Source organism: Stutzerimonas azotifigens (assembly GCF_013522725.1).
GTDB classification, from domain to species: domain Bacteria; phylum Pseudomonadota; class Gammaproteobacteria; order Pseudomonadales; family Pseudomonadaceae; genus Stutzerimonas; species Stutzerimonas azotifigens_A.
On the sequence record NZ_JAAMRF010000008.1, the window covers coordinates 167,374 to 225,044 of the forward strand.

47 protein-coding genes (2 of these 47 only partly in view) are annotated in these 57,671 nt (G+C 64.7%); 12 read left to right on the top strand and 35 right to left on the bottom strand.

What is annotated here, in order from left to right:
• Positions 1-588, top strand: partial view of a TolC family protein gene (locus tag G7026_RS16215; RefSeq protein WP_181071951.1) — the final stretch only. Its footprint begins 738 nt before the window's first position; only the last 588 of its 1,326 coding nucleotides appear in the window; the start codon falls outside the window, past its left edge; it ends in the stop codon at positions 586-588.
• A 7-nt stretch (positions 589-595) separates the two neighbouring features.
• On the opposite strand, the gene G7026_RS16220 is transcribed toward G7026_RS16215, so the two are convergent.
• Positions 596-1,552 carry a LysR family transcriptional regulator gene (locus G7026_RS16220; protein WP_181071952.1) on the bottom strand — a complete coding sequence of 319 codons (957 nt, stop codon included), beginning with the start codon at positions 1,550-1,552 and terminating at the stop codon, positions 596-598.
• Positions 1,553-1,726: 174 nt separating this feature from the next.
• On the opposite strand from G7026_RS16220, the gene G7026_RS16225 reads away from it, so the two are divergent.
• The 4 genes from G7026_RS16225 (at position 1,727) to G7026_RS16240 (ending at position 6,348) form a co-directional block, all read left to right on the top strand.
• On the top strand, positions 1,727-3,142 hold the full coding sequence (locus G7026_RS16225; RefSeq protein ID WP_181071953.1) for an acetyl-CoA carboxylase biotin carboxylase subunit: 1,416 nt from the start codon (positions 1,727-1,729) through the stop codon (positions 3,140-3,142).
• A gap of 27 nt (positions 3,143-3,169) precedes the next feature.
• Positions 3,170-4,978, top strand: a complete 1,809-nt coding sequence (oadA, locus tag G7026_RS16230; RefSeq protein ID WP_181071954.1) for a sodium-extruding oxaloacetate decarboxylase subunit alpha — start codon at positions 3,170-3,172, stop codon at positions 4,976-4,978.
• 124 nt (positions 4,979-5,102) lie between these two features.
• Positions 5,103-6,044 (top strand): sodium-dependent bicarbonate transport family permease, encoded by a 942-nt coding sequence (locus tag G7026_RS16235; RefSeq protein WP_181071955.1) that lies wholly within the window; start codon positions 5,103-5,105, stop codon positions 6,042-6,044.
• Between the two features lies 1 nt (position 6,045).
• Complete coding sequence (locus G7026_RS16240) at positions 6,046-6,348, top strand: P-II family nitrogen regulator (RefSeq protein ID WP_181071956.1); 303 nt, start codon at positions 6,046-6,048, stop codon at positions 6,346-6,348.
• On the opposite strand, the gene G7026_RS16245 is transcribed toward G7026_RS16240, so the two are convergent.
• From G7026_RS16245 to G7026_RS16285, 9 genes are all read right to left on the bottom strand, one after another.
• Positions 6,345-6,836 (bottom strand): GNAT family N-acetyltransferase, encoded by a 492-nt coding sequence (locus G7026_RS16245; RefSeq protein WP_181071957.1) that lies wholly within the window; start codon positions 6,834-6,836, stop codon positions 6,345-6,347. The two genes, G7026_RS16240 and G7026_RS16245, sit on opposite strands and share 4 nt — an antisense overlap.
• Before the next feature lie 116 nt (positions 6,837-6,952).
• Positions 6,953-8,536: a gamma-glutamyltransferase family protein gene (locus G7026_RS16250; protein ID WP_181071958.1), complete on the bottom strand. Its 1,584-nt coding sequence runs from the start codon at positions 8,534-8,536 to the stop codon at positions 6,953-6,955.
• Between the two features lie 9 nt (positions 8,537-8,545).
• The gene (locus G7026_RS16255) at positions 8,546-9,382 is read right to left on the bottom strand and encodes a sulfite exporter TauE/SafE family protein (protein WP_181071959.1); all 837 of its coding nucleotides are present in this window, start codon (positions 9,380-9,382) and stop codon (positions 8,546-8,548) included.
• 16 nt (positions 9,383-9,398) lie between these two features.
• Positions 9,399-10,724 carry a TRAP transporter large permease gene (locus G7026_RS16260; RefSeq protein ID WP_181071960.1) on the bottom strand — a complete coding sequence of 442 codons (1,326 nt, stop codon included), beginning with the start codon at positions 10,722-10,724 and terminating at the stop codon, positions 9,399-9,401.
• Positions 10,721-11,239, bottom strand: coding sequence for a TRAP transporter small permease subunit (locus tag G7026_RS16265; RefSeq protein ID WP_181071961.1), 519 nt, complete (start codon positions 11,237-11,239; stop codon positions 10,721-10,723). Before G7026_RS16265 ends, G7026_RS16260 begins: the two co-directional genes overlap by 4 nt.
• Before the next feature lie 2 nt (positions 11,240-11,241).
• Positions 11,242-12,336, bottom strand: a complete 1,095-nt coding sequence (locus G7026_RS16270; protein WP_181071962.1) for a TRAP transporter substrate-binding protein — start codon at positions 12,334-12,336, stop codon at positions 11,242-11,244.
• A gap of 352 nt (positions 12,337-12,688) precedes the next feature.
• Positions 12,689-13,135: an Lrp/AsnC family transcriptional regulator gene (locus G7026_RS16275; protein WP_181071963.1), complete on the bottom strand. Its 447-nt coding sequence runs from the start codon at positions 13,133-13,135 to the stop codon at positions 12,689-12,691.
• Positions 13,136-13,212: 77 nt separating this feature from the next.
• Positions 13,213-14,205, bottom strand: a complete 993-nt coding sequence (locus G7026_RS16280) for an asparaginase (protein ID WP_181071964.1) — start codon at positions 14,203-14,205, stop codon at positions 13,213-13,215.
• A 209-nt stretch (positions 14,206-14,414) separates the two neighbouring features.
• Positions 14,415-15,848: an alanine/glycine:cation symporter family protein gene (locus G7026_RS16285; protein WP_181071965.1), complete on the bottom strand. Its 1,434-nt coding sequence runs from the start codon at positions 15,846-15,848 to the stop codon at positions 14,415-14,417.
• Positions 15,849-16,006: 158 nt separating this feature from the next.
• On the opposite strand from G7026_RS16285, the gene G7026_RS16290 reads away from it, so the two are divergent.
• On the top strand, positions 16,007-16,819 hold the full coding sequence (locus G7026_RS16290) for a helix-turn-helix domain-containing protein (RefSeq protein WP_181071966.1): 813 nt from the start codon (positions 16,007-16,009) through the stop codon (positions 16,817-16,819).
• A 49-nt stretch (positions 16,820-16,868) separates the two neighbouring features.
• Here the strand turns inward: G7026_RS16290 and G7026_RS16295 are convergent, their stop codons facing one another.
• The 3 genes from G7026_RS16295 to aspA form a co-directional block, all read right to left on the bottom strand.
• Positions 16,869-17,501 carry an FMN-binding negative transcriptional regulator gene (locus G7026_RS16295; protein ID WP_181071967.1) on the bottom strand — a complete coding sequence of 211 codons (633 nt, stop codon included), beginning with the start codon at positions 17,499-17,501 and terminating at the stop codon, positions 16,869-16,871.
• A 194-nt stretch (positions 17,502-17,695) separates the two neighbouring features.
• Positions 17,696-18,955 (bottom strand): dicarboxylate/amino acid:cation symporter, encoded by a 1,260-nt coding sequence (locus G7026_RS16300; protein ID WP_181071968.1) that lies wholly within the window; start codon positions 18,953-18,955, stop codon positions 17,696-17,698.
• Positions 18,956-19,047: 92 nt separating this feature from the next.
• On the bottom strand, positions 19,048-20,472 hold the full coding sequence (gene aspA, locus G7026_RS16305) for an aspartate ammonia-lyase (RefSeq protein WP_181071969.1): 1,425 nt from the start codon (positions 20,470-20,472) through the stop codon (positions 19,048-19,050).
• A 176-nt stretch (positions 20,473-20,648) separates the two neighbouring features.
• Between aspA and G7026_RS16310 the strand changes: the two genes are divergently transcribed.
• Positions 20,649-21,599, top strand: coding sequence for a LysR substrate-binding domain-containing protein (locus tag G7026_RS16310; protein WP_181071970.1), 951 nt, complete (start codon positions 20,649-20,651; stop codon positions 21,597-21,599).
• 32 nt (positions 21,600-21,631) lie between these two features.
• Here the strand turns inward: G7026_RS16310 and adhP are convergent, their stop codons facing one another.
• On the bottom strand, positions 21,632-22,654 hold the full coding sequence (gene adhP / locus G7026_RS16315; RefSeq protein ID WP_181071971.1) for an alcohol dehydrogenase AdhP: 1,023 nt from the start codon (positions 22,652-22,654) through the stop codon (positions 21,632-21,634).
• 299 nt (positions 22,655-22,953) lie between these two features.
• On the opposite strand from adhP, the gene purE reads away from it, so the two are divergent.
• The 5 genes from purE (at position 22,954) to G7026_RS16340 (ending at position 26,184) form a co-directional block, all read left to right on the top strand.
• Positions 22,954-23,445, top strand: a complete 492-nt coding sequence (gene purE / locus G7026_RS16320) for a 5-(carboxyamino)imidazole ribonucleotide mutase (RefSeq protein WP_138406379.1) — start codon at positions 22,954-22,956, stop codon at positions 23,443-23,445.
• Between the two features lie 3 nt (positions 23,446-23,448).
• The gene (locus tag G7026_RS16325; RefSeq protein WP_181071972.1) at positions 23,449-24,534 is read left to right on the top strand and encodes a 5-(carboxyamino)imidazole ribonucleotide synthase; all 1,086 of its coding nucleotides are present in this window, start codon (positions 23,449-23,451) and stop codon (positions 24,532-24,534) included.
• A 120-nt stretch (positions 24,535-24,654) separates the two neighbouring features.
• The gene (locus G7026_RS16330; RefSeq protein WP_181071973.1) at positions 24,655-24,906 is read left to right on the top strand and encodes a GlsB/YeaQ/YmgE family stress response membrane protein; all 252 of its coding nucleotides are present in this window, start codon (positions 24,655-24,657) and stop codon (positions 24,904-24,906) included.
• A gap of 53 nt (positions 24,907-24,959) precedes the next feature.
• On the top strand, positions 24,960-25,490 hold the full coding sequence (locus G7026_RS16335; protein WP_181071974.1) for a DUF3299 domain-containing protein: 531 nt from the start codon (positions 24,960-24,962) through the stop codon (positions 25,488-25,490).
• A 19-nt stretch (positions 25,491-25,509) separates the two neighbouring features.
• Positions 25,510-26,184: a uracil-DNA glycosylase family protein gene (locus G7026_RS16340; RefSeq protein ID WP_181071975.1), complete on the top strand. Its 675-nt coding sequence runs from the start codon at positions 25,510-25,512 to the stop codon at positions 26,182-26,184.
• 8 nt (positions 26,185-26,192) lie between these two features.
• Here G7026_RS16340 and G7026_RS16345 read toward each other — a convergent pair whose 3' ends face one another.
• The 21 genes from G7026_RS16345 to tssF form a co-directional block, all read right to left on the bottom strand.
• The gene (locus tag G7026_RS16345; protein WP_181071976.1) at positions 26,193-27,335 is read right to left on the bottom strand and encodes a catalase family protein; all 1,143 of its coding nucleotides are present in this window, start codon (positions 27,333-27,335) and stop codon (positions 26,193-26,195) included.
• A gap of 33 nt (positions 27,336-27,368) precedes the next feature.
• Positions 27,369-29,240 (bottom strand): di-heme-cytochrome C peroxidase, encoded by a 1,872-nt coding sequence (locus tag G7026_RS16350; RefSeq protein ID WP_181071977.1) that lies wholly within the window; start codon positions 29,238-29,240, stop codon positions 27,369-27,371.
• 363 nt (positions 29,241-29,603) lie between these two features.
• Positions 29,604-30,362 (bottom strand): hypothetical protein, encoded by a 759-nt coding sequence (locus tag G7026_RS16355; RefSeq protein ID WP_181071978.1) that lies wholly within the window; start codon positions 30,360-30,362, stop codon positions 29,604-29,606.
• Positions 30,359-32,755, bottom strand: coding sequence for a hypothetical protein (locus tag G7026_RS16360; RefSeq protein WP_181071979.1), 2,397 nt, complete (start codon positions 32,753-32,755; stop codon positions 30,359-30,361). Before G7026_RS16360 ends, G7026_RS16355 begins: the two co-directional genes overlap by 4 nt.
• Before the next feature lie 60 nt (positions 32,756-32,815).
• On the bottom strand, positions 32,816-34,861 hold the full coding sequence (tssI, locus tag G7026_RS16365) for a type VI secretion system Vgr family protein (protein ID WP_181071980.1): 2,046 nt from the start codon (positions 34,859-34,861) through the stop codon (positions 32,816-32,818).
• Between the two features lie 21 nt (positions 34,862-34,882).
• Positions 34,883-35,875, bottom strand: a complete 993-nt coding sequence (locus G7026_RS16370) for a serine/threonine-protein kinase (protein ID WP_181071981.1) — start codon at positions 35,873-35,875, stop codon at positions 34,883-34,885.
• Positions 35,872-36,609 carry a PP2C family protein-serine/threonine phosphatase gene (locus G7026_RS16375; protein WP_181071982.1) on the bottom strand — a complete coding sequence of 246 codons (738 nt, stop codon included), beginning with the start codon at positions 36,607-36,609 and terminating at the stop codon, positions 35,872-35,874. The genes G7026_RS16370 and G7026_RS16375 overlap by 4 nt, the downstream gene beginning before the upstream one ends.
• Positions 36,609-40,148, bottom strand: coding sequence for a type VI secretion system membrane subunit TssM (tssM, locus tag G7026_RS16380; protein ID WP_181071983.1), 3,540 nt, complete (start codon positions 40,146-40,148; stop codon positions 36,609-36,611). Before tssM ends, G7026_RS16375 begins: the two co-directional genes overlap by 1 nt.
• A 15-nt stretch (positions 40,149-40,163) precedes the next feature.
• Entirely contained in the window at positions 40,164-41,036 is an 873-nt protein-coding gene (gene icmH, locus G7026_RS16385) for a type IVB secretion system protein IcmH/DotU (RefSeq protein WP_181071984.1), read from the bottom strand.
• 5 nt (positions 41,037-41,041) lie between these two features.
• Positions 41,042-42,373, bottom strand: coding sequence for a type VI secretion system baseplate subunit TssK (tssK, locus tag G7026_RS16390; RefSeq protein WP_181071985.1), 1,332 nt, complete (start codon positions 42,371-42,373; stop codon positions 41,042-41,044).
• A 3-nt stretch (positions 42,374-42,376) separates the two neighbouring features.
• Entirely contained in the window at positions 42,377-42,856 is a 480-nt protein-coding gene (tssJ, locus tag G7026_RS16395; protein ID WP_181071986.1) for a type VI secretion system lipoprotein TssJ, read from the bottom strand.
• A 5-nt stretch (positions 42,857-42,861) separates the two neighbouring features.
• Positions 42,862-44,055, bottom strand: a complete 1,194-nt coding sequence (gene tagH / locus G7026_RS16400) for a type VI secretion system-associated FHA domain protein TagH (protein ID WP_181071987.1) — start codon at positions 44,053-44,055, stop codon at positions 42,862-42,864.
• Between the two features lie 20 nt (positions 44,056-44,075).
• Positions 44,076-44,183, bottom strand: coding sequence for a type VI secretion protein (locus tag G7026_RS16405; RefSeq protein WP_219858481.1), 108 nt, complete (start codon positions 44,181-44,183; stop codon positions 44,076-44,078).
• Between the two features lie 310 nt (positions 44,184-44,493).
• Positions 44,494-45,441 carry a hypothetical protein gene (locus G7026_RS16410; RefSeq protein ID WP_258190311.1) on the bottom strand — a complete coding sequence of 316 codons (948 nt, stop codon included), beginning with the start codon at positions 45,439-45,441 and terminating at the stop codon, positions 44,494-44,496.
• A gap of 3 nt (positions 45,442-45,444) precedes the next feature.
• A complete protein-coding gene (locus G7026_RS16415; RefSeq protein ID WP_181071989.1) occupies positions 45,445-48,306 on the bottom strand; it encodes a toxin VasX in 2,862 nt (953 codons plus the stop codon).
• Positions 48,303-48,866, bottom strand: coding sequence for a DUF4123 domain-containing protein (locus G7026_RS16420; protein ID WP_181071990.1), 564 nt, complete (start codon positions 48,864-48,866; stop codon positions 48,303-48,305). The genes G7026_RS16415 and G7026_RS16420 overlap by 4 nt, the downstream gene beginning before the upstream one ends.
• Positions 48,863-50,911, bottom strand: a complete 2,049-nt coding sequence (locus G7026_RS16425; RefSeq protein ID WP_181071991.1) for a type VI secretion system Vgr family protein — start codon at positions 50,909-50,911, stop codon at positions 48,863-48,865. The genes G7026_RS16420 and G7026_RS16425 overlap by 4 nt, the downstream gene beginning before the upstream one ends.
• A gap of 15 nt (positions 50,912-50,926) precedes the next feature.
• Positions 50,927-52,435 (bottom strand): sigma-54-dependent Fis family transcriptional regulator, encoded by a 1,509-nt coding sequence (locus tag G7026_RS16430; protein WP_181072075.1) that lies wholly within the window; start codon positions 52,433-52,435, stop codon positions 50,927-50,929.
• A gap of 10 nt (positions 52,436-52,445) precedes the next feature.
• Positions 52,446-55,049: a type VI secretion system ATPase TssH gene (gene tssH / locus G7026_RS16435; protein WP_258190312.1), complete on the bottom strand. Its 2,604-nt coding sequence runs from the start codon at positions 55,047-55,049 to the stop codon at positions 52,446-52,448.
• Positions 55,050-55,060: 11 nt separating this feature from the next.
• Positions 55,061-56,068 carry a type VI secretion system baseplate subunit TssG gene (gene tssG, locus G7026_RS16440; RefSeq protein ID WP_181071993.1) on the bottom strand — a complete coding sequence of 336 codons (1,008 nt, stop codon included), beginning with the start codon at positions 56,066-56,068 and terminating at the stop codon, positions 55,061-55,063.
• A protein-coding gene (gene tssF, locus G7026_RS16445; RefSeq protein WP_181071994.1) for a type VI secretion system baseplate subunit TssF crosses the window boundary here: on the bottom strand, positions 56,032-57,671 show its 3' portion. It continues 151 nt past the right edge of the window; the window shows 1,640 of its 1,791 coding nt (coding positions 152-1,791); its start codon lies off the right edge, out of view — the gene reads right to left on this strand; the stop codon is at positions 56,032-56,034. Before tssF ends, tssG begins: the two co-directional genes overlap by 37 nt.

Consider the following 57,671-nt stretch of genomic DNA (forward strand, 5'->3'; position numbering starts at 1 on the left):
ACCCCCGACGATTCCCAGCTGCTGGCCCTGTTCGAACTGCCGGCCAGCAGCCTGCGCGGGCGGCCCGATGTGCGTGCTGCCGAGCTGCGGATGCAGGTTGCTGACGCCACGCTCGAGGCCACCCGTGCGCTGCGCTTTCCACAGCTGAGTCTGGGTGCCCTGGTAGGCGTCGAGCAGGGTGTTTCGGGTGCCAGCTGGTCGCTCGGCGGCCAGGTGTTGCAGCCGATCTTCGACTTCGGCCTGATTCGCGCGCAGATCGAAGCCAGCGATGCGCGGCGCGAGCAGGCGCTGCTCGGCTATCAGGCTACCGTCGGCCAGGCGCTGCGCGAAACCCGTAGCGCGATCGCCGCGTATTCCGAAGGGCTGGCCCGCCAGCGCCTGCTGGACGCCGCGATCCGCGCCTCGGCCAATGCCACCGATCTGGCGCGGCGCCAGTACGACGCCGGTACCGTCTCGCTGATCGAAGTGCTCGATGCCGAACGCACCCAGTTCGAGGCCCAGCTCGACCAGGTGCAGGCCGCCGCCGATGTCGCGCTGCGCTGGGTGGAGATCTACCGCACCCTCGGGCTGGCGCCTCCGTTGCCCTGAGGTGGGATCACATCTCCTCGGGTGTACGCCCGGGCTCCAGCGCCCGGCTGACGGCATTGATCGCCGCGCGCTCGCTCTGCACGAAGCGAAAGAAGGTCTGCGCCACCGGTGAGAGGTGCTTGCCGCGCGGATAGGCCAGGCACCAGCTGCGCACCAGCGGCAACTCCTCCACCGGCAATTCCACCAGCACGCCAGCCTGCAGTTCGTGGCGCACCGCGTGGCGCGGCAACAGCGCGATGCCCATGCCTGCCAGTACGCCTTCCTTCTGCGCTTCGAACGATGCCAGCTCCTCGGTAAGGGGGAAATGCGCGCGCTTCTGATGGCAGTACTCTTCACAGGCCTTGCGTGTCCCGGAGCCCTGCTCGCGCACCAGCAGCGGCCAGGCGGTGAGTTCCTGCAGCATCAGCGATGCGCGTTTGGTTGCCGGATGCCCAATCCGGGCCACCGCGACGATGGCGTTGTCCAGGAAGGGCAGGAATTCCAGCGCCAGGTCGGAAGGAATCTGGGTCATCACCAGCAGGTCGTCGCGGTTGGCGGTGATGCGCTTGACCGCCTCGGCATGATTGACCACCACCAATTGCAGGCTGACTTCCGGATAACGGTCGCGAAAAGCGGCGAACAGGTGCGGCAGGAAATACTTGGCGCTCGACTCGATGGCCAGGCGCAGCTGGCCTTGCAGCGAGCCCTGCAGGTCGGACAGCTGCATGTCGAGGCTCTCGAGCCGACCGAAGATATCGCTGCTGGCGCGTCGTAATGCCTCGGCGGCTTCGGTCAGGTAGAGCTTCTTGCCGACGTAATCGAACAGCGGCTGGCCCACCAATTCCTCGAGCTGGCGAATCTGCAGGCTCACCGCCGGCTGGGTCAGCGACATTTCCAGGGCGGCGCGGCTGTAGGAGCGACTGTCACAGACCGCGCGAAAGACCTGAAGCTGGCGCAAGGTGAGGCGCAGCAGCGATTTGCGCACGGTATCGGTCCTCGAAAAAGGTGCTTGTGGGAGCTGTATAAGTAAATACTTATGCATAGCCAAACAATTATTGATTTTCTTTAATCATCGGTAAAGGCGTAGTTTAAAACGCGACCCCGTCTCTGATTGTGGTCACACAGCGACCCGAAATAACAACGATCCGAGGGCTTTCGCGTGATCAAAAAGCTACTGATCGCCAACCGTGGCGAGATCGCCGTGCGCATCGTGCGCGCTTGCGCCGAGATGGGCATTCGCTCGGTGGCGGTCTACTCCGAGGCCGACCGCATGGCGCTGCACGTCAAACGTGCGGACGAGGCCTATCGCGTCGGCGAAGACCCGCTGGCCGGCTACCTCAACCCGCGCAAGCTGGTGAACCTCGCGGTGGAGACCGGCTGCGACGCGCTCCATCCCGGTTATGGGTTCCTCTCCGAAAACGCCGAGCTGGCGGAAATCTGCGCCGAGCGCGGGATTCGCTTCGTCGGTCCCAGCGCCGAAGTGATTCGCCGCATGGGCGACAAGACCGAGGCGCGGCGCAGCATGATCAAGGCCGGCGTGCCGGTCACGCCCGGTACCGAGGGCAATGTCGGGGATCTGGCCGAGGCGCTGGCCGAGGGCGACCGCATTGGCTATCCGGTGATGCTCAAGGCGACTTCAGGCGGCGGCGGGCGCGGCATTCGCCGCTGCAACTCGCGCGCCGAGCTGGAGCAGAACTTCCCGCGGGTGATCTCCGAGGCGACCAAGGCATTCGGCAGCGCGGAAGTCTTCCTGGAAAAATGCATCGTCAATCCCAAGCACATCGAGGCGCAGATCCTCGCCGACGGCCACGGCAACACGGTGCACCTGTTCGAGCGCGACTGCTCGATCCAGCGGCGCAACCAGAAGCTGATCGAGATCGCCCCGAGCCCGCAGCTCACCCCCGAGCAGCGCGCCTACATCGGCGATCTGGCGGTGCGCGCCGCCCAGGCGGTGGGTTACGAGAACGCTGGCACCGTGGAGTTCCTGCTCGCCGATGGCGAGGTGTACTTCATGGAGATGAACACCCGGGTGCAGGTCGAACACACCATCACCGAAGAGATCACCGGGATCGACATCGTCCGCGAGCAGATTCGCATCGCCTCCGGCCTGCCGCTTTCGTTCAAGCAGGAGGACATCCAGTACCGCGGCTACGCGCTGCAGTTCCGGATCAACGCCGAGGACCCGCGCAACGGCTTCCTGCCCAGCTTCGGCAAGATCACCCGCTATTACGCGCCCGGCGGCCCCGGCGTGCGCACCGACACGGCGATCTACACCGGTTACACCATCCCGCCGTATTACGACTCCATGTGCCTGAAGCTGATCGTCTGGGCGCTGACCTGGGAAGAAGCCCTGGCCCGCGGCTCGCGCGCGCTGGACGACATGCGCGTGCAGGGCGTGAAGACCACCGCGACCTACTACCAGCAGATCCTCGCCGATCCGGACTTTCGCAGCGGTCGCTTCAACACCAGCTTCGTCGACGAACACCCGCAGCTGTTGAACTACTCGATCAAGCGCAAGCCCGGTGAATTGGCCCTGGCCATCGCCGCCGCCATCGCCGCCCATGCCGGCCTGTAGCTTCCGGCCGATGAAGGAGCAGAACCCATGAACAAGAAAATCACGGTCACCGACACCATCCTGCGCGACGCCCACCAGTCGCTGCTGGCCACCCGCATGCGCACCGAGGACATGTTGCCGATCTGCGAGAAGCTCGACCGCGTCGGCTACTGGTCGCTGGAAGTCTGGGGTGGCGCCACCTTCGATACCTGTGTGCGCTTTCTCAAGGAAGACCCCTGGGAGCGCCTGCGCCAGCTCAAGGCGGCGCTGCCCAACACGCGTCTGCAGATGCTATTGCGCGGGCAGAACCTGCTCGGTTACCGGCACTACAGCGACGACGTGGTCGAGGCCTTCTGCGCCCGTGCGGCGGATAATGGCATCGACGTGTTCCGCATTTTCGATGCGATGAACGACGTGCGAAACCTCGAAACCGCCATTCGCGCGGTGAAGAAGACCGGCAAGCATGCCCAGGGCACCATCGCCTATACCACGAGCCCCGTGCATACCACCGAGGCGTTCGTCGAGCAGGCGCGAACGATGGCGGCGATGGGCGTCGACTCGATCGCAATCAAGGACATGGCCGGTCTGCTGACCCCTTACGCCACCGGCGACCTGGTCAAGGCGCTCAAGAGTGCGCTGCCGGAAATGGATGTGGTGGTGCATTCCCACGACACCGCGGGCGTGGCCAGCATGTGCCAGCTCAAGGCGCTGGAAAACGGCGCCGATCGCATCGACACCGCCATCTCCAGCATGGCCTGGGGCACCAGCCATCCGGGCACCGAGTCGATGGTCGCTGCGCTGCGCGGCACGCCCTACGACACCGGCCTGGACCTGGAGCTGCTGCAGGACATCGGTCTGTACTTCCATGCGGTGCGCAAGAAGTACCACCAGTTCGAGAGTGAATTCACTGGCGTCGACACCCGGGTGCAGGTCAACCAGGTGCCCGGCGGGATGATTTCCAACCTCGCCAACCAGCTCAAGGAGCAGGGCGCGCTGAACCGCATGAACGAGGTGCTGGCGGAGATCCCGCGGGTGCGCGAAGACCTCGGCTTCCCGCCGCTGGTCACGCCGACGTCGCAGATCGTCGGCACCCAGGCGTTCTTCAACGTGCTGGCCGGCGAGCGCTACAAGACCATCACCAATGAAGTGAAACTCTACCTGCAGGGCCGCTACGGCAAGGCACCCGGCGCGGTGAACGAGACGCTGCGTCGTCAGGCTATCGGCAGTGAGGAGCTGATCGAGTGTCGCCCGGCCGATCTGCTCAAGCCTGAACTCGATCGCCTGCGTGCCGAGGTCGGCGCACTGGCGAGCAGCGAGGAGGACGTGCTGACCTACGCCATGTTCCCGGATATCGGCCGCAAGTTCCTCGAGGAGCGTGAGGCCGGCACGCTGCAACCCGAAGTGTTGTTGCCGATTCCCGACGGCAGTGCGACCGCCGCGAGCGCCGGTGGAGTGCCGACCGAGTTCGTCATCGACGTGCATGGCGAAAGCTACCGCGTCGACATCACCGGGGTCGGCGTCAGGGGCGAGGGCAAGCGGCACTTCTACCTGTCGATCGACGGCATGCCCGAGGAGGTGGTGTTCGAGCCGCTCAACAGCTATGTCGCGGGTTCCGATGGTGGGCGCAAACAGGCCAGCGGGCCGGGCGACGTCAGCACCAACATGCCGGGCAACATCGTCGAGGTGCTGGTGGCCGAAGGCGATACGGTCAAGCCGGGTCAGGCCCTGCTGATCGCCGAGGCGATGAAGATGGAAACCGAAGTGCAGGCGCCCATCGCCGGTACGGTGAAGGCGATCCACGTGACCAAGGGCGACCGGGTCAACCCTGGCGAGACGCTGGTGGAAATCGTCGCCTGATCGAGCAGTCCCCCCTGGGAGCCGCAAGGCTCCCTTTTTTTTACGACGAAACGTACGTGCTTCGCCCGCCGCGGGCGTCGTCTAGCCTTGCAGCTGAACGATCATCAACGAACCGGAGGTATCGATGGGGCTGGACCCTGTAGTGCTGTTCTTTCTGTTCGGCCTGTTCGCCGGGCTGGTCAAAAGCGAGCTGAAATTGCCGCCCGCGCTGTACGACACCCTCTCGATCCTGTTGCTGCTCGCCATTGGCCTGCACGGCGGCGTCGAGCTCGCCGAACAGGCCAGCGCCGCGCTGCTCGGCCAGTCGGCGCTGGTATTGTTGCTCGGCTGCTGCCTGCCGCTGCTGGCCTTCCCGCTGCTCAGGGCGCTCGGTTTCTCGCGGGTCGATTCGGCCGGCGTCGCGGCCCACTACGGTTCGGTCAGCGCCGGTACCTTCGCGGTGGTGGTGGCGTTCCTGCTGGCCAAGAACATCGACTTCGAAAGCTACATGCCGCTGTTCGTGGCGATCTTGGAGATCCCGGCGATCCTGGTTGGCATCGTGCTGGCCAAGGGCATCAGTCGTGATACGAACTGGCGCGAGCTGGGCCGCGAGATTTTCCTCGGCAAGAGCATCATGCTGCTGCTCGGCGGACTGATCATCGGGGCGATCGCCGGCAAGGAGGGCATCAAGCCGCTGGAGCCGTTCTACACCAGCATGTTCAAGCCGGTGCTGGCGCTTTTTCTGCTGGAGATGGGCCTGATCGCCTCGGGTCAGCTCGGCTCGCTCAAACGCTACGGGCTGCGGCTGGCGGCGTTCGGTCTGGGCATGCCGCTGATCGGTGCGCTGGTCGGTGCCGTGCTGGCACGGCTGATGGGGCTGTCGCTGGGTGGCACGGCGATGCTCGCCACGCTTTCGGCGAGCGCGTCCTACATTGCCGTGCCGGCCGCCTTGCGCCTGGCGGTGCCCGAAGCCAACCCGTCGCTGTCGCTGACGGCGTCGCTGGGTATCACCTTTCCGTTCAACATCCTGATCGGCATCCCGCTGTACCTGGCGCTGGCCGAACAACTGATCGCCTGGGGGTTCTGACATGACCGAGCACATCCGCACCTTGCTCACCGTGATCTGCGAGTCGGCGCTGGAGTCCAGGCTGGTCGCCGACCTCAAGCAGCTCGGGGCGCCGGGCTGGACGCTGTCCGACGCGCGCGGCTCGGGCAGCCGTGGCGTGCGCAGCGCTGAATGGAACACCGAGGGCAACATCCGCCTGGAAGTGATCTGCAGCCGCGACATTGCCGAGCGCATCGCACGGCACTTGCAGACGCGCTATTACGACCATTTCGCGATGGTCTGTTACCTCGCTCAGGTCGAGGTGCTGCGCCCGGCCAAGTTCTAGGGCTGCTCGCGTTCGCTCCGGGCGAAGCGCTGCAGGTCGTCCTGGCGGTACTGGACGAAGCCCGAGCGTTCGGCGATGCGCTCGTACAGACGCATCGCCGTGGTGTTGGTCTCATGGGTCAGCCAGTACACCCGCGCGCAGCCAGCGCGCTGCGCCTCGGCGTAGACGTGCTCGATCAGGCGCCGGCCGACGCCGCTTTCGCGCACCGCCTTGCCGACGAACAGATCCTGCAGGTAGCAGGAGTCTCCAGTGGTCCAGCAGGAGCGGTGGTAGATCCAGTGCACCAGGCCGATCGCCTCGCCTTCGTGCCAGGCCAGGGCGGCATGCATCGGCTCGCCCGCATCGAGGAACCGCTGCCAGGTGCGCTCGGTGGTTTCGGCGGGGATGTTGGTCATGTAGAAGCGCTGGTAGGCCTGCCACAGCGGCATCCAGGCATCATGGTCGGCGGCGCTGGCGGGTCGGATCTCGACGGAAATGGCGGTGGGCATGGCAGGGCTCCTCTGATCGCAAGCTTCCATCCTGCGAGGCTTCGCGCCGTGCCGCAAGCATCCGGATATGGGCGAGGCGTCCCGCCGCCTGCCAGGCGACGGGACGGAGGCAACGGTCAGAGCCCGCAGACGCTGCCGTCGCTGCGTGGGTCCGCCGCGCCTTCGATCACTCCGCTGGGGTGGCGCAGCAGCGCACCGGCATGACCCATGGTGTCGCTGAAGGCCTCGTCGAGCACATCGACCACGTGCCCGGCGGCGCGCAGCTGCGCGACCAGCTCCGCAGGGAAGCGGCTTTCGAGCTTGAGACTGGTGCTGACGTCGCCCCAGGTGCGCCCCAGCAGCCAGCGCGGCGCGGTGATCGCGGCCTGCAGATCGCTGCCCAGACGGTAGCGACTGAACACCGCTGCCTGGGTCTGCGGCTGGCCTTCGCCGCCCATGGTGCCGTAACTCAGGGTGCGCCCGTCATCGAACAGCGCCAGCGCCGGATTGAGGGTGTGGAACGGCTTGCGGCCCGGCTCCAGCGCCTGCACCGCAGTCGGGTCCAGGGAAAAGCTGATGCCGCGGTTCTGCCAGTTCACCCCAGTGCTGCGCAACACCACGCCGGAGCCGAACTCCCAATAGACGCTCTGGATGAAACTGACCGCGCGACCTTCGCTGTCGATGCAGCCCATCCAGATGGTGTCGCCGGGTGCGGCCGGGCGCGGCCAGGGCAGTGCCTGCTCGGGATCCACCGCGGCGGCCAGTTCGTCGAGCTGCGTCGGGTCGAGAAAGCCCTGCGGGTCGGATGGCACCCGGCCGGGGTCGGTGACCACCCGATCACGAATCATGAAGGCCTGCTTGGTCGACTCCACCAGACCGTGGACGTGGGCGAAGCCTTCGGCCTCGGCGACCCTCAGGCGCTCGAAGATGCCGAGGATCAGCAGCGAGGCCAGGCCCTGGGTGGGCGGCGGCATGTTGTAGAGCGTGGCGTCGCCCAGGCGCAGCTGCAGCGGCGTCACCACCTGGGCGCGGTAGCCTTGAAGGTCGGCCAGGCGCAGCGGACTGCCGAGCTGTTCGAGTTCGGCGGCCATCGCGGTGGCCAGCTCGCCGCGGTAGAAATCGTCCAGCCCGGCGCTGGCGAGGCGCTCGAGGGTAGCTGCCAGGGCGGGCAGGCGCAGCAGGCTGCCTTCGTCTGGTACCTGGCCATCGACCAGAAAGGTCTCGGCAAAGCCCGGCACATCACGCAGCTCCTGCAGCTTGACGCGTTTGAGGTGCGCCTGGCTGCGACTCACCACAATGCCGCTGCGGGCGCGGCCGATGGCATCGGCCAGCAGGTCGGCCAGCGGCAACGCCTTGCCCCAGGGCGCCGCGACCTCCAGCGCCTTGGCCCAGCCGCCGATGGTGCCGGCGACAGTCAGCGCGGCCAGCGGGCCGCGCGAGGGAATCTGTTCGTGACCGGCGTAGAAATCGCGGCTGGCCAGGGCGGCGCTCGGCCCGCAGGCGTCGATGGCCACCGGAGTCTTGCTCGGTTCATGGATGAGCCAGAAACCGTCGCCGCCGATGGCGTTCATGTGTGGGTAGACCACGGCGATGGTGGCGGCGGCGGCGACCATCGCCTCCACCGCGTTGCCGCCGGCCTTGAGCACGTCACGACCGGCTTGCGCGGCCAGATGATGGGGCGCCACGAACAGGCCGTTGGTGGCATGGGTAGTCTTGAGCATGGTCGCTTCTCAGTTCGAAAAGGCGCCGATCAGCATGCGCGCGGCAGTGATGGCGAGGAACAGCGCGAACAGGCGCTTGAGCAGCTGGGCGTTGATCGCATGGGCGATGCGTGCGCCCAGCGGCGCGGTGAGCATGGTCATCGGCACGATCAGCGCCAGGCCCAGCAGGTTGACGTAGCCCAGCGAGGCGGGCGGGCGCGCTGGCACGCCGAGACCGTTGATGAGGTACGCCAGCGCCCCCGGGATGGAGATCACCACGCCGAGCGCGGCACCGGTGCCCACCGCGATGTGCATGGGCGTGCGGAAGGCGCTCAGGGCCGGCACGCTAAGGGTGCCGCCGCCGATACCCATCAGCGTCGAGACGGCGCCGATGAACAGGCCCAGCATGCCGGTGCCGAAGCGTCCCGGCAGGCCGTCGCGCAGGTCGAAGGTGCGCGGCAGGGCCATGTTCAGCGACACCAGCACGGCCACCACGCCGAAGATCACCGCCAGCGTCTGGCCGCTGAACACGCCGCTGAGCAGGCTGCCGATCAGCACGCCGACCAGGGTCGAGGGAATCAGCGGTTTGAGCAGTTCGGGCTTGAGCCCGCCGCGCTTGTAGTGCGCCCGCGCCGAAATGATCGAGGTGGGGATGATCGCCGCCAGCGAGGTGCCGACTGCGACGTGCATGCGCACGTCCGCGTCGATGCCGAGCAGCGTGAACAGGTGATAGAGCACCGGGACGATGACGATCCCGCCGCCGACGCCGAGCAACCCGGCGAGAATCCCGGCGACGGCACCGGTGACCAGCAACGCGACGACCAGTCCGGCCAGCCAGGCCGGACTGTAGGCAGACAAAAATTCCATAGCGCCTCTCTTGTTATTACCAGCCGATGGCCTTCGGTAGCCAGGTGGCAAGGGTGGGGAAGAAGAATACCAGCGCGACCGCGATCATCTGCAGCCCGACGAAGGGCAGCGCGCCGACGTAGATGTCGCGGGTGCGCACACCCGGCGGCGCGACGCCCTTGAGAAAGAACAGCGCCCAGCCGAACGGTGGCGTGAGGAATGACATCTGCAGGTTCAGCGCCACCAGTATGGCCAGCCAGACCATGTCCGTGTCGTAGCCGATGAACACCGGCAGGAACATCGGCAACGCGATGTAGGAGATCTCGATCCATTCGAGGAAGAACCCCAGCACGAACAGCAGTGCCATCAGGAACAGGATCGCCCCCAGCTCGCCGCCGGGCAGCAGGCCGAACAGGTCATGCACCAGCGCCTCGCCGCCCAGCCCGCGGAAGGCCAGGGAAAACGGCTGCGAGCAGAACAGGATCAGGAAGATCATCGCGCTGATGGTCAGCGTGCCGTGCAAGGTCTGCTTGAGCGTTACCCGGTTCAGCCGTCCGGCGCAGGCGGCGATCACCAGCGCGCCGAGGGCGCCCATCGATGCCGCCTCGGTGGGCGCGGCGATGCCACCGATGATCGCGCCCAGCACCGCGATCACCAGCGCCAGCGGCGGCAGCACGGTGCGCGCCAGGTCCTTGAGCAGCTGCTTGCGACTGATCGCGGCGCGCTCTTCGGCGGGGATCGCCGGCACCCATTCAGGGCGCAGCCAGCCGAGCAGCAGCATGTAAATGATGTACACGCTGGCCAGCACCAGACTCGGGATGAACGCGGCGGCGAAGATCGAACCGACCGACTGGCCGAGGATGTCCGCCAGCAGGATCAATACCAGGCTCGGTGGGATCACCTGGCCCAGGGTGCCCGAGGCGCAGATGGTGCCGCAGGCGACGCTCGGCTTGTAACCGCGGCGCAGCAGAGCCGGCAGCGTCAGCAGGCCGACCGTGACCACGGTGGCCCCGACGATGCCGGTCGAGGCACCGAGCAGCACGCCGACCAGCACGATCGCCAGGCCCATGCCGCCGTTGAGCCCGCCCATGGCCTTGCCGATGGTCTCGAGCATGTCTTCGGCGACCCGTGATTTCTCCAGCATCACCCCCATGAAGGTGAACAGCGGAATCGCCAGCAGCGTGTAGTTGCTGGCCACGCCGAACATCCGCGCCGGCAACAGGCTGAACAGCATCGGGCCGAAGCCCAGCAGCCCGGCGGCGAAGCCGGAGACGGCCAGCGAGATCGCCACCGGCACCCCGATCATCATCATGCCGAAGAAGGCGAACACCATCAGGATCGCCAGCCATTCGTTGGGGCTCATGGCCGCACCTCCCCGAGACCGTTGGTGCCGATCAGGCCGTGCAGGGCACGCAGGGTGTCGGCGATGCCCTGCAGGCCGAGCAGGGCGAAGCCCAGCGGCAGGAAGGCCTTGATCAGGAACCGGTGCGGCAGGCCACCCGGGTCCGGTGAGCCTTCACCCATGTGATAGGACTGCATCACGTAGCCCCACGCGACCCAGGCGATGAACAGCCCGATCGCGCAGGTGGCGATGCCGCTGAACAGGTCGATGGCGGCGCGAAGCCGCAGCCCGAAGCGCTCGTAGAGAAAGTCCACGCGCACGTCGGCGCGGTGCTTGAGGGTGTAGGAAATGCCCAGCAGGGCGATCGGCGAGATCAGGTACCACTCCAGTTCCTGCAGCGCCACCGGGCTGATGTCCAGCAGGTAGCGCATCAGCACGTTGCCGGAGACCAGCAGCACCAGCAGCAGCACGCACAGGCGCGCCACCGCGCCGATCGCCTCGACCAGACCTTCCAGGCGATTGATGACCGACAGCAAGGTTATACCCCCAGATCCATGAAGCCTTTTTCACCGGTCCCCGACCAGGAGCTGTACTTGCCGCGGAAGGCCATGAAATGGTCGTGCACCTTGCGTGTCGCCGGGTCGGCCGCGGCCATGCTGGCCAGGGTGTCGGCGGTCACTTCGCGCAGGCGGGTGATGATTTCACCGGGCAAGGGCTTTGCGATCACGCCCTCGTTGCTGACCAGGTCCTCGAGCGCGTCGGCATTGACCGCGTCGGACCAGGCCCAGCTCTCGTTGTTGCAGGCCTGGGCGCAGATGCGCACGATCGCCTGCAGGTCTTCGGGCAGGCTGTCCCAGGCCTTCTTGTTGATGATCAGCTCGGTGACGTTGGTCGGCTCGTGCCAACCGGTGGTGTAGTAGTTCTTCGCGGCCTTGTGCAGGCCCATGCGGCGGTCCTGGTAGGGACCGACGAACTCGGCAGCGTCGATCACCCCGCGCTCCAGCGCCGGGAAGATCTCGCCGCCGGGCAGCAGGCGCACGGCCACGCCGAGCTCGCTGTAGACCTTGCCGGCAAGGCCCGGGATGCGCATTTTCAGGCCCTTGAGGTCGCCGACGCTTTCGAGCGGCTTGCGGAACCAGCCGGTCATCTGGGTGCCGGTGTTGCCCATCGGCATCGGTACCAGGCCGTGGGGTTCGTAGAGCTCTTCCCAGAGCTTCAGGCCGCCGCCGTTGTAGAGCCAGGCGTTCATGCCCTGGGTGTTCATGCCGAAGGGTACGGCGGTGAAGTACTGCGCGGCGGGGATCTTGCCGGCCCAGAAGAAGGCGTTGGCCGCGTTCATTTCCACCAGGCCGCTGGAGACCGCGTCGAAGCCTTCCAGGGCGGGGATCAGCTCGCCGGCGGCGAAGTGCTGGATCTTCAGGCGGCCACCGGACATCGCCTCGACGCGCTTGCAGAAGTCAGTGGGGCTGCCCGGGCCCTGCACGTAGAACGGCGAGCCCGGAGCGTAGGCATTGGTCATCTTCCAGTTGAAAGTCTTGCCTTCGGCGGCGCTGACGATGGTCGGGGCGCCGAGGGCCAGGCCCGCGCTGGCGGCGGCTCCGGCGCCGAGGAATTTACGTCGGTTGAGGCTCATGCTGATCTCCCTGTGCACTTATGCGTCGAAAAGCGCGTTGGCTGTCGGTTGTAAAGTCGTGCGCAAGGGCCTGAGCAACCGCCATGCCAGCTGGGGGATAGCAATAACTTATTGAAATATAAGGGTTAATCAGGCGTGGTCGAATGAGCGAGGTGCCCTCGTTTCGCGCGTTGGGTGCCGCCGGGATGGTGTCGGGGCGTGACGAAAAGTAAAAAAAGCAGGCGCTTTTCTTACATCTGTCAGCTGCGGTGACCTAACCGCGTTCATTCGTCCGGCTGGCAGGTGCATCCGGTGCAGATGTCATACCTGCACCATTGCGTACCGCCGTGGCACGGATAAGAGGCGCTGCGCTTCACAGGCGTGCGCCGCCGCGGCGATGCTTGACCCGCGTCATCAGGGTCTTGCAGTCGACGCTGAGGATCTCCGGGTGGTTGAAGATGTGCTCGCGTACGAAGGCGTCGAAGGTCTCGTAGCTATCGGTCAGGGTGTGGATGTGCAGGCTTCGGAGGTCGCTCATGATGTACAGACTGACCACCTCGAGCGTCGAAGCCAGGCGCTGCGCAACCGCCTCGATGGCGCTGGGCGCGACGGTCAGGTCGATGAAGGTGGAGATGCCCTTGCCGAGCTTCTCCGGATCCACCACGGCGGTGAATCGCTCGATCACGCCGCTGCCCACCAGGGCCTGGACGCGGGTGCGGGCGTGGGCCCGAGAGATGTTCAGTTGCCGGGCGATTTCGGCGAACGAGGTGCGCGAATCCTTGATCAGGATGTTCAGCAGGGCATTGTCGAGCTTGTTCATGGGGACCTTCCGGATGCAGATCCCCAAGGGATGCGCAGGGCATGCCAACTTGCCCCCGCATCCGGACGCGGCCTGTTTCAGTCGCGCATTTCACCGCACAGATCGCGGGTCATCCAGTGCTCGGCCTCGCCCTGGGAAAGCCCCGCGCCGAGCAGGGCGAACAGCTTGCCCAGCGCCGCCTCGCGGGTCATTCCACCGGCCGAAACCAGACCGGTCTGGAGCAGCCGGCTGCCGGCGGCATAGACGCCGAACTCGATATGGCCCTGGGGGCACTGGCTGATCGCGGCCAGCACCACACCGCGGGCGTGGGCCTCTTCGAGTACAGCGAGCAACTGTGCATCGCTGGACGGCCCGGTGCCGCTGCCGTAGCACTCGAGCAACAACCCCTGCACGCCACAATCCAGCAGGGCGCGCAGGTGCGCGGCCCGCAGGCCCGGATAGAAGGGCTGCAGCGCGATATTCACCGGCTGGCGCGGGTGGCGGTAATCCAGCGTGGGCGGCAGCGCTTCGGCCCGTTCGGCCTGGCGCAGGCGCGGCAGTACCTGGAACGCATCGAAGGCGTCGCTGCGCAGCTTGGAGCAGCGCGCGCCGTGCATCAGTTGCCCATCGAAAAACAGGTGGACGCCCGGCGCGACGCCCGCCTGCAGCGCCTGCATGGCGCCGAACAGGTTCGGCCAGGCATCGCCACCGGGCACGCCGGCCGGCTGCATCGAGCCGGTCAGCACCACCGGCACCGGCAGGCCGAGCAGCAGAAAGCTCAGGGCGGCGGCGCTGTAGGCCAGGGTGTCGGTGCCGTGCAGCACCAGCACGGCATCGCAGCCGTCCTGCTCGACGGCCGCAACGATGGCGTCGCGCTGGGCCAGCGAGTGCTGCTGGGTGAGGTCGGCGCTGTCGATCAGCGGCAGCAGTTCGCGAAAGGCCCAGGGCGGTAGCCGCAGGGCCGGCTCCTCGGCCTGGCGGGCCCGCAGGCGCGCCTCGAAGCCGGACGCCGGCGCCAGGCCGGACGCGCTCATCTGCATGCCAATGGTGCCGCCGGTGTAGAGCACCAGCAGTTTTTCAGGTGCGGCCATACGGGACTCCGTCGACGGTCGGGCGAGAAAAAGGACGCTTGCCAGACTGTGTGGAAACTACTGCGCTCGGTGAGGCTGCGTTAAAAACAGGCTCAAAATGCTCATTTACGACTCGTAAACTGCGATTTTTCGCCTGTTTTTGCATTGCCTGTACTTTGCTCGCTACGTTTCACACAGCCTGTTGCGCCCCCTTCGTTACCGATGGGCGATCAGCGCTGCTGCGCCTGGGCGTCGAGCTCGGACGGCGGGGCAGCCTTGGCGTTGGGCCATACCGACGCGTCGAGATCAAGGTCGGAGAAGTTGCTGGCGTCGAAGACCGGCGACTTCACGCCGGCCTTCACCTGGCCGTCGTAGTCGCGCATCAGGCGTAGCCCGACCTTGAACAGCAACGCCAGGGCGATCAGGTTGGCGATCGCCAGCAGGCCCATGGTGACGTCGGCGAAGGCGAACACCGTGCCCAGGTCCTGCACCGAGCCCCACAGCACGAGAAGGATCACCAGGATGCGATAGACCACGACCGGACCACGCTTCTGGCTGAAGAAGCCCAGGGCGTTCTCGCCGAGGTAGTAGTTGTAGATCAGGGTGGTGAAGACGAACAGCAGCAGCGCCAGGCTGACGAACACGCGGCCCCATTCGCCGACCACGCTGGCCACGGCGGTCTGGGTCAGCACCACGCCGGCGACGTCCATGCCCGGCTGGTAGACACCGGCGAGGAGGATGATCAGGGCGGTGCAGGTGCACAGGATGAGGGTGTCGATGAACACGCTGAGCGACTGCACGATGCCCTGTGCCACCGGGTGCTTGACCTCGGCCACGGCGGCGACGTTCGGCGCGCTGCCGAGGCCTGCTTCGTTGGAGAACAGGCCGCGCTTGACGCCCATGATGATCGCCGCGCCAATGCCGCCAGCGAAGGCCGGCTCCAGGCCGAAGGCGCTCTTGACGATCAGCGCCAGGGTCGCGGGTACCTCGGTCAGGTTCATGCCGATCACCAGCATCGCCAGACCGATGTAGGCGAAGGCCATCAGTGGCACCAGTACGTCGGCGAAGCTGGCGATGCGCTTGATGCCGCCAAAGATGATCACGCCGATCACGGCCATCAGGACCACGCCGCTGGCCAGGGTCGGTACGCCGAAGGTGTCGTGCAGCGAGCTCGCCACGGTGTAGGACTGCACTGCGTTGAAGCCGAAACCGAAGGTCACCAGCAGCAGGATCGACACCACGATGCCCAGCCAGCGCTGGCCGAGGCCGTGCTGGATGTAGAAGGCCGGGCCGCCGCGGTAGCCGCCATCGGGCTCGCGGCGCTTGTAGAGCTGTGCCAGCGAGCACTCGAAATAGCTGGTGGCCATGCCGACGAGGGCCACGACCCACATCCAGAACACCGCACCGGGGCCCCCGAGCATGATCGCCACCGAGACCCCGGCGATGTTGCCGGCGCCGACGCGCCCGGCCACCGAGAGCATCAGGGCCTGGAACGAGCTCAGCTGGCCCGGCTGGCGCTGGAAGGCTTCGCCGAAGATGCGGAACATGCTGGCGAAATAGCGGAACTGGACAAAGCGCGAGGCGAGGGTGAAGAACAGGCCGAGGCCTATCAGCATCACGATCAGCAGCTTGCTCCAGATGAGGTCGTTGAGAAGATCGAGCATGAGGTCGTTCTCTTGTTGTTCTGGTGGATGGCGGGCGCCGCCGCGCGGCGGGCCACATGGTTGGCGAAGGCGGCGGTCCGGTGCAATTTCGCAGGTCGCATCGAGCTGATGCGAGTTGATGCTAGAATCGCGTCACTCGCATCATTCTGGACGACCACGTGTCCGATTCGCTGGGCCCCAACCTCAAGCTCCTCTGCAGTCATTACCGCTCGATCGCCGAGGTCTGCCGCAAGCTGGCGCTCAATCGCGCCCAGTTCAACCGCTACCTGGCCGGGCAAAGCAGACCCACCGCGCACAACCTCAAGCGTATCTGCGATTTCTTCGGCGTCGAGCCGCATGAGCTCGGTCTGCCGAACGAGCAGTTCGCCCGTCTGATCGGCGCGCGGGGCAGCGACACGCAGTTGCCGTCCGGCGCGGACCCGCTGCTGGATCTGTTCGCCCCGCTGCGTGAACACGCCAGCTCGCTGGAGCGCTACTGCGGCTATTACTTCGAATATTCCAACTGCCTGTCGGTCCCAGGTCAGGTGCTGCTGTCGCTGGTGCACCTGCGCGAGGAGCGCGGCGGTTTTGTCTTCGAGCGACAGGAACGCCAGGAGCGGCCACGTGACGGCACCGCCGAGGACTGGGTGCGCTGCCGTTACCTGGGCGCCGCCTTCTACTTGCAGGACCGGCTGTTTCTCGTCGACTACGAGTCGCTGACCGGCAACGAGATGAGCCAGACCATCCTCATTCCCAGCTTCAAGAGCCGCATCACCCGGCTCAACGGGCTCAAGTCCGGTGTTTCCAGCGGCGACCGCCGCACGCCGGCTTGCACCCGGGTGGTCTGGGAATACCTGGGCCGGGAGATCAATCGGGTCAACGCCTACCGCCAGGTGATGCTCTACGCCCCGGACGATCCCCGCCTGGACGACGATATCCGCCAGCGCCTCGGCGGTGCCGTGCTGCGCAACGGGCTGTTCGAGATCGAGTGAGGCGCCTCCGAGGGCGAGCGCCAGGTGCAGTCTCGCCCGCAGAGCGGGCTCAGTCGAGCAGGCTCATCTGCTCGGCGAGCTCGCGGTCACGCGGGTTCGCGGAGGCGGCCAGCCCGTCGCGGACACCGGCACGGTCGGCGGCGTCGCGGTTCTGGCCGAGCTTCCATTTGCCTTCCAGGTGGGCGATCGGCAGGGCGAAGCCAACGATGGCGCGCAGCATGGCATCGAGGTAATCGCGGGGCGCGTCGTTGACCGACCAGGGGTTGGCCTGCGCCGCCTCGTGGCGCTCGCTTAGGCGGCTCACCAGCTGCAGCAGGCGCTCGGGATCGGTGAACACCTCGGTCTGGCCCCGTGCATGCACGGCGATGTAGTTCCAGGTCGGCACCACCTTGCCGTGCTCGGCCTTGGACGGATACCAGCCAGGATGCACGTACGCGTCAGGGCCGCTGAACACCGCCAGCGCCTCGCTTCCCTCGGCCAGGTCCCGCCAGTGCGGGTTGGCGCGGGCGAAGTGGCCATAGAGCGTGCCGAATTCCCCTTCATCGGGTACCAGCAGCAGCGGCAAGTGGCTGGCTATCAGCCCCTGGCTGCCGCTGCTGGTGAGCAGGGCCAGGCCGGTGCTGTCGATCAGGTTATGGAGCTGGGCGAGGTCGGTCTGGCGAAAGGCGGAGGGTAGGTACATGGGCTTCTCCTGAGGGTGGCCCATCCTAGGCAAAGCGTCGGCTGCTTGTAAGGGCCGTCTTCAGCCAACACCCTGAGTGTGATCGAGCCCACCATTCGCTTCGGGAGCGGCCTGGGACTCGTCGCAGCCTGGCCCTGACAGCAAAACGCCCCGCGGACCGAGGTCGCACGGGGCGTCGGGACAACGCTAAAGCGTCACGGCTTGTTGACGCTGTTGTAGATGTCGCTGTCGATTTCGTTCTCGCTGCGTCCGATCAGGGTGGCGGTCATCAGGTCGCCGGCGACGTTGACCGTGGTACGGGCCATGTCGAGGATGCGGTCGATACCGGCGATCAGCGCCACGCCTTCGATCGGCAGGCCGACGGAGGTCAGCACCAGGCTCAGCATGATCAGGCCGGCGCCGGGAATGCCGGCGGTGCCCACCGAGGCGAGGGTGGCGGTGAGGATGATCATCAGGTACTGGCCGGCGTTGAGGTCGACGCCGAAGGCCTGGGCGATGAACAGCGCCAGCACGCCCTGGTAGATCGCCGTGCCGTCCATGTTGATGGTCGTACCGACCGGCAACACGAAGCCGGCCACGCCTTGGGACACGCCGAGGTTCTTGCGCGCGCATTCGATCGAGACCGGCAGGGTGCCCGAGCTGCTCGAGGTGCTGAAGGCCACCGCCAGCGCCGGCGCGATGCCGCGGAAGAAACGCAGCGGGCTCAGCCGTGCCAGCAGCGCGAGCAGGCCGCCATAGACGAAGAGCACATGAACGATGCTGGCGAGGTAGATCACCCCGATGACACCGGCCAGAGGCAGCAGCACTTCGGCACCGTGGCTACCGACGACACCGGCGGTCAGGGCGAAGACGCCGAACGGCGCGAAGCGCATCACCAAGTCGGTGAGCTTGTAGAAGGCTTCGGCGAGGCCGTCGAACAGCCGGGTAACCGGAGCGGCCTTCTCGCCGACCAGGTTGAGGCTCACGCCCAGGGCGATGGCGAAGACGATGATCTGCAGGATGTTGCCTTCGGCGAAGGCGGTGACCGGATTGGTTGGTACCAGCCCGACCAGGATACTGATCAGCGAGGGCGCCTGCTTGGCCTCGGCCGCCCCGCTGGCAACCATGTTCATGCCCTCCCCAGGGGCGAACAGCGCGCCGAATAGCAGGCCGATGGTCACTGCGAAGGCTGTGGTCACCAAGTAAATGAGGATGGTCTTGATGCTGATCCGGCCGAGTTTGGCGCTGTCCTGCATGGAGGTGATGCCGGCCACCAGCGAGACGAATACCAGCGGCACGATGAGCATCTTGATCGCATTGAGGAACAGCGTACCGATCGGCGCCAGGACCAGTGCATCGTCTTTGAAGATGATGCCGACGCCAATGCCTAGCGCAAGGCCGATGAGGATCTGCTGCCACAGGGCCAGGCGTCCGAGCAGGCGCAGCGGAGCGGAAAGGGAGGTGCTCTGAGTCATGGTCGTTCCAGGTTGTTGTTTTTGTTGAAGCGGGCCGCTTCATGCAGCCCTTTGTTACGCGCCCGGCAGACCGGACGCGGTGTTGGGTGCACTCAGACTTTCAGCGGGACCAGTCGGGGCGCAATCATGTTTTCCGGACGCAGGATCTCGGCGAGCATGGCTTCGTCGAGCAGGCGCTCCTCGCGCACCAGTTCGAGCACACCGCGGCCGGTAAGAAGGGCCTGGCGAGCGATACGGGTGGCATTCTCGTAGCCGATGTAGGGGTTCAGCGCGGTGATCAGGCCGATGGAGTTCTCCACCAGTTCACGGCAGCGCGCCTCGTTGGCGGTGATGCCGGTGACGCAATGCTCGCGCAGCATGTCCATGGCGCGTTGCAGCAGGCGGATCGAGTCGAACAGCTTGTAGGCGATCAGCGGCTCCATCACGTTGAGCTGCAGCTGGCCGGCTTCGGCCGCCATGGTCAGCGCCAGATCGTTGCCGATCACTTCGAAGGCGACCTGATTGACCGCCTCGGGGATCACCGGGTTGACCTTGCCGGGCATGATCGAACTGCCCGGCTGGCGGGCCGGCAGATTGATTTCGTTGATCCCGGTGCGCGGGCCGCTGGAGAGCAGGCGCAGGTCGTTGCAGATCTTCGACAGCTTCACCGCCAGGCGCTTGAGCATGCTGGAGAAGGTAACGAAGGCGCCCATGTCGGAGGTCGCCTCGATCAGATCGGCGGCGGGCTTGAGCGGCTGGCCGCTGATCAATGCCAGGCGCGAGACGGCCAGCGCCTGGTAGCCCGGGTCGGCGTTGATGCCGGTGCCGATCGCGGTTCCGCCCAGGTTCACTTCCACCAGCAACTGCGGGGCGATCAGGCGCAGGTGCTCCAGGTCTTCGCCCAAGGTGGTGGCGAAGGCGCGAAATTCCTGGCCGAGGGTCATCGGCACCGCATCCTGCAGCTGGGTGCGACCCATCTTCAGCACCTGGGCGAACTCGCCGGCCTTGCCGGCAAACGCCTGGATCAGGCTGTCGAGGCTCGCCAGCAGCGTGTCGTGACCCAGCAGCAATCCGAGGCGGATGGCGGTGGGATAGGCGTCGTTGGTCGACTGCGCCATGTTCACGTCGTTGTTCGGGTGCAGATGCGCGTACTCGCCCTTGGCGTGGCCCATCGCCTCGAGCGCGACGTTGGCGATCACCTCGTTGGCGTTCATGTTGGTCGAGGTGCCGGCGCCGCCTTGGATCATGTCCACCACGAACTGATCGTGGAACTCGCCCCGCACGATGCGGGCACAGGCGGCGCTGATGGCGTCGTGCTTGGCCTCGCTAAGGTGGCCGAGCTCGCGGTTGGCGTCGGCTGCGGCCTGCTTGACCATCGCCAGGGCGACGACCAGCTTGGGGTAGTGGGAAAGCGGAACACCGGTGAGGCGGAAGTTGTTCAGCGCGCGCAGCGTCTGGATGCCGTAATAGGCGTCGGCAGGGACTTCGAGGTTACCGAGCAGGTCTTTTTCGAGGCGCGATGATGCAGCAGAGGACATGAGATGTCTCATCCTGAGGGAAGCGGGAGATGCCGCGATGGGGCGCTAGAATAGGGCTCGCAGCCTGTTTCCGACCAATGCCGTTGCGCGCTGGGTCATGCACAATCGGCATAATGTCGGCGTGACCTAGTACGAACGTCCAGCGTATGCAGGTCGCTCAAGGAGCCATTAAACGCATGAACATCGAGACCAAGTGGCTGGAAGACTTCGTCGCCCTGGCCGCCACCCGCAGTTTCTCCCAGGCCGCCGAGCGGCGTTTCGTCACTCAGCCGGCGTTCAGCCGGCGCATCCGCAGCCTGGAAAGCACCCTTGGTCTGACTTTGGTGAACCGCGCCCGTACCCCGGTGGAACTCACCGAGGCGGGGCAGCTGTTCCTGGTGACCGCGCGCAGCATGGTCGAGCAGGTCGGCGAGGTGGTGCGTTACCTGCACAACCTCGAAGGGCAGCGCGGCGAGGTGCTGCAGATCGCCGCCGCGCATTCGCTGTCGCTCGGCTTCTTCCCGGAGTGGATCGCCCGGCTGCGACGCGACGGCCTGCCGCTGAAGACGCGGCTGGTGGCTACCAACGTCGGCGAGGCGGTGCATTCGCTGCGCGAGGGCACCTGCGACCTGATCCTCTCCTACTACGACCCGGATGCGGTGCTGCAGATGGATCCGGAGTTGTTTCCATCGCTGGCGCTCGGGCGCACCGAGATCGTCCCGGTGTGCGCGCCGGATGCCGATGGCCAGCCGCTGTTCGACCCCGACAGCGGCCGCAACGTACCGCTGCTGGCCTACAGTGCCGGTGCCTCGCTCGGACGGTCGGTGAACCTGCTGCTGCGTCAGCGCGGCCTGCGGGCCACCACCGTCTACGAGACGGCAATGGCGGACAGTCTCAAGAGCATGGCCTTGCAGGGGCTGGGCTTGGCCTGGGTGCCGCGCCTGAGCGTGACCGCCGAACTCGCCCGTGGGGAGTTGCTGATCTGCGGTGGCGAGCAGTGGCAGGTGCCGCTGGAGATTCGCCTGTACCGCTGCGCGCTGGTGCGCCGGGCACCGGTGCGGCTGCTCTGGCGCAAGCTGGAAACCGGCACCGGCACCGGCACCGGCACCGGCACCGGCACCGGCACCGGCACCGGCACCGGCGAGTGAGCGCGACCCGTCTAGGCGGGTCGCGCTTGGCGTTACATCTGCATGACGACGCGGCCTTCGATGCGTCCGGCGCGCAGGTCGTCGAGGATGCGGTTGACGTTGTCCAGCGTGTCGGTGTGGACGGTCGCCTTGACCAGCCCTTCGCCGGCGAAGTCCAGCGCTTCCTGGAGGTCGGCGCGGGTGCCGACGATCGAGCCGGTGATGCTGATCGCCTTGAGCACCACATCGAAGATCGGCGTCGGGAAATCCCCCGGCGGCAGTCCGACCAGCGCCACGGTGCCGTGCCGCCGCGCCATGCCGATCGCCTGGCCGAAGGCGCTGTTGGAGACCGCGGTGACCAGCACGCCATGGGCGCCGCCGATGTCGCGCTGGATGACCGCCACCGGATCCTCGGTGCGCGCGTTGACCGTCAGGCTGGCGCCGAGCTTGCGCGCCAGCTCCAGCTTGGCGTCGTCCACGTCCACCGCGGCCACGTGCAGGCCCATCGCCCGCGCGTACTGCACCGCCACGTGGCCGAGCCCGCCGATACCGGAGATCACAACCCACTGCCCCGGGCGCGCATTGGTCACCTTCAGGCCCTTGTAGACGGTGACGCCAGCGCAGAGGATCGGGGCGATCTCGTCGAACGCGACCTCCTTGGGCAGGATGCCGACGTAGTCCGGGTCGGCCAGCACGTATTCGGCGTAGCCGCCGTTGACCGAATAGCCGGTGTTCTGCTGGCCTGCGCAGAGCGTTTCCCAGCCGGTCAGGCAGTGCTCGCAGCAGCCGCAGGCGGTATACAACCAGGGTACGCCGACGCGGTCGCCCTCCTTGACGCGGCTGACGCCGGCACCGACCGCGGCGACATGGCCGACGCCCTCATGACCGGGAATGAACGGCAGCGCCGGTTTTACCGGCCAGTCGCCGTCGGCGGCGTGCAAGTCCGTGTGGCAGACGCCCGAGGCGGCGATCTTCACCAGGATCTGCCCGGGTCCGGGCAGGGGAACCTTTACTTCCTCCAGGCGCAAGGGTTCGCCAAAGGCATGGACTACCGCGGCTTTCATTGTCTGGGGCATGGTGCATCCTCCAATGATGGTCAACGGGTCGAGTCTGAGAGCGTGAAGTGGGGGTAAGCCTAGACACAGATCAATGTCTTCGCCGATCCGGGCCGCCAGGCGACGGACGGTTGCGCCTCTCGTCCAGAGCCGCGCGGGCGGTGCACGCGCGAGTGTCCCCGTGCAGCCCATGGGCTATACTGCGCGGCCTTCGGTTGGCCAGGCGCCAACCATTGATCACCACACGAGCCACGCCCGGGCCGCCCGGCGTGGCTTGTTTATTGATGCGCCCGGCTGGGCGCCCGATGAGAGGCACGACGATGAGCGCACTGGTAGGCGTGATCATGGGCTCCAAGTCCGACTGGTCCACCTTGAGCCACACCGCCGACATGCTGGAAAAGCTGGGCATTCCCCACGAGGTCACAGTGGTATCGGCGCACCGTACGCCGGACCTGCTGTTCCAGTACGCCGAACAGGCCGAAGCGCGCGGCCTGCGCGTGATCATCGCCGGCGCCGGCGGCGCGGCGCACCTGCCGGGCATGTGCGCGGCCAAGACCCACCTGCCAGTGCTCGGCGTGCCGGTGCAGTCCTCGATGCTCTCGGGCGTCGACTCGCTGCTGTCGATCGTGCAGATGCCGGCTGGCGTACCGGTCGCCACCCTGGCCATCGGCAAGGCCGGCGCGGTCAATGCCGCGCTGCTCGCTGCGAGCATCATCGGCCATGAATTTCCCGAGTATCACGCCGCGCTCAAGCAGTTCCGCCAGGAACAGACCGATACCGTGCTGAGCAACCCGGACCCGCGCGAGGCCTGACAGATGAAGATCGGTGTAATTGGGGGCGGCCAGCTGGGCCGCATGCTGGCGCTGGCGGGCACCCCGCTGGGAATGGATTTCGCCTTTCTCGATCCGGCCCCGGACGCCTGCGCGGCGGCCCTGGGCGAGCACATCCGCGCCGATTACGGCGATCAGGACCATCTGCGGCAGTTGGCCGACGAAGTGGACCTGGTGACCTTCGAGTTCGAAAGCGTGCCGGCCGAGACGGTCGCCTTCCTGTCGCAGTTCGTGCCGGTCTATCCATCGGCCGACGCACTGCGTATCGCCCGTGATCGCTGGTTCGAAAAGTCCATGTTCCAGGAGCTCGGTATTCCGACGCCGGAATTCGCCGACATCCAGTCGCAGGCCGACCTGGACGCCGCCGTCGCCCGCATCGGCCTGCCGGCCGTGCTCAAGACCCGTACCCTGGGCTACGACGGCAAGGGCCAGAAAGTGCTGCGCAAGGCCGCAGACGTCAGCGGCGCGTTCGCCGAACTGGGTAGCGTGCCCTGCATCCTCGAAGGCTTCGTGCCTTTTACCGGCGAGGTGTCATTGATCGCCGTGCGCGGGCGTGACGGGGACACGCGCTTCTACCCGCTGGTGCATAACACCCATGAAGCCGGGATTCTGCGGTTGTCGGTGGCCAGTAGCGCGCATCCGTTGCAGGCGCTGGCCCAGGACTACGTCGGTCGGGTGCTGGAAAAGCTCGACTACGTGGGCGTGCTCGCCTTCGAATTTTTCGAGGTAGACGGTGGGCTCAAGGCCAACGAGATCGCTCCGCGCGTGCACAACTCCGGTCACTGGACCATCGAAGGCGCCGAGTGCAGCCAGTTCGAGAACCACCTTAGGGCGATCGCCGGCCTGCCCCTGGGCGCTACCGACAAGCTGGGCGAGAGTGCGATGCTCAACTTCATCGGTGAGGTGCCGCCGGTGGCCAAGGTGGTGGCGATCGAAGACTGCCATCTGCATCACTACGGCAAGGCCTTCAAGGTCGGCCGCAAGGTCGGTCATGCCACCCTGCGATGCCCGGATCGCGCGACCCTGGACCGGCAGATCACCGCGGTTGAGTCGCTGATCGAACGTAGCTGATGACCCTGCGAGCCACCGCCCGGTGGCTCGCGGTCGGCACTCCAGGTAGGCGAACTGCGCCGGCGCTCATTGGTCGGATGAGGTACGCGGCTTTTCGCGCAAGACCTTGGAGTAATGCCAATGGGTATCATCGGAACCATCATCATCGGCCTGATCGTCGGTCTCATCGCACGTTTCCTCAAGCCGGGTAACGACAGCATGGGCTGGATCATGACCATCCTGCTCGGTATTGGCGGTTCGTTACTCGCCAGTTACGGCGGCCAGGCCCTGGGCCTCTACCAAGCGGGCGAGGGCGCGGGCTTTATCGGCGCAGTCGTCGGTGCGATCATCCTGCTGGTGATATACGGTATGGTCACCAGCCGTAAGCACTGACCTTCCGCGTAGGGGCTGCCCTGGCGGCCCCTTGCATTCCAGCCGTAACCGCCATGTCCCGACCGATTCTGCTGCTCCTTCTGTTGTTCGCATCCTTCACCCACGCCGCACCTGCCGAACTCGATTGGCTGGAGTTGATGCCGCCCGAAGACCGCGCGGCGCTCGAAGCCATGCCTGAGATCAGTCACGATTCGCCTGAAGGGCAGGGCTTCAGCGACAAGGGTGGGCTCAAGCAGCAGGGCGAGCTTCCCGAGGTGATGTATTCGGCCAAGACAGTGCCGGCGCTCGATGGCAAAACGCTTCGTCTGGGCGGTTATCCGGTACCGCTGGAAACCGACGCCCGCGGACGCAGCACCGAATTCTTCCTGGTGCCCTATCCGGGAGCCTGCATCCACGTGCCGCCACCGCCGCCGAATCAGATCGTGCTGGTCCGCTACCCCAAGGGTCTGCAGCTCGACGATATCTACACCCCGCTCTGGGTCGACGGTACGCTGCGGGTCGAGCCGGTCAGCAACGACCTGGCCGATGCCGCCTATGCGATCGATGCCGCGGCGGTGAAGGTGGTCGAGGAAGACGACCTCTAGCTCGAACCGGAGCCCACCCATGCCCCTCGACAAGAAGCAGCGCCAGGCCTTTCGCGATCTTGCCAGCGATACCCAGGGCATCGATGTCGAGACTTATGCTCGCTTCGACAAGGATCCGCTCGAGCCGCTGATCGGCCTGGGCCGTGCCGATGCGCCGCTGGCCTTCTTCGGCCGCGATCCCGGGCGTGACGAGGTCAAGCATGGCGAGCCCTTTATCGGCAGTGGCGGGCAGATCGTGCGCAAGGTCCTCTATCGACATCTGCACGGTGAGCCGATGCCCGACTTCGAGGCGGGTCGGGCGTTGAGCCGGGACTATTTCTGGATCAACACCGTGCCGTACAAGCCGATCGGTAACAAAGCCTGGTCCATGCAGGTGAAGCGGCGTTTTCATCCACTGATGCGGCGCCTGCTGATCGACGGCTGGCAGGGCCGCGACATCATCACCCTCGGCCGCGAGGCCTTTCTCTGGTTCGGCATCGAGCAACCGAAGGCGGTGCGCGAGGCGCTTGAGCAGTTCTGGCAGCGCGACGACCGGTTCGACGCGAGCATCGAGGTGGACATGCAGACCGACGGTGGTACCGCACGTCGCCTCCGTCTGCACCCGCTGCCCCATCCCTCGCCGCTCAACCAGATCTGGTTCAAGCGATTTCCCGAACTGCTCGAGGCGCGATTGAGCGCGCTGAAGCTGAGCTGAAGCGCCGGTTATCGATCGGCCGCGCCGTTGCGATCGAGCCGATAGGCACTGATGGATTCGTAAACCGCCTTGCGCAGGCGATTGATACCGCCGATGGGGCGGTGTTCGGGTAGCGCATGCCAGGGGTTGAAGGACAGGTTGTCGCAATCGAGGTTCTGTTCGGGGCTGTCGAAATCCTGCGCGGGTACCCGGACGTCGGCCACCGTCTCGAACGGCGAGATCGCCTCGTCCCACTCGATGCTGGTGTCCTCGATGGGCATGTAATGTTCGGCATTCTGCCGTTGGACCTGCAGCGTGAAGCAGGCCGGCACGCGGTCCAGGGACAACTGCCGGTAGAGCGCACTGCGCAGGAAGTTGGGCAGGTCTCGATTCTGCTCGGGCAACACGTAGTGGGGGCAATTCTCCGGCGCCGGTACCACGCGATACTTGATGTTCAGTGGCCCGAGTGTGAAGGGCGCGACCGAATGATAGGTGGTCGTCATCGGGCTTTGTGGGGCGGGGGAGAGCGTCTTTAGCGCGATGATCAGGTGGCGCAGCTCCCAGCTGCGCGGGTCCCATTCGGGAAAGAACGCCAGCACCCGCTTGCCCTCTGCCTGGGCGGAGAAGTTGCTGCGGTACTCGGCCACGTCTCGTACGAAGAACGCCGAATGGTTGAACATCACGAAGTCCTGCTCGAGGGCATGGCGCGGGTTGCGCGTGAGTTTTTCTCCCGGCACGTCCAGCAGCTTCAGAGCCATGCCCCGGGCATCGCGCACGCGGTCGAACTGCGGGTAGGCGTTGCCGTTGGATAGCCGCATCCAGGCGTCCCACTGCTTGCCCGGCTCGGCGAATACACCGTGCCTGAGTTCTGGGTCGATGCCCTCGCGAACCCTGACTTCCGCTTTGACGCAGCCGTGGGCCTTGGCGTGGGCATCGCGCAGCAGGCGGGTGTTGTCGCGGTGCTGTTCGACAACCGAGATGGCGTCAGCGATGATCGCGCGGGTGTCGGACGCCTCGCTGAGCGGAATCTCCTCCTCGGTGGAGACCGGCCCCGAGTGCTTCCAGGCGTCGATCAGGGTACCAGTCAGTCCCCCGACGAGCCCGACGATCAGGGCCACCAGCACGAGCAGGCCGAGCACGCGGCCAAACCAGAGCCAACATTTCTTGAGCATGTGCAAAATCCTTCTGCGGTTAGGTTCGAGGCGTCAGCCGCAGCGCGGCCCCGGCGTCCAGGGTCTGGGCGTGATCTCGCTCAGTCGCGCTTCCATCTGCGGGTCGCCCAGTACCTTCAGGTACTCGACCAGCGCCCAGCGCTCGTGGGGCTGCAGGGCGCGGCCAATCACACCGTTCTGTCGGCAACCGGCGCGAAATTCGTGGCCCTGGTTGCCGTTGCCGGTGATCGAGGTGTCGAGCAGAAAGCCGCCGGGGAACCGCTCGCTGCGAAAGCCCACCCGCACCGGATCGAACTCCGCACTGCCCACCCAGAAGCGCGTCTGGCGCTCGGCGAGCGGCGACAGCAGCTCGAACAGGTTCGCCACCGAACCGTTGTGCAGGAAGGGCGGCGTCGCCCAGACACCGTCCAGCGGCCGGGCCTTGTAGCCGCGTATTTCCTGCACGCCGATGGGCAGGCCGAAGCCGTCGAACTCGGCGCGCTCGGTCTCGCCGATGCCGGCTTCGCGGTAGGCGCGCTCTTCGACATAGGCGGTGATGTAGGCCAGCCCCTTGGCACTTGAGAGGCTGCTCAGGTCCAGCGGGCCGGACGCCTCGCCCTCGAGGCGCACGTCCAGCCGGTCGAGTTCCTCCTGGGACCAGCCCAGGCGGGTCAGGTCGAAGCGGTGATCGGCGATGTTGTCGGCCGTGGTCGGATCGGTACCGACCACCGAGGTGGGGATCACCGGCAGATGCCACTCAGGATCGCGCTCCGGCGCGAAACGCTGGTCGACGGGCTTGGGCCGCGCCTCGTGGCAATGGGCGCAATTCTCGCGGAACAGTGCACGGCCTAGGCTGGCTTGCTGCAGGTCGATCTTCCCGAACACCGGCTCCGGCCAGCGCGGCGGGGCCAGACGCATGAGCGTGGTTTCCAGCGTATGCATGTCACGCACGCGCACCCCGGAGGCATAACGCTCGGCTTCAGGCAGCGGCTCGCCATTTTCGCCCAGCAGGTGAAGCGTCGCGCCGACGCCAAGTGCTTCGCCGATATTGCGCGCCATCGGCTGCATGGCCGAGCCGTTCCATTGCACCCAGTCGAATTTCCAGATGTCCCACAGGTGCGGATAACTGACCGGGGCGTTGGCGACGCGGTAGTTGTCGGCATCGATGGCATCGCCGAACACGCCGTTGGCGATGCGACCGAACGCGTCGGTGCGTCCGAAGCCTTCTTCGGTCGGATAGAGCCCGCGGTGCCAGTCGTTGTAAGCCGTGCCCAGCAGGCGGTCGAGTACCTGCTTGAAGTCCTCGCGCAGCTGATCGCGGTCGCGCTCGTAGTCCTCGCCGAGCACCTCCTGGGCGAAACGACGAAACTTCAGCGGGTTGTAGTAGGTGAAGGCCATGCTCATGCCGAGCGCCTGGCCAAAGGCACCACCGCGTAGCGTCGGCACCGTGGACGCCAGCGAATGCATCGCTGCCCCACCGTCGATGCGAACGGCTTGGCCGTCATGGCGCAGCTCGCCGGTGTGGCAGGCGGCGCAGGTGATATCGAGATAGGCGACGCCGGTGCTGGCGTATTCATGACGAGCAAAGCCCACGGGCAGATTGCCGGGGTTAAGCGGGGAAGGGTGCTGCTGCGGGTCGACCAGAAAACCGAATCGCGCCAGGTACTCGGGCGCTGCCAGCCGGTCCCGGCTGAAAGGCTTCTCCAACGCGCCGAACCAGGCGTAATGCAGGCCTTTCACCTGTGTTCCCTGTGGCGTGTAGTAATAGGTCTGCCGATCTGCCTCGCTCCACTGGTCGAGGTAGTGAAGTGCTTGAGGCGGCTCGTAGTCCGGCAGGTTGGGATAGGCGACGAAATAAAGCCCCACCCCCACCAGCAACACAGCCACCACCAAAAACCCGAACAGGGCACGTCGTAGTAATCGCATCACTCACATCCTTGTAGCGCCAGGCGAATGGACCGTTTATGGCAGGGTCTCGCGGGGATGGCAATACAGCGTGAGCAACGTTTTGAACGAGTTAGCAGCGGCTTGGGAATGGCTAATCCCAAGTCCAGCAGGCTTCCTCGCAACTTTTTAAGTTTCGTTGGTGCAACGGATAATGATGGCTGGCCCTCTATTGCTTCTGCGACCAAGGTGGATAAAAATCTTAGCCCGGGACATATATTAACTGTATAAGTGGTGGCGCTGCTATTGGATGTGCGTTATATGAATTGAAGTTTGCTGTGTATTGTTTGGCCTGATCTATGTATGGGGTGGTTTTTATTTTCTTTTGCTACTTCTTATTTCTTTTCAGTCGGCCTCAACGGCTAGTAACAGCTCCGTAGGAGTCAGGCGTTTCAATGAATGTGTGGCAGGGTCCGTCTCAATATCCAACGCTAATGGTGTAATGCCATCGGCTTCATACACCAAATAAGCGTTGCCGATGGTCACTTCATGGTTTTTGGCACCTACTGTCGCTATGGTTTTTGGAGTTGCAGACATTAGCTCTTCGACCGAATCGTAGCGCAGTGCTACATAAACTTCGCCCAGTTGGCCTAGGGGCGCGTCAGCAGCTTCAGAGGGCTCGGTCATCACAGACTGCAGAGAGACTGTATTGGATGCTTCGATCCAATTGTCCGAGTAGGTGAAAATCAGATCTTGATAATTGCTCGACAGTGGCTTCTGCAGATTGCACACAGCTTTGCGAATGGAAACACCGTTCTGCCCATTGCGAATATTGCCGTATACGCAGTCAATAAAGGGGACCTTTTCCCTAAGCGTGAGGGTATAAAACACCTCGAAATGTGTATTTGATCCGGAGTTTTCGTAGCTTAGCGCGGGACCGCCGTTGAACGGTACAAGAGTTCTGGAGGCTTGTCCTGTATGGCCCACCATATCGGAGAATACTTTGGTCTCATTTCCCCAGTTAATCGTTAAAATACCGGTGTCCATATTTGCTGTATAGACTTCCGATAATTCGCTATTAGTTGAAACGGTATATGTATTTGCGTATATCGTGGTGGCCAGTGTAAGCGAAATCAATAGGGCAAAAGATAATGTGCGTCTCATGGGGCGAAGGGTTCCTTGGTCGAGGATGTTTGTTTTAAGATAGCTTCAAATTTTTGTGCATAGCTGGCAATAAGCTGCTGCTGGTCGGTGCCGTTGATGATCCTACGGGCCCCTGTGTAGTCCACGCCAGCAGAGTTAATGTAGTGGCTTAGTTTCTTTCCGGTGAAAATCCCCTCCGTCATGCCCCAAATCATGATTGGCACGGAGTGCTCGGGTTCGGCGGCTTTGTCGGGTTGGGTCACGAAATCGACGCCAAAGTAGTCTTGAGCCTTGCGGTAGTTGTTCTTCCAAGTGAGATGAACGAGTCCCCGTCCGCGGTACTTATAGCCATCGCCCTTTAGATTGTTCCCATTCTCTATAGCCCGATCTCGATGCTCTTGGGTGACAGCTAGTACCGGGTCATATTTATTGAAGTAGGCAGCGCCGCCAACTTCCGGCTTAGAACTGAAAAATTCGCCAGTGGGGAAATAGTATGCCTCATGCCGGGCTGTCGCGAGCATATATGCAAGCTCGAAGAGATTTGTTTTTCCGGGGTGGCTTTCGTAATACTTGTTGATGAGTTCCACGATGGTGCGCAGGTTGTCCTTGGATACTTGCGAAAAAGCTGGGGTGTTGGCGGCGAATTGCTCGTGCTGGCTAGTGTACTCTGCGATAAAGCGTTCGACATTAATCAATCGGCTCGAGTACAAAAAAAGACTCGCTGCAGCAATAGGCTGAAAATGCCACGCTTTCCCATCACCATTGATGCCATGCCGCTCCGTCAGATCACTCCACCAACTCAGCGCCTTGATCCGCTCTTTTTCCGCTTCCCAGATCAGGTTCGGCTTTCCTGGTTCTTCCTCCAGCAACGGATCAAGCTCGTCCCATTTGCTCTGGTTCCAGAACCACTCGCTTTCGTACTTGGTGATCAACTGGCCGAGTACTTGAGCTTGCCAGGGCTTGGCCAGCGCCACTCGGATTTCATGGCTGGTCAGTACGCCGTTCTGGTCGGTATCGACGATGTCGTACAGGCGAGCAAGCGCGACTATAGGGCCGCCATCGGCTCTGTTTATCTGGGCGCGGTAGTTGTGCTGTTCGTCTGCACTCAGCATGCCTTTGGCATTGAATGTGTAGGCGAGTTTTTCAAAGGGCGTTCCGGTTTCCTCGATGCACTGGAAATCCTGCCATTCCCAAGGGCTGTGGCGGGTGGTTATCAACTCTTGTTCGGCTAGCCAGCCGTCGATGGGATTTCCGCTCTCGTCAGCGAACAATCCATCGAGCCGCCACCAGTGGGTTGTGCTTGGTGAGGCACTGCCTTCGGCTCTGACCTGAATCTTGTTCGCCGCTGGCAGGCCATCCAGGAGTGCTTGGGGAATGATCAGGTCGACCCCGATCTGGCTTCCTTCGTCGCTGAGCTTGGGCGGATTTTCGGCATTGAAATCATCTCGATGGGCGATCAGTTTGCTCGCGCCTTTGTAGACCTTGAGCAGGGTCTTTTGATCATCCGGCAAGCGGCTTGCCCAGGCACGACTACGAGCGATAAAGCCAGGCACGTTGTCGCAGCTGAATACTTCCAGATGAACAAGCGGATTAGCGGCACCATTATAGTTTTGATAGATGCCGGGATGGCCGATCAGCTCACCTGCCTTAATCGGAATGCCTTCACCCAAAACCACTACATGGCCCAGCTCTCTGGGCTCACTCCGAGCTTGCAAAAACTTGGAGGAAATGTAGCCGGGAAGATTGCCTTCGCTATCGGCCGTGAGGGGTGGATTTGCCGTGCCGTTGATGAGGCTTACAAGCTTGCTGTACTCACCCTCGGTTGCCGTCACTGTGACTTCGGCTCCCTTGGTAATTTCCGATAGATTCGAAGAGTCTTTGTTGGCACTGGCGCGAACGATCAGACCCTGGCTCTGGGTATTGACGATATGACTCTTGACCTCCCAGAAGGCAGGCCGTGGCAGATCCGCTTTCGCCTGATAGCCGGCCCAATCCTGTAAGTGCATGTACAGGCTGTAGAGAGTCAGTCTCGGAGGTGTTTGCTCATCAGCTGCGTCGCCCTCGGCTTTCTTGGGCTGTGGCGGCTGAAGAGTGTGTTTGACCAGAACGAACCCTGTGGAAAACGGCGCTCGCTTGATGCTTGGGATTTCATCGGTGAACTCGCTGACGGGATAGCTTTCATCGATACGATAGGCAATCACCTCGCCATCGGCGATGCAGCGCACACTCGATTGGTCGAATACGGCTGCCGTGCCTTCATCGAAATGCACACCTCCATGCCATAGGCCGTTCTCGCCGGTCGGGTAATAACCGCTCTTGGCCTTGGCCATATGGGTGAGAAGTTGCAGCGGACTACTGTCTACTTCCTTGCTGGGGAAGGGGTAAGCCCAGTTGATCGGTTTGTCTTCGGCCATGTTCGATACGTCCTGATCCTTGCCTTTGGAGCTGCGTGATAAGCAGCCCTCGTCCTTGCGTTAACCGGAAAAGTTGAGCGAGCGCTTGGGTTTACGAGGTGAATTGGGTACCTCGCCCGGCTGAGCCTGCTCCAACAAATTCCCCGCCTTGTCCCTATCCGCAGCCCCCGGCAACACCGGCGGCTTGGTCTTAATCCCAGCTCCCTTACCTGGCGCCCCACCCGCATTTATCTTGATCATCGGGCCGCTGACGGTGATGCCGCCGGGGTCGAGCTTGATGAAGCTGCCGCCGGCGGTGAGTGTCAGTTCGAGGCCAGCTTCGATGACCATTTTCTGGCCGGCCTTGAGGTGGATCTCGCGGCCGGCCTTGGTCAGTTGGGCGGTGCCGAGCTTGATATGCTGGGTCTGGCCGATGGTGAGGTGGTCGTCGGGTTTGACCTCCACCTTGCGGTCGCCGGTGACGCTCAGGTGTTCCTCGGCCCGTAGCTCGGTGAAGCTAGCGGCCTCGACGGTGTCGTGGCGTTCGTGGCCGATGCGGATCTTCTGGTCGTGCTCGATGTTCTCGTCCCAGTCGCGCTGGGCATGGATATAGATCTGCTCGGCGCCTTGGCGGTCTTCGATGCGCAGTTCGTTATAACCGCCACCACTTGGCGAGCTGAGGGTCTTGAAGACGCTGCGGGTCTTGTTGGCCGGCAGGTCGTAGGGGACGACGTGCTCCTTGTGGTACAGGCAGCCGGTGACCAGTGGCTGATCCGGGTCGCCTTCCAAAAAGGTGACCAGCACTTCCATCCCGACACGTGGGATGGCGATGCCGCCGTAGCGGTCGCCGGCCCAGCTTGAACTGACGCGTAGCCAACAGCTGGTCTTGTCATCGGCTTGGCCGTGACGATCCCAGAAGAACTGGACCTTCACCCGACCGTATTCGTCGCAGTGGATTTCTTCGCCCGCGGGGCCGGTGACCACCGCGCTCTGGCTGCCGAGTACACGCGGCTTGGCGTGGATCAGGGCCGGGCGGTAGGGGACGACCCAAGGGGTGGCGGTGAAGCGGTTGCGGTAGCCCTGAGTGAAACCGTCACCTGACTGACTGTCGCTTGTTACCGACTCTTCGAGCACCTGCGGCTGTTTGCCTTCGTGGAGCACTTCGGTCAGCAGCCAGAGGTCGTTCCATTCACGGCGTGGGTGGTCGGCGATTTCCAGCAGATGGCCGCTGACCAGCCTGGGCTGGTCGCTGTCGCCTTCGGCCTGGCGGTAATCGGCGCGGTGGCGCTCCAGCGCGCGCTGGGACAGGTGCCTGCCATGGGCGCGGTCGGTGAAGCGGCCGGGGTAGTCGTAGTCTTCCAGGTCCGGCGCCTTCTCCTGGCCTGTGGATTGGCCCTTGTGGTTGGCTTCCATGAGCAGGCGCGGCTGTTCGAAATCGTAGTCGCGGCGGGTGACCCGGCTGGTGCGGGTTTCCAGCCGTACGGCGAAGCGCTTGATCACCGGCTCGTCGGCGACCAGGCCGCTGTCCTGCAGGTACGCGGTGGGCTGCCCGAGTCTGGGAAAGCTCGTCTGGTCGTCGCCGAACACCAGTACGTGCCCCTGTTCGCTGTGCTCGAAGTGGTAGTGGATGCCTTCTTCCTCGCACAGGCGTTGGATGAAATGCAGGTCGGTCTCGTCGTACTGGGTGCAATAGTCGCGCTCGGGATAGACCACCGGCCCGAGCTGAAAACGGTAGGCGTCGGCCTGGATACCCTGGCCTTCGAGCACCTGGGCGATGATCTGCGGCACGCTCAGGTGTTGGAAGAAGCGCTGGTCGGTGCGATGCGCGAGGTAGGCGAGCTGCGGGACGATGGCCAGTCGGTAGCGGGTCAGGCGTTTGCCGGATTCGCCCTGGGCGACGCGGTGGACCAGCCCGTGGATACCGTTGCCGGCGGGTGAGAGCGCGAGGAACGCTGGCTGATGAAGCAGGCTTTGCAGGTCCAGGTCCGGGCGTTCGCTGACCAGCTCCAGGTCGAAGCGGTAGGGCTGGCTGATGGCCTCGCGACCGGTGAAGGCGAGCACCTGCAGGTCATGCTCGACGCCTTCGATGGTGAGGCTGAAATGGGTGTCATTGGCCGCGTTGAACATGGCGCTTCCTTTGTGCTCGTGTCATCCATGGGTGCGCCCGAACCAGCGCTGCAGGCGACTGGGTGCGGGGCGACAAAAAAGGTCCAGCAGTTCGGCGACGCTCACTTGTCGCTGCGCCGGTTCGAAAGCCAGCGCGCAGCGCAGCGCGGGCCAGCAATGCGGCGGCAGCCTGGCCGGCCGCTGCAGTTCGCCGTCCAGCGCCATGGCCTTGGCCTGCTTGGCGCTCAGGCGGCGGAACGGGTGGCTGCCGCTGGCCAGCTCATAGAGCAAGCAGCCCAGAGCATAGAGATCGGTGGCTACCGAGAGGTCACCGCCGTCGAGCAGCTCCAGCGCGGCATAGCGCGGCGTCCATGCCGTGAAACGGTTGCGCGAGAGGCGGGGCAGGCCGGGCAGCACGCCTTCGAGCGGTTGCCCGAGGCCGTAGTCGAACAGGCGCAGGCCATCGTCGGAGAGCATCACGTTGCTCGGTTTGAGATCGCCATGGATCACGCCGCGGCTGTGGGAGTACGCCAGCGCTTCGAGCAACGGCAGGGCGATGTCGCGCAGCTCGTCCCAGGCAAGGCCGTCGGGGCGCTCGCTGAGCAACCGGTCGAGGGTCGGCCCCTTGAGCAGTTCGAGGGTGATGAAGGCGCGCTGGCTGGCGGCGTCCACGTCGAAGCCGAACAGCCGCACGACATGGCGATGGCTCAGCCGGGCGGTCAGCGCGAACTCGGTGTAGAGCAGCGCATGGGCGTCGGGGTACTCGGCGAAATCATCGCTCAGGGTCTTGAGTGCGATGTAGGGCTCCGGATCGCCAAACTGCTCCTGCAAGAGATCACGCGCCCGGTAGACCGCGCCCATGCCGCCCACGCCCAGCAGTCGCTCGATCAGGTAGCGACCGCCCAATACCTGGGGCAGATCGCCGGCCGCTATGGCGGCGGCAGACGGCGTCTGGGGCGCCGGTTCGGCAGCCGTGGCGGCAAACGCGAAGTAGGTCAGGTCAGAGTCGGGTCCGGCGCGAAGGGGTTCGTTCATCGGCGGACCACCACGGCACTGAGGTTGTCCCGTGCCGGCCCGTCCAGGGCCTGGTCGAACAGCCGCTGCAGCGCGAGACCGGATGACGGCGAATTGAGCGCCGCGCCGAGGGCGTCCGGCGACAGGCTCTGGTAGAGCCCGTCGCTGCACAGCAGGAGGGTGTCGCCCGGGTAGACGTCGAACTCGAGGATATCCAGCACCAGCTGCTCGCTGGCACCGATGGCGCGGGTCAGGGCATTCGCCGCGGGATGGCGTGCGGCCTCCAGCGGGCTGAGGTGCTGCTCGTCGATCAGTTGCTGCAGCAACGAATGGTCGCGTGAGAGCTGATAGAGGCGACCGCCGCGCCAGAGGTAGCAGCGGCTGTCGCCGGCCCAGACGCAGGCGGCGCGCTCGCCTTCCATCAGCAGGGCGACGACGGTGCTGCCGATCACCGGGTCGGGGCGGTCAGCGGTAACCGTCAGCTCCTGCCCGAGCCGGCGGTTGAGGTCGTGCAGGCAGCGGCGCAGGCTGACCAGGCGCTCGGCGAGGCTGCCTTCGGGCAGTTCGGCCAGCTGTTCGACGATCAGGCGGCTGGCCAAGGCGCCGTTGTGGTGGCCGCCCATGCCGTCGGCGATGACCCAGAGGCCTTGCTCGGGGAAATCGAGGAAGGCGTCCTCGTTGCGCGCGCGGACCTTGCCCCTGTCGGTCCGTGCGGCGCTGCGCCAGCCGTGGGTCAGGCTCGTGGTGCCCGTCATCACAGGGTCGCCGGCAGCTTGAAGTCGCGCAGCAGGGCGATGTCGAACGGGTTCGGCGAGCGCTGGCTGTGCAGCAGGTAATTGGCGTGGCGGCCGCCCAGGTTGGCCTTGAGCATCAGCACGTCGCGTCCGCTGTGGTAGTCGACCTGCATCAGGTCGAGCAGGCGGAACAGCGACCAGGGGCCGGTGTTCTTCTCGATGCCGACGCGGCGCCCGCCCAGTTCTTCCACCACCAGGCTGGTACGACCTTCGTCGGCGTCGGCAGGCCAGCTGAAGGCGGTCTGCACGATCGGTCCGTGGCGATATTCCATCTGCTGGTTACCGAAGCGGAAATCGGCACGGCCCAGGCTCGAATCCAGCGAGTAGGGCTCGAGCTTGAAGCGGATCTGCGGCTCGTTCGGGTTCTCCGCGAAAAAGCTGCGGCGGATCGTCTGCGCATGGCTCATCTGCGCCAGGAACTCGCGCGACAGCGGCAGGCCCCGGCCGTCGACACGACGCAGCTGATACTGGCCGGCGCTGCCGCTGACGAAAGGTTTGAGGTAGCGATCAAAGAAGCCGTCGGCAACCCCCTGGGCCTTGAAGAATTCCCGGAAATCGGCGATCGCCACGTCGCTCTCGCTGTGGGCGCTGAACGGGTAACGCTGGCGCAGCGACCCTCTGTAGAACGCATACAGCTCGCTCTGGTAGCGCTGGTTGAGGTAGTGGTAGGCGTCGTTCAGGACCAGCGTCCAGCTGTCTTCGGCAAGCAGGCCGAGCCAGTTACCGATCGGCTGCGGCAGCCGGGCGGCACTCGCGCGCAGCTGGTTGATGGCGTCACGCTGGCCGCCCATGCGTGCCTTGGCCAGCTCGAACGCGGCCTGATCCGGCGCGCTGGCGTGGGCCAGGCTCGCCAGTTGCAGGTGCAATGCATCGATGGCTTGCAGCGTCGGCACCAGCTCGGCACTGGCGCCCGAGTTGTCGTCGAGCAGGCGGTGCAGGGGCTCGAAACGCCGCTCCAGGGTCTTGCGCGCGGTGTCCGGCAGATTCTTGGCCAGTGCCGCCTGGGCCTGCTCGGCTGCGGCGGAGGCCAGCTTGGCAGCCTTGCCCAGCTTGCCGTTGGCGTCCTTGAGCGCGTCGGCAGCTTCCGCTGCGTCACCAGCGGCGTCCGCCGCGCCGGCAAAGCGGGTGTTGTCGCGCACTTCGACCAGCAATTGCAGCAGCGGCGAGTTGGCGGCGCTCAATCCGCTGAGCAGCACCGCGCCCTGACCGGCGCCGGCGATAGGCTCCAGCGTCAGTTGCGCGACGGCTTCGCCCCAGTAGTTGGCATAGTCGCGGAAGTACAGCTGTTCCATCTCGACCATCAGGCGGCCAAGGTCCTTGAGGCTCAGGCTGTCGCCCTCGCCGAGCACCCAGTTGTCGCGCAGGATCTCGCGAACCAGGTCGCTGCCCTGGGCAACGTAGAACTTCTGGTAGCCGTTCTGGGTGTAGAAGCCGGGGATGGCATAGTCGCTGCCGTTGAACAGCGCGCCCTGCGGACCGAGGCGCTGACTGAAACGGTAGTCGGGCAGGCTGCGGGCCTGGTCGCGCAACATGCGGTAGACGACGTTGGCCAGCGATTCGCTGCGCAGTACCTTGCGCGCTTCCGTCACCAGTTGGTCGTTGAGGCGATAGGGTGCGAAGTCTTCGCTGAGCAGCCGTTCGAAATGGGTGTTCAGGCCGTTTTGCGCCACGGCGTTGCCGGCATAGCGCAGCGACCAGTCGGCGGCCAACCACTCCTTGAGGAAAGCCGTGTCGCGGCGCTCTGCCAGATTGAGCATGAGGTAGGCGCGCAGGCTGCCGAGCAGGCGTTCGCGGTCGGTGAGGTTGGCACGGATCTGGGCTTCGAGCTGGCGGCCGATGCGCGGCAGCAGGAGCTTTTCCAGTTCACGGCGGTAGGCCTGATGCACCGTCGGATCGACATCCTCGCCCTGATACAGCCCGGCGCGCTGCAGATAGGAGACCTCGGCCTTGGCCGGAAATACCCGGGTTGCCGCGTAGCTGGTGTCCAGCGCCTTGAGGGTGCGCAGCGCGTCGTCCTGGGCAGTGATGCCCTGGCTCTCGCGGCCGAGCTGGTCGGCGAGGCTGCGCAACTGTTCGAGTCGCTGGTGGTTGCCGGAAAAGCCGGTAGCCCAGAGCGCGCCGAACAAGGCCAGGCAGGCGAAACTGGTGGCATACAGGGCGCGCTGGCCCCAGTCGATCCGGCGTACTTCCTTCTGGTCCAGTCCGGCGAGGTCGGCTTCCGGAAAGATGACCCGGCTCAGTAGATGGTTGATGAAGCGCGCCCGGCCATTACGGAAGGTCGGTAGCGCGCTGCTCGACAGGCCCAGGTTGCGCCCGATGCCGCTGGTCAGCGGGTCCAGCGCGTCTTGCAGTTGCGGTGCGCTGGTCAGGTAGAAACCGCGCAGCTGGCTGGCGCGCTGGTAGCGATTGCCGGAGAACGCCAGCTCGATGAACAGGCACAGGCGCTCGCCGATCTGGCCGAGCTGGTGGGGGAAGTCGAGGATACGGCCGCGACGCTGGGTGTCGCGCTCCTGGTGCATGCGCAGGATCACTTGGCTGTTGAGCCGGCGCAGCAGCTCCTCGAATTCGCCACGGACCACGTTGACGTCAGTGCCGTCCTGCTCCTTGCGAAAGCTCGCGCCGAGCACCTGGTCGCTCTCTTCGCGGGAAAGCTGATCGAAGAATTCTTCGAAGCCGAGCACCTTGTCGGCCTTGCTCAGCACCAGATAGACCGGCACGTCGGCGCCGAGGCGCTGGTGGATCTCATGCAGGCGCTGGCGGCTCTGGCGCGCCAGCGTCTCGAGCTCCTGTTCGCTCGATTGCAGCAAGTGCTCGACCGGTATGTTGACCAGCACGCCATTGAGCGGGCGCGCACGGCGGCGACGCAGCAGGCCGAGCAGCGTGTCCCAGGCCTTTCTGTCGACGGACGCATCGGGCTGGGTCAGGTAGCGGCCAGCGGTATCGATCAGCACCGCATGGTCGGCGAAGTACCAGTCGGCGTAGCGGGTTCCGGAGACGTCCTTTGTCAGGCGCTGGTTTTCGCCGCGGTTGAGGGGGAAGTCCAGTCCCGAGAAGTCCAGCAGCGAGGTCTTGCCGCTGCTCTGGGGGCCGAGCAGCAGGTACCAGGGCAGGTCGTTGCGCCATTTCTCGCTGCGCCCGCGGTACAGGCTCGAACTCTTGAGGGTGCGCATGGCGTCCCGGTAACGGTCGCGCAGGACGCTCTGCTCCTCGGTGATCAGGCCTTCGCGGCGCAGGCGCTCCTGCGCCTCGTCGTCGCTGGCCTCGGCCTGCTTGCGGCGCGTGCTGCGCCAACTGGCGAAGACGATGAACAGCCCCCAGGCCAGGCACAGGCCGGCGATGGTCAGCAGGCGGCTGGTCGAGGATTCCCAGAACTTGTAGTCGTTCACCGCCAGCAGCGGCCCGACGAACCACACCAGCAGGGCCAGCATCAGCAGGACACACAGGCTCCATACCCAGGTCTTGCGGAAAAACGCGGCAAGCTTGCCGAAAAAAACCTTCATGGCATTACGTCCTTGTTACGACTGAGGCTCGACCTGAACGGTCGGATCGACGGGTTGGTACGGCTGCAGCACGGTGTCGCGCTGCTCGCCCAGTACCCAGGCGAAGCCGGCGTACAGCATGCCGAGGCAGATCAGGGTGAACAGCGCAACCATCCACCAGGGCACGATGCGCACCAGGCGTCTGCGGGTGTCGCGCAGCCCCTGCCAATGCGGCGAGACCTCGCGCGGCACGTCGCCGCGCAGCTGGCGGATCTGCCGGTAGAGGCTGTCGCGTACCGCTTCGAGTTCGAGCATGCCGCGCGGCATTACCCGGTACTTGCCCTCGAAACCCAGCGACAGGCACAGGTACATCAGCTCCAGCATCGGCAGGTGCTTGACCGGGTTACGCGAGAGGCGCTCGAGCAACTGGAAGAACTTCTCGCCGCCGAAGGTCTCGTTGTGGAAGGAAGACAGCAGGCTCATCTGCGACCACTCGCTCTCATTGCCCCAGGGCGTGGTCACCACCGCTTCGTCGATCACGGTACACAGCACGTAGCGCGCGGCCATCACCTGGCTGCTCTCCGCGCCATCGTGCAGGGCACGGTGCTCGAACAGCTTCAGTTCTCCCGACAGGCGCTGGTTCAGCGCGTGCAGGTCCTCGCCTTCGAAGCTGTGCTTGAGCCGCACCACTTCGGAAAGCAGCGTGGAGGCCGCCGCGACCAGCGGGTTGAGGCTGATGTTGAAGCTTTCCGCCGGACGCAGGCGCGCGGCGTAGATCATCCGCTCCTCGAGCTGCTCGAACCTGGGCGCTGCGTTGAAGTCGGTCAGCGGGCTCTGTGCCGGGGCCTCGCCGTGGCGATTGAGGATGACCGTCTTGTCGTCCTGTCCGTAGTCCATTTCTCTGATCATGTCGGTCAGTTCCTGATCGCCCAGAATTTCAGCTCAAGCCCGGTGAATTCGCCGGACACGTGGAAGGCGAAGCCGCCGGATCGCTCCAGTTGCGCCAATTCCTCGGAGTTGAGTTCCAAGGCGAAATAGGTCTTGCCGGAGTGGAATGGAATCTGCCGCGGCGCTACCGGCAGCGGTTTGACCTTGATACCCGGCAGGTGCAGGTTAACCAGCTGGCGGATGCGCTCCACCGGGCCGACTTTCAGATGGGCCGGCAGTCGCTGACGCAATTCTTCGGAGTCGCATTGGGCACTGGCGGCGAGCACGAACGAGGCGCTGCCGAGCAGCTTGTGGTCGTGCAGCGGCGAGACCTGGATGCCGTACTGGCGTTGTTGCAGCAGCAGCTCGATGGCGTGTTGTTCGAGCACCATCGACAACACCTGGCGGATCGCATCCATCAGCTTGCGAAACGACATTCCCTGGTCGTTGTGCAGGTAGCGACCCTCCAGGCGGGGACGCTTGGTCTCGCTGGAGAAGGTCGCCAATTCGCCGAGCAGGCCCAGCAACTCACGGTAGATCTGTTCGGGGTGCACCCGGTCGATGCCCAGATAGTGGCGCAGCACGGGCTCGTAGCGGTTGATCAGCTGCAGCATCATGAAATCGCCGACCTCGGCACCGCCCACCTTGCCGGTGGCGCGGATCCGTTCGGCGAGGATGTCGCCGCGATGGCCGAGCATGCTGATCACTTCCTTGAGGCAGGACAGCAGATAGCTGGATGCCTGGAAGTCGATGAAGGTGGGTATGTATTCGGGGTCGAGGCTGATCACGCCGTCGGGCGTGGTGTCGAGGATGTCGCAGAGCTTGAGCTTCACATAGGCCTGGTCGGCCTGCTGCTCGCCGAGCAGCAGCCGAAAGTCCGGCCGGCCGGTGCTGACCTGGCTGCTGCTGCTGTCACCGGCATTGGAATCGGCGACTTCCTCGTCGAAGGCGGTGTAGCGCGCCAGCACGTCCTTCTGCTCCGGTCGACGGCTCTCGATGTGGTTGCCGGTAACCAGAGGCAACGCCAGATAGACCGGGGTGTTGCCGGTGTTGGGCGGTACGTCCAGGGCCAGCGGTTCGCGCTCGGCGCCGATCTCGAACAGGCTGCCGTCGGGAAGAATCCCGCTGGCCTGGCTCAGTACCAACTTGCCCATGTTGAGGAACTGGCGGTCGATCTCCAGCCCGAAGAAGCCCCAGGCGTAGTGGCCGAGCTTCTGGGTGCGCAGCTTGAGCTGCGCGTCGTAATAACGGTCGCTCTGCTGGAAATGCTGCGGACGCAGCAGCATGCCTTCCTGCCAGATCACCTTGTTCATGCTCATGGCTCAGTTCCCCTTCGCGAGCGGGTCGACGGCCTGGATGCCGCGCTCGTCGAGACTCAGCCCGATGCGGTTCTGCGCCCTGTGCTGCAGAGGAACGACGAAACGCCAATTGGTTTCTGGCAGGTCCCGGTAGGCGGCCAGCACGCCCACATAGCGGCTGCCGTCTTGGACGAAGAGCTTGAGGTCGCGCTGCTCGCCGGGGCGCAGTTCGAGCTCTTCCTGAATGACCAGATCTGGCGACAGGGCTTCCTTGGGGCGCTGGTAGAGCGAGAAAAAGTCCGCGTTCTCGAAGGCCACTGGATGCTTGAGCTCGATCAGGCGAATCACGATGGGGGAGGGGCGACCGTTGAGGTCGGGGTTGAGCCGGTCACTGCCCTGCAGCGACAGGTCGAGTTTGGTCAGCTCGGAATTGGGCGAGAGCGCCGAGCAACCGCCGAGCAAGGCCAGCGCCGCGAAGACGGCTGCGGGGAAGAAGCGAGACATGGACATCATCCTTGAAGGTCGGTGTTGAGAGTGGCGATCAGGCGTACCTGCTCCTCGTAAGCCTGGGCGAAGTCGCGGGCGAACAGCCGCTCGCTCCAGTCGTCGTCGCGCTGCATGGCCAGATGCAGGCGGCGATAGGCGCGCCAGCGGCTGCCGGAGGTGGAAATCAGCGGTTTGTTGTCGCGTTCGAAGCGCAGCGCCAGCTGGTCCGGCGAGAGCTGTTCGAGCATCCCCTTGAGGGCCGCGCGGCTGGCGGCCAGCATCGCCACCTGGTGCGCCTGCAGGTCGCGGAAGGCACGTCCGACGGCCTGCTCGCCCGGCAGCTGACCGGGCTTGCCGCCGCGCAGCAGAAGCGTCAGCGTTTCGCCACTGTCAATGCTGTGTTTGAGCGGGTTGTTGCCGGCGCTCTGTACGGTGGTCAGCGACAGGCGCATCTCGTTCTTCAGTTCGCCACGGGTGCGCAGCGCCTGCTGCAGCCCGCCAACGCTCTGCCTGAGCAGGCTGGCGGCTTTCAGTGCCAGCGCCTGTCGGGCCTCTTCATCCAGCTCGTCCAGGTCGACGCCCAGCGCCTCGCCGAAGCGCGCCCAGAAGCCGGGCGGCAGGCGCTCGGGCTCTGGAGCGGCCTTGGGTTGGGCAGCCGGCCTGGGCATGACCAGCTCGGGTACCTGCAGGTTCTCCTCGTCGATCTGGGCATAGTCGCGTTGCTGGGCCTGCACCCGCGATGGGGCGAGCACGGCGGTGAGGTCATCCACCTCGGCATAGACGCGCTCCTGTTGGTCCAGGGCGGTCAGCGGATCGAGATCGAGAAACGCATCGTCGGGGATGATGCTGCCGGCCGGCTGCGGACGACCGATATCCCCTTCGAACGAGGCCGGGTCCTGGATCAGTCGTGCGCGGATTTCGAAATCACCCAGGCAGTAGACGCTGCCGTGCTCGATGCGCTGAGCCCGACCCTTGTCCAGGCTGGCGCCGGTGTCTTTGAGCTGGATGCCGTTGCTGCTGGTGTCGGTGAGGAAGAATGCGCCGTCCCGGTAACTCACTTCGGCGTGGCGGCTGGACAACACGCGCTTGCGATCCGGGATGACCCAGTCGCAATCTTCGGCACGGCCGATAACGCCGCCGGCCTGCTTGAAGGTTTTCGTCGTCAACAACCCAGGCACGAACTGCTGTGCGCTGACCACATCGAAGACCAATTCCATGGTGCTACTACTCCTGGCGGTCAGTTACCGCGGTTTACCGCTTGCGGATCGCCCAGCGGACGGTATTCGGCATCATTGAATTTGTAGTTGCCGGAACAGCCGGCAAAGACGAGGGCGGTGACGATCAGGGCGAATGCGAAAAAGCGCTTGAGCACGCGATTTCCTCCTTGAATGCGTGAGCGGGAACGGCCGCAGCCGTGGTGAAGCGGAACTTCGGCGTGTATTGAAGGTCACCACGGCCGCAAGCGGGGTGATGGGGTTCACGAACTGGGCCGTCGCCAATCAGAGAGTGTGGCACCGCACGCTTTGGCGTGCGGGGTTGGGGTTATTCCTGAACGCTGATGCGATGCTTGCGGAGTCAGGCTTTGCCCTGCGGAGGCGGCTGATAAAACATGCTGATCGATAGGTCTGGGTGCTGGGATATGGTTCGGACTTGGGTCATGGCTGGCCCTGTTCCAGATCGACCAGCCGGCTGGTCGGGCCATCGGCGCGCAGACGCTCACGAATAAGCCGCGGCCATTGGCTCCGCGAGCGGCGCTTGGCGATGCGATAAGTGAAGTTCTGTAGGGTACGGACCGGCAGTAGCAGCATGCTGCCGAACAGCAGCATAAAGTCTGCGTAGCTGAGAAAGTTGCGGCCTTTGTTCGCACGGTATTCGTCTTTGATCAGCCCCCAGTACAGTCGCACCGATTGCCCCTTGCTATTGCGTACTTCCTGCAAGCTCTGGCTGAACTGCGGAGAGTCGCTGTGGTGACCGTTCTCGTCGAACCAAGGGCCGTTGTCCATATAGGCGCGCAGGTATTCCCAAAAGCCCAGCTGCATCTCCAGGCTCTTGCCGATAGGTGAGCCGAGGTTGACCAGCACCTGTTCCTCCGGGTGCCCGTAGCGATGCAGCAGGGCTTCGAGCGCCGCATGACGCATGCCAGCGGTATAGGGGCCAACGGTGCCATAGGCGTAGGCGGCAGCGGCAATGCCATCCCAGGGCGTGTGGTACAGCTCGCCGTCCTGCTCGAAGTACAGCTCGCGGGTGCGGCGGTTGAGCAGGATGGGGAGAGGCATGGGGCGTAGGACTTCCCAGATAAAGGGAATTGCAAAAAGGGCCAATGCAAGTAATAGGGTGTTTAGCGCGGGCTCGGGGCGATGATTCAGAAAGAGAGCGAAAGCGAAGATAGCCCAAAAAGTACCTCCCACTCCCCCTAGCGCCCCCGTCAGCATCCCTCTATCGGCACTATCACCATGCTCTATGGCCAGGTAGTGCTCGGTCTGCTCCTCCACTTCGGGCATGCATATCAGCGGTGCGCCGCTCGGCTGTTCGGCCTGGAGCAGACGGCTGTCCGGCACCTGGGCCAGGCGCTGGGCGAAGGGGTGATTCGTGGCTACGGTCATGGCTTAGCTCAGGTCAATATCGATGGGCGGCAGGTAAAGCCCTTCAACGGGCTGGTAGGTCAGGCTCCCGCGGATAGCCGCCAAATCCTCGACATCTTCGTGGTAGGCGCGGCGCAGGCGGGCGCTGCCATCGGGTTCCGGCGTCACGCGGCTGCCGATATCCAGATCGAAGGGAATAAGGTCGTCTTCGCCCCATATCAGCGGCACACAGCGTTTGGCTGAGCCGAGCAGACCGCTCGAGCGCTTCCATTCCTCGTGTCCGTCGAAGCTAACCATGCCCTGGCGGTATTCGCGCTGGCCAGGCAGGCGCAGTACCAGGCGCAGTTCATTGACCCATTGCCCGCTGCGTGGGTCGATATCGTTCCAGCGTTCCAGAGTCAGGCTGACCGGCAATACGACCTTGTAGAAGGCGCGCATGGTAGCGGTGAAGTCTCCAGACCAGTCCGCTGGACGGATACCGAAACGTGTCTGCTTGATCCACTGCTCCAGCGGAGTGTCCTGGGTGTAGATCAGCGAAATCATCCCGATAAAGATGGTGACAGTCAGCCCGACCAGGCTTAAGCGTAGCGGTAGGGACAATACGCGGATACCGGTGACCAGGGCTTCCGCCTCGCCGGCCAGAGCCGCGGCGCGGGCGACACGCAGGGCACGCATGGCCTGCAGGGATACACGGGCATAGCCCAAATTGGCACCGGCAAGGGCGGTGCTAACCGCTGCTGTGTCTAGATCGCCGGTGCGGAATGCGTCCAGCGCCTGCCAACCGAAGTAGAACACGTCGATGGCGGCTGTAATGGCCTGGAAGAGCATGGCAAACGAGGCCAGCCCCAGTGCATCAGCTAGGAGCTTGCGAGCACCAGGATCGATATGGCTGGTTTTAGCCACATGCTGTTCCCATCGGGTATCGGCAAGTTGCTGCAGTATCGCGGTTGAGGCGGTTGCCGTTGCCATGATTGCACTTGTTGCAGAGATAACGTTCTTGGCTGACATGTCCGCCCACGTTTGCTTTCCAACCTCCGCAATATTCCAAGCTGCTACCAGCGCAATCAGCGTCTTTAGTGGCGCCTCATCCAGTAATTCCCCGATATTGCGCGGCAGCTCCAGCTTGGCTGCATCGCCGCTAAGCGGAGGCAGCACCGGTGCTGGCTTATTGGGCACCGTGCGTGGTACGTCACTGCCATAGCCCGGCTGGGAATGAAGGGGTGCTGGTTGAGGGGCAGGCACCACGCGAAGATGCGGAATGGCGTCCTCAACCTGGATCGCCGTCGGGCTTTTGCTTGGGGCTGTGCCAGGGGCTGTGCGAGCGGTACGCGCCTGCTCGCGCTCGATCTGCTCGATGCGCTTGTCGATTCTGCGCCGCTGCCCCTTGTTATGGGCCTGGCCCATCTGCTCGCTGAGCCAGCGCAAAGCGTCAACCTGGCGCAGTTGCTCTACGTCCATCCGCTGCTGGCTGCGCACCAGCATGGCGACCGTCAAGTTATAGGCCAGAGGGGCGATCTGTTCGGACAGGGTGCGCAGCCGCCCAGCCAGTATGGATGACAGCGCCGCGAATAAAGGTTCACCGCCCCCTGCCGGCGCCAGACTCTGTAGCCTGTCCGCACCTAGGTTCAGGGTCAGGGTGATGGCCGTTGCGCGGGCCAGACGCCCCGCGGCCGCGCCCGCCTCTGCACCGGCCTCAGACACGCCTTCCGGAATATGCAGCAGCTGTTTCAGCTCTCCAGGCCCAACCTTCCGAGCCGCGCCCAGTACTGCCCAGAGCAGCCAGGGCTGACCTTTGGTTCGGTCGAGATCCATAGCCTCTTCGATGGCTTTAACACCTGGTGGAGTGGATGCGGGCCCGAGGCAGGCAGCGGCAAAGCTCGCCTCCAGTGTGTCTCGCTGGTCGGGCCGGGTGATGTCGAAGTGTTCGCAGGCGGACTCTAGGTCGGCGGGTGTGCTGCGGCCCAGGGTCGAGAACCAGGCGACCCACAGCTCGGCAATACGCCGCAGGTCCGTCTCCAAGGCTTCCTGCTCACGCTCCTGTTCCCGCAGAGCGCTCTGGAGCCGTGGTACATCGACCATTGAGGCCAAGCGGTCACGTATCTCTTTGTCGCTATCGCTGACGGACTTGACTACGGCGGCAATGGACCATTCATCACGGTGCCGATTGAGTTTGTCGAAAGCTTGGTTGCGAGCACGCAGCAGGGCAGCCAGATCAAACAGTACGCCCCAGGGGTCATCGAGCAGCGCGAAATGTTGCTGCTCGCAGCGCTGCATGCGCTTCAGTGGCGGCTCTTCCAGAAGCCAAGATTTGGGTTCGCTCGCGCAGCTCCAACGATAATTTTCCGGTTTCGCGTCACCGATCTGCGAGTGCAGGGGCCGGACCGCTCCGCTGAAGGGGGCTGCTCCTGGGATCAGCTCCCGCATGAGACGCTGGCGTGTTCCGGCGTTTTGCTCGGTTTCAGCGAAGATGTCCGCGCTCCACTCGACAGGCGACCAGGCCAGGCATACCGGCGCTCCGGACTCCAGCAGGAGATAGGCCATGGTGCTGTCCGTCCGAGCACGCCCGCCACGTGCCGTTGGCTTGAGCAGGGAGGCTTCGACACGGTATTCGCTCAGCTCCTGCAGGCCGTCCTCCCAGACATAAAGCCAGCCGTCGCGGAGCATGCGTGGCACATAACCGAGCGGGCGATCCTGTAATTGGGGATGATCCGGGCCCAGCTCTGGGAACAGTCCTTGTATATTCGGCAATCCCAGAGTCGATGCATCCAGAGTGGAAGGGTTGCGTGGATCGATGGGGCCGATAGCGTAGCGAACGGGCAGCACCGCTGCCAGCAGAGGGCAGGCAGCGGGGCGGAGGCGGTCAGGTTGGGCTACGGGTTGGTTCATGGAGTTGCGTCCTGCTTGTTGGTTTCGCTCTGTGCCAATGCTTCCAGCAATGGCCAGTCCAGGGTGATTTGTGCGTCGAGGGATTTCCGGGCAACGGTGCTGTCCCGCTCGGGCGATGAATTACCCCATGCCAGGAAGGGAGCGTCCGCGCCGCTCAACCAAACCTCGTGAACGCCATGCCAGAATCCCAAAGGCCATTGGGCATTGACCCGCCACGCATTGAGTAGAGGCCGTCCGTCCGCAAGCCGTAGCCAGAATTCCCTACCATCGGGGGAGAGGACGCGCAGGCGGCGCTGCAGAATGCCGTGCAGGTCGTCGAGGGCAAAGTCGCTCTTCAGCCATACGGCGTAATGCAATTCGGAACTGCCCTGGCACCAGGCGTCATGCAGGGTGCTGCCTTCATCCGCGCTCAGCAGGATGGGGCCGATTTCCGCAAGGGATGAGTAGGGCGTACCCAGCAATAGCGGACGCGGGCTGTGCTCGGGAAAGGTCTGGCAGAGCCAAGCCAGGGCCTGTTTATGCGATGCACCATCGAATAGCAAAAAGCCTGTGCCTGTCATGTCGCCTCCCGGGCTTGCTTGGCCGCCTCACAGACTTCGCAGATTCCGCTGGTAGCTTGCAGGAAAACACGACGTTGCTTAGCCAGTGCCTCCAGCGGAATCCCAGGCCTATCCGCATCCGCCGGTTTCACGAGCCCGGGCAGGATGGGCTTTGCACCCGAACCACGTCCCGGCGCGCCGCCCGAATTCATCTTGATGGCCACGCCGTTCAGCGTGACGCCGCTGGGGTCGAGTTTGAGGAAGCTGCCGCCGCCTTTGGCGGTGAGTTCCATGCCGGCGTCGATGACGACTTTGCTGCCGGCGTAGTAGTGGACCTCATTGCCCGCCTCGACGAACTGCCCGGTGCCGATCTTCACGTGCTGGCTGTTGCCGACGGTGAGGTGGTCGTTGGCGCGGATTTCGGTTTTGCGGTCGGCGTGGGTGGTGCGGTGTTCTTCGGCCTTGAATTCGCTGTAGCTGTTGGCCTCGACGGTGTCGTGGCGTTCGTGGCCGATGCGGATCTTCTGGTCGTGCTCGATGTTCTCGTCCCAGTCGCGCTGGGCGTGGACGTAGATCTGTTCGGCACCCTGGCGGTCTTCGATGCGCAGTTCGTTGTAGCCACCACCGCCGGGCGAGCTGAGGGTCTTGAAGACGCTGCGGGTCTTGTTGGCCGGCAGGTCGTACGGGACGACATGCTCCTTGTGATACAGGCATCCAGTGACCAGCGGCTGGTCGGGGTCGCCTTCGAGGAAGGTGACCAGCACTTCCATGCCGACCCGCGGGATGGCGATGCCGCCGTAGCGATCACCCGCCCAGCTCGAGGAGACACGCAGCCAGCAGCTGGTCTTGTCGTCGGCCTGGCCGTCACGGTCCCAGTGGAACTGGACCTTCACGCGGCCATATTCGTCGCAGTGGATCTCTTCACCGGCCGGGCCGGTGACCACGGCGGTCTGGCTGCCGAGTACCTTGGGTTTGGGGTGGTTCAGGGCCGGGCGGTAGGGGATGTCCCAGGGCGTGGCAGTGAAGTGGTTGCGATAGCCCTGAGTGAAGCCATCACGGGCGAGGCTATCGCTCGTCATCGATTCTTCCAGCACCTGCGGCTGTGTGCCTTCGTGAAGAATCTCGTTCAGCAGCCAGAGCTGGTTCCAGTCGCCGCGCGGGTGTTCGGTGAGGGCCAGGAAGTGGCCGGTGACCAGCTGCGGCTGGTCGCTTTCGCCTTCGGCCAGTTCGAAGTCGCTGCGATGACGTTCCAGGGCGCGCTGGGACAGGTGCTTGCCGCGGGCGCGCTCGGTGAAGCGGCCGGGGTAGTCATAGTCTTCCAGGTCCGGCTGGAACTCGCTCTGGAAGGCGCCTTCCATGGTCAGGCGCGGTTTCTCGAAGTCGTAGTCGCGGCGGGTGACGCGGCTGGTGCGGGTTTCAACCCGCAGGCCGAAGCGCTTGACCACCGGCTGGTCCGCCACCAACCCCGAGTCCTGCTGGTAGGCCACCGGCGCGAGCTTGGGAAATCCCGTCTGGTCATCACCAAAAACAAGCACATGGCCAGAGGCGCTGTGCTGGAAGTGGTAGTGAATGCCTTCTTCCTCGCACAGGCGCTGGATGAAGTGCAGGTCGGTCTCGTCGTACTGCACGCAGTAGTCGCGCTCGGGATAGACCGAACCGAGGCCGAAGCGGAAGGCGTCCGCCTGGATGCCGTGCTCCTCGAGCACCTGGGCGATGATCTTATCCACCGTCAGGTGCTGGAAGATGCGCTGGTTGGTGCGGTGGGCGAGGTAGGCCAGCTGAGGGCGCAGGGTGATGTGGTAGCGCGTCAGGCGCTTGCCGGAATCGCCCTGGGCGACGCGGTAGATCAGCCCATGGATGCCGTTGCCGGCCAGCGAGAGGGCGAGGAAGGCCGGCTGGTGGAGCAGGCTTCCCAGGTCCAGATCAGGGCGCTCGCCGACCAGTTCGAGCTCGAAGGCGAAGGGTTGCGAGAGGGCTTCCCGCCCCGTGAACGCAAGCACCTGAAGGTCGTGTGCGATGCCTTCGATGGCGAGGCTGAAATGGGTGTCGTTGGCCGGGTTGAACATGTCTTCGGTCCGTCCTTAGAGATCTGCGGGGCTGATGTTCAGCCGTTCCATGCGGTACAGCAGGGTGCGCCGGGGCAGGCCCAGTTCGCGGGCGGCCTGGCTCTGGTTGCCGCCATTCTTGCGCAGGCAGTCGACGAGCAGGTTGCGTTCGACCCGCTCCATGCGTTCGCGCAGGGTCATGCCGCTCTGCTCCAGTCCAGGCTCGATGCGCAGGTTGAAATGCTCGGGAAGCAGTTCGCCGCCTTCGCACAGGAGTACGGCGCGCTCCACCAGACCCTTGAGTTCGCGAACGTTGCCGGGGAATCCATAGCTGGCCAGCTGTTCGAGGGCTGCGTCGGACCAGCGGCAAAGGTCGCGCTGCAGGAAGGTACAGGCCTTGTCCGCGAAGTGCCGGGCCAAGCGGAGAATGTCCTGATCGCGTTCGCGCAGCGGAGGCAGCTCGATGGGGAAATGCGAGAGACGGTAGAAGAGGTCTTCGCGAAAACGCCCCTCTTCGACGCGCTTGCGCAGGTCCTGGTGGGTCGCGGCGACGATCCGCACATCCACCTTGTGGGTGTCGGTGGACCCCAGTGGACGCACCTCGCCTTCCTGCAGCACCCGCAGCAGCTTGGCCTGCAGAAGCAGGGGCATGTCGCCAATCTCATCGAGGAACAGGGTGCCGCCGTCTGCCGCGTCCAGCAGACCGGCGCGGTCGCGGTCAGCACCGGTGAAAGCGCCTTTGCGGTAGCCGAAGAGTTCGCTTTCGAGCAGGTTTTCCGGCAGCGAGGCGCAGTTCTGGACGACGAAGGCTTTGCTGCGACGATAGCCGCAGTCGTGAATGGCACGGGCCACCAGCTCCTTGCCGGTGCCGGTCTCACCGGTCAGCAGCACGCTCACCGGGCTATGCAGGACCTTGCCGATCAACCCGTAGACCGCGCGCATGCAGGCGCTGTCTCCGATCAGGCCATAACCGCTAGCGCAGGGAGCGCTCGGTGCGATCGGCAGGTCCTGGCGCGGCGCCCTCAGGCGCTGCAGGAGTTGTGACTGCGCCAGGGCGAACCTGCCGAGCTGGTCGAGGGAGTCGGCAAAGGCCGACAGCTCACGGGCGTGCCGGGTGGCGGTGACCAGCAACCCGCGAACCCGGCCCTGCTCGTCGGCGAGCGGCAGGCACAGCAGGCTACGCCACGACGGTGAGCGCTCCGGCAGGAAGCTGCTGGCGTGCAGGCTGCTGTCCAGCTCGCCGATGAACAGCCGCTGGTTCTGGCACAGGCAGTACTGCAGCAGCTGCTCGCCATCGTAGTCGCTGGGCAGGCTGGCCGGTTCGCGCGGTTGCAGTTTGTCATCGAGCCATTCGGCCGACAGCGTCAGCCGGGTATGGGTTTCATCGAGCAGGTAGAGCTGGCTCAGGTCGCAGGCCGTCAGCTTGGCCGCGGCCTCCACGAGGCCGGCAAGCAGCGTGTCGGCGCTGGCCGCCCGCGCCAGACCGGCGAAGTGCTCCAGCAGCGACTGCGCATAGCGCAGCGGCTGGGGGACCTGGTCGAACATGGGCGGTGGCTTAAGCGAACTCACAGACCACCGTTCCTTGGCCATCCAGCGTGGCGTGGACCCGCTGCAGGGTTTCGCCGCCGGCCATGGCGTCGAGCAGGCGATCGACCACCAGTGGTTGCAGGTGTTGGTCGATCAGATGGTCGATCAGCCGTGCGCCGCTGTCGCTGTGGGTGCAACGTTCGGCCAGATTCTCCACCAGCGCCTCGCAATGGCTGAACTGCAACTGGCGGCGGGCCAGACGCTCGCCGAAGCGCGACAGCTTGAGCGCCACCAGTTCGTTGAGCACCTCGCCCTGTACCGGGTAATAGGGCACCACGCGCATGCGGGCGAGCAGTGCGGGCTTGAAGTGCTGGGTCAGCGCCGGCCGGATGGCCAGTTCCAGGTCTTCGGTGGCTGGGCGCTGCCCGCCCTGGCAGAGGCTGGCGATACGGTCGCTGGCGAGATTGCTGGTCATCAGGATCAGGGTGTTGCGGAAGTTGATCTCGCGCCCCTCGCCGTCGTTCGCCACGCCCTTGTCGAAGATCTGGTAGAAGACGTTCATCACGTCCGGGTCGGCTTTCTCGACCTCGTCGAGCAGTACGACCGAGTAGGGCTTCTGGCGAACCGCCTCGGTGAGCATGCCGCCTTCACCGTAGCCGACATACCCCGGCGGCGCCCCGATCAGGCGGGAAACGCTGTGCTTTTCCTGGAACTCGGACATGTTGATGGTGGTGAGGAAGCGCTCGCCGCCATACAGCAGGTCGGCCAGGGCCAGGGCGGTTTCGGTCTTGCCGACACCGCTGGGGCCGACCAGCAGGAAGACGCCGACCGGCGCGTCGGGCTTGTTGAGCCCGGCTGCGGTGGCGCGCATCGAGCGGTCCAGTGCCTCGATGGCCTGCTCCTGGCCGCGTACACGCTGGCGCAGGTCCGCGGAGAAGCTGAGCACCTTGCTGTTGTGCTCGCGCGCGAGCTGGGAAAGCGGCACGCCGGTCCAGTGGCTGATCACCTCGGCCACCAGGCGCGGACAGACCTCGAAGCTCACCAGACGCTCGGCGGTCTGGGCGCTGGCGAGTTCGACCTGAAGGTCACGCAGCTCGGCTTCGAGCTGTTCCAGATTCGGGTAGCTTTCCTCTGTGGGCTCTTCGGTATCGCCTGCTAGGCGAGCGGCCGCGCACTGCTTGCGCAGCTCCAGCAGACGTTCGGCCAGGGTGCGTTGCGTGGACCAGCGGGTTTCCAGCTGCTCGAGTTCTGCGCGGGCTGCTGCCAGGCGGGTCTCCAGGCCGTTCAGTGTTTCGGTTTCTATGCTCAGGCCGGCTTCGAGGTCCCGGCGCAAGGCCAGGCGCTGGCGCTCGCCTTCGGCGATCTCGCCGCGCAGCCGTTCCAGCGCCTCGGGCGCCGCCGCCAGGCTGATGCGCACCCGGGCGCAGGCGGTGTCGAGCACGTCCACCGCCTTGTCCGGCAGCTGGCGCCCGGCAAGGTAGCGGGCCGAGAGTTCGGCGGCGGCGACCACGGCGTCGTCGCGCAGGTAGATGCCGTGGCTCTTTTCGTAGACCGGTGCGAGGCCGCGCAGGATGGTCACGGCTTCGTCGACGGTGGGCTCGTGCAATTGGACGGGCTGGAAGCGGCGGGCGAGGGCTGGGTCCTTCTCGAAGTATTTCTTGTATTCGCTCCAGGTGGTGGCGGCGATGGTGCGCAGTTCGCCCCGCGCTAGCGCCGGCTTGAGCAGGTTGGCCGCATCGCCGCTGCCGGCCTGGCCACCGGCGCCGATCAGGGTGTGGGCTTCATCGATGAACAGGATGATCGGCTTGGGCGAGGCCTTGACCTCGTCGATCACCCCTTGCAGGCGGCGCTCGAACTCGCCCTTGACGCTGGCACCGGCCTGCAGCAGTCCGAGGTCCAGGCACAGCAGCTCGACGCCTTTGAGCGCGTCTGGTACCTCGCCGTTGGCGATACGCAGGGCCAGGCCTTCGACGATGGCAGTCTTGCCGACCCCTGCCTCGCCAACCACGATCGGGTTGCTTTTGCGACGGCGCGCGAGGATGTCGATCATCTGGCGGATCGCCGAGTCGCGGCAAAGCACTGGGTCGAGCTTGCCGTCGCGTGCCTGCTGGGTGAAGTTGTGGGTGAAGCGCTCGAGATTCGACTCGCCCGCCGGCGTCGCTTTGCCCGGTGCGGCCTGGGGCTGCTGGGCGAGGGCGAACTCACGCAGGCGCTCGGCATTCAGGCGCGCCAGTAGCGGTTGATAATGGCTGCCGGCGTAGCGCATGGGGTTACGCAGCAGGGCGAGGATCAGTGCGGCCTGATCGATCTGGCTCTGACCGAGTTCGAGATTGCCCACCAATAGAGCGTCTTGCAGCCACTGCACCAGTTCTGCGGAAAACACCGGGTTGCGCGATTCGCTGTGTTCGCCGCGCGGCTGCAGGGCCTGGGCGAGTGTCCCCGCGTCGACATCAGCATCCTGCAGGGCACGTACCAGCAAACCTTCGGGGCGCTCCAGCAGGCCCAGCAGTAGATCTTCGACGAGAATCTTGCTGCCGCCACGCACGACGCAGCGTTCGGCTGCGGCTTCCAGATCCCGCTTGGTCTCGGCATCGAGGGCCTGGACCAGCTGTTGGAGGTCTACGTTGATCATGTTCATCTTCCTTAATGAGTCTGGCTGCCCAGGGTGACCCTGCCGTCGGCGCGTTCGCTGCCGAGCCAACTGGTCCAGCCGAGGCGGCAGGGATTTTCAGCGCCGATGCGCAGGTCGTGAATTTCCTCGCGACGCAGCTCGAGGCGTATGTCGTAGTCGAGTGGGTCGCGCAGGGTGAAGCGCACCAGGGCGCAGAGCGGTTGGTAGCCGCTGCCCACCGGTAGGAATTCGTGGAAACGGTCCCAGCTCAGCTGGCGGATGTGGATGCGAAATTTGCCGCCGCGATCACGCACTCGCTCGCCCAGTACCAGGCTTTCGCCCAGCTGGCTGTTGGCGCGGCCGAGGCGGTTCTGCTGCTCGGCGAGGATCTCTACCTGGCGCTCCAGGCATTGCTCGATGCGCAGGTCGGCGTGCTTGAAGTAGTAGCGCAGTACCGACTCGATCAGCGCCGCCGAATGCGCCCGCAGGCTCAGCAGGCCGAGATAGGGCAGCAGGCGCTTCCAGTTGAGCTCCGAGGCTGCGCGAATCTGCTCGCCGCCCAGACCGATCAGGGCAAACAGCTGCTCGGACAGTGGATCACGTGCGCCGCTGGTGAAGCGCGCACGGTAGCGGTACTTCTGCCAGATCGGCAGCATGAGGCGCTGTAAGCGGTTGTTGAACAGGTCGAGGAATTCGCGCGTCGGGTTACCCTCGGCGCTGTCGCCCAGAGCCTGCTCGCCGTAAAACGCAGGTAACGGAGACCCCGCACCAAACAGGCTGATCAGGTTGATGCGCAGGCGCGCACGCAGCTCGCCGTGCTCCTGGAAGAACTCGACGCGATCGACGTCGCTGCCAGGAAAGCCCAGGCTCGGGTTGGCCTGGAACTCCAAGTGCTCGTAGAGCGCTTCCTCGTCCAGATCGGGATGCGCGGCCTTCAGGCGGTCCATCACCAGCAGCACACCCTGGAACAGGCTGTACTCGCGGATGCCCCGGCTGATCCGGTTCAGAGCAGGGGCTGCTGCCCCATGCGCGGCGTCCATTGATACACCTCTCCCTGTGTGCTCCTGACGCGCAGCTCGTGGTACGAGTTGAGGCTGGCGTACAGCGCGAAGAATTCATTGAGTATCGAGGCGAAGAGGAACAGGTCTCCCTCACCCAGATAACCCTCGGGGTCCATCACCAGCTCCGTGCGCACACCGCGCACCGGCAGGCCGCGGTGCAGCCGGTCGACGTGTTGGTGCCCGATCTCCTTGAGCCCGCCGAGCAGGCGCTTGCTGACCTTTTCCGCGTGCTGGTCGTAGTAGCGCGGCAGGTCATAGGTCTCGAGGATCACCTTGAGCGCTTCGACGTTCGCCAGCGACAGGTAGTTGAGCGACATGTTGCTGATCAGCTTCCAGAGGAAGTCGCGGTGCAGCGGCGGTGCGTAGCTCGGTGTCACGGCGCTGATATTGCGAAAGGTCAGGAACTCAGGCGTGTCTTCGCTGGGCAGGCAGATGTCGCCAAGGCGCAGCTGGCGCGGCAGGTTCTGGTTGGTGCAGGTCAGCTCGATGGACAGCGTCTCGTGTTGGTCGAGGTTGCGCAGGCCGAAGCTGAGATAGGTTTCCAGCCCGTCGCCGAGCATCGAAGGTTGCTGACGCACGCTGTAGTGCGGGCGCGCAACCGGGACGTCGAAACTGGGGTCGTGCTCGAAGGATTCGAACGGCACGTATTCCTCGTAGCCCATGCCGCCGGGCTTCCAGCCAGTGACGCGGTCAACCGAGAAGACGCCGCACTGGCTGCTGTCCAGCTCCGAAGGCAGCAGCAGGTACTGATCCTGCTTGCCGTCCAGGCGAATCGGGATGGCGTCGTGCTCGAACAGGTTGACCACCGGCGTGCAGTACAGCCGCACGTTGTCCAGCGTCGGCCGGATGCGCTGCACGCCGGCCTTGTGGATGTCGAAACGAAGTTCGAAGCCGCGGGCCTGCTCCAGTACCTCCTGCGGCAGGCGCTTGAGGGCATCGAGACCGAGCATGTCGACGAAGAGGAATTTCTCCTGGAAGGCGAAGTATTCCTGCAGGTAGCGATAGCCCCGGAAGGTATTGAGGGGGTAGGGAATCAGCGCCTGGTCTTCGGCGAAGCCCACCGGCTCCAGCTTCGATGGATCTAGCTGCAGCGCGGGCAGAGCGGCGCCGAACCCGTCGGTGAAGGGCTTGCCATCGGCATCCAGGGCGACCAGCTGCACGCCATCGAGGTGACGCAACAGGCTCAGGTAGAGCATCTGGCTGATATAGCGCTCGCCGGCCAGGTGCAGACGCAACTGCTTGAGGTCCAGTTCGCCGAGGTGGCCGTCGGCGGTCATCTGCAGGCGCAGGCTGAGCAGTGCGCCGCCGCCCTTGACCGAATAGTCCAGCCCTTCGAGGGCCAGCGGCAGGACCTCGGTGGCATAGGCGGTGCGAAAACGGCAGGTCACGCCCTGGATCGGCCGGGACTCGACCGGCGTGTTGCGTGGCACCATCAGCGCCGGGCCGGGCCGCTTGACCGGATCGAACTGCAACATGCTGAACGCCGGGAGCGGGCGCATGTAGTTCGGCCACAGCAGATGCATCAGCGAATGGGTCAGCTCCGGCAACTCGTCATCGAGCTTCTGGCGCAGACGCCCGGTGA

Coding starts and splice junctions, on each gene's coding strand:
- oadA (WP_181071954.1), top strand. CDS start 3,170: ATGAACAAGAAAATCACGGTCACCGACACCATCCTGCGCGACGCCCAC.
- G7026_RS16235 (WP_181071955.1), top strand. CDS start 5,103: ATGGGGCTGGACCCTGTAGTGCTGTTCTTTCTGTTCGGCCTGTTCGCC.
- G7026_RS16240 (WP_181071956.1), top strand. CDS start 6,046: ATGACCGAGCACATCCGCACCTTGCTCACCGTGATCTGCGAGTCGGCG.
- G7026_RS16245 (WP_181071957.1), bottom strand. CDS start 6,836: ATGCCCACCGCCATTTCCGTCGAGATCCGACCCGCCAGCGCCGCCGAC.
- G7026_RS16250 (WP_181071958.1), bottom strand. CDS start 8,536: ATGCTCAAGACTACCCATGCCACCAACGGCCTGTTCGTGGCGCCCCAT.
- G7026_RS16255 (WP_181071959.1), bottom strand. CDS start 9,382: ATGGAATTTTTGTCTGCCTACAGTCCGGCCTGGCTGGCCGGACTGGTC.
- G7026_RS16260 (WP_181071960.1), bottom strand. CDS start 10,724: ATGAGCCCCAACGAATGGCTGGCGATCCTGATGGTGTTCGCCTTCTTC.
- G7026_RS16270 (WP_181071962.1), bottom strand. CDS start 12,336: ATGAGCCTCAACCGACGTAAATTCCTCGGCGCCGGAGCCGCCGCCAGC.
- G7026_RS16275 (WP_181071963.1), bottom strand. CDS start 13,135: ATGAACAAGCTCGACAATGCCCTGCTGAACATCCTGATCAAGGATTCG.
- G7026_RS16280 (WP_181071964.1), bottom strand. CDS start 14,205: ATGGCCGCACCTGAAAAACTGCTGGTGCTCTACACCGGCGGCACCATT.
- G7026_RS16285 (WP_181071965.1), bottom strand. CDS start 15,848: ATGCTCGATCTTCTCAACGACCTCATCTGGAGCAAGCTGCTGATCGTG.
- G7026_RS16295 (WP_181071967.1), bottom strand. CDS start 17,501: ATGTACCTACCCTCCGCCTTTCGCCAGACCGACCTCGCCCAGCTCCAT.
- G7026_RS16300 (WP_181071968.1), bottom strand. CDS start 18,955: ATGACTCAGAGCACCTCCCTTTCCGCTCCGCTGCGCCTGCTCGGACGC.
- aspA (WP_181071969.1), bottom strand. CDS start 20,472: ATGTCCTCTGCTGCATCATCGCGCCTCGAAAAAGACCTGCTCGGTAAC.
- G7026_RS16310 (WP_181071970.1), top strand. CDS start 20,649: ATGAACATCGAGACCAAGTGGCTGGAAGACTTCGTCGCCCTGGCCGCC.
- adhP (WP_181071971.1), bottom strand. CDS start 22,654: ATGCCCCAGACAATGAAAGCCGCGGTAGTCCATGCCTTTGGCGAACCC.
- purE (WP_138406379.1), top strand. CDS start 22,954: ATGAGCGCACTGGTAGGCGTGATCATGGGCTCCAAGTCCGACTGGTCC.
- G7026_RS16325 (WP_181071972.1), top strand. CDS start 23,449: ATGAAGATCGGTGTAATTGGGGGCGGCCAGCTGGGCCGCATGCTGGCG.
- G7026_RS16330 (WP_181071973.1), top strand. CDS start 24,655: ATGGGTATCATCGGAACCATCATCATCGGCCTGATCGTCGGTCTCATC.
- G7026_RS16335 (WP_181071974.1), top strand. CDS start 24,960: ATGTCCCGACCGATTCTGCTGCTCCTTCTGTTGTTCGCATCCTTCACC.
- G7026_RS16340 (WP_181071975.1), top strand. CDS start 25,510: ATGCCCCTCGACAAGAAGCAGCGCCAGGCCTTTCGCGATCTTGCCAGC.
- G7026_RS16345 (WP_181071976.1), bottom strand. CDS start 27,335: ATGCTCAAGAAATGTTGGCTCTGGTTTGGCCGCGTGCTCGGCCTGCTC.
- G7026_RS16350 (WP_181071977.1), bottom strand. CDS start 29,240: ATGCGATTACTACGACGTGCCCTGTTCGGGTTTTTGGTGGTGGCTGTG.
- G7026_RS16355 (WP_181071978.1), bottom strand. CDS start 30,362: ATGAGACGCACATTATCTTTTGCCCTATTGATTTCGCTTACACTGGCC.
- G7026_RS16360 (WP_181071979.1), bottom strand. CDS start 32,755: ATGGCCGAAGACAAACCGATCAACTGGGCTTACCCCTTCCCCAGCAAG.
- tssI (WP_181071980.1), bottom strand. CDS start 34,861: ATGTTCAACGCGGCCAATGACACCCATTTCAGCCTCACCATCGAAGGC.
- G7026_RS16370 (WP_181071981.1), bottom strand. CDS start 35,875: ATGAACGAACCCCTTCGCGCCGGACCCGACTCTGACCTGACCTACTTC.
- G7026_RS16375 (WP_181071982.1), bottom strand. CDS start 36,609: ATGACGGGCACCACGAGCCTGACCCACGGCTGGCGCAGCGCCGCACGG.
- tssM (WP_181071983.1), bottom strand. CDS start 40,148: ATGAAGGTTTTTTTCGGCAAGCTTGCCGCGTTTTTCCGCAAGACCTGG.
- icmH (WP_181071984.1), bottom strand. CDS start 41,036: ATGATCAGAGAAATGGACTACGGACAGGACGACAAGACGGTCATCCTC.
- tssK (WP_181071985.1), bottom strand. CDS start 42,373: ATGAGCATGAACAAGGTGATCTGGCAGGAAGGCATGCTGCTGCGTCCG.
- tssJ (WP_181071986.1), bottom strand. CDS start 42,856: ATGTCTCGCTTCTTCCCCGCAGCCGTCTTCGCGGCGCTGGCCTTGCTC.
- tagH (WP_181071987.1), bottom strand. CDS start 44,055: ATGGAATTGGTCTTCGATGTGGTCAGCGCACAGCAGTTCGTGCCTGGG.
- G7026_RS16410 (WP_258190311.1), bottom strand. CDS start 45,441: ATGACCGTAGCCACGAATCACCCCTTCGCCCAGCGCCTGGCCCAGGTG.
- G7026_RS16415 (WP_181071989.1), bottom strand. CDS start 48,306: ATGAACCAACCCGTAGCCCAACCTGACCGCCTCCGCCCCGCTGCCTGC.
- G7026_RS16420 (WP_181071990.1), bottom strand. CDS start 48,866: ATGACAGGCACAGGCTTTTTGCTATTCGATGGTGCATCGCATAAACAG.
- G7026_RS16425 (WP_181071991.1), bottom strand. CDS start 50,911: ATGTTCAACCCGGCCAACGACACCCATTTCAGCCTCGCCATCGAAGGC.
- G7026_RS16430 (WP_181072075.1), bottom strand. CDS start 52,435: ATGTTCGACCAGGTCCCCCAGCCGCTGCGCTATGCGCAGTCGCTGCTG.
- tssH (WP_258190312.1), bottom strand. CDS start 55,049: ATGATCAACGTAGACCTCCAACAGCTGGTCCAGGCCCTCGATGCCGAG.
- tssG (WP_181071993.1), bottom strand. CDS start 56,068: ATGGACGCCGCGCATGGGGCAGCAGCCCCTGCTCTGAACCGGATCAGC.